The sequence below is a fragment of the Aeromonas veronii genome, assembly GCA_041319085.1.
Classification (GTDB): Bacteria; Pseudomonadota; Gammaproteobacteria; order Enterobacterales; family Aeromonadaceae; genus Aeromonas; species Aeromonas veronii_F.
Window position 1 is genome coordinate 507,368 of the sequence record CP101033.1, and the last position, 55,580, is coordinate 562,947.

Sequence of the window (55,580 nt, forward strand, 5' to 3'; positions counted from 1 at the left end):
AATCGCGGATCCAGTTTGGCTGTCATGGCCATCCCGAATTTGACGATTGGCGTTGGGTCAGCTTCTGGTATCCGGTCCGTCAGGTTGTCTCGTTCAAGCGGGAGGTTTACCGCCGGGTCATGAAGGAGTTTGCCCCGCTGGCGATGCCGGCGCCGGTACCGGCAGTTCAGGTCAACAAGAAGGATGGGCGGCGCAACCGCGCCCGTTAAGGAGCACAGATTAGTTGTTAACGGAACTCAGACGTATCGTCGAGAGCATGGCCGAGGCCAATACCCTCGAGCAGGCCTTGCAGGCATTGGTCAGTCAGACCCGGTTGGCCATGATGGTGGACTGCTGTTCCGTTTATGTCTCAGAACCCGAGATGCGCCGCTACCGGCTGGCTGCGACCGATGGTCTGGCCGAGTCGGCGGTGGGCAAGGCTACCTTACCGTTCGAGCAAGGCATCGTCGGTCTGGTGGGTCAGCGGGAAGAGCTGATCAACTTGGCTGATGCCCCCGCGCACCCCAGTTTCAAATTCCTGCCCGATGTGGCCGAAGAGGCGTTTCGCTCTTTCCTCGGCGCCCCCATCATGCACCAGCGTCAGGTGGTCGGTATTCTGGTGGTGCAGCAGAAAGAGAGCCGCCGCTTCGATGAGGGGGAGGAGTCCTTCATGGTCACCCTGGCGGCCCAGCTGGCGGCCCGGATCGCCCAGGCGCAGGCCAAGGGGTGGTTGCAGAAGACCGACTGGAGCAAGCCGCTGCGCGGTATTGCCGGGGCCAGCGGTATCGCCATGGCCAAAGCCTGGGTGTGGCGGCCGCGCAAGGCGCTCTCGTCCATTACCCCGCGCAAGGATGAAGACCATGCCAGCCAGTTGGAACGGCTGGAGCTGGCGGTGGAGGAGGTTCGTCACGATCTGGAGAGCTGGCGCTGCGTTTTCGCGAGAGCTACAGCCAGGATTCGGTGGCGATCTTCGACATTTACCTCCATCTGCTGAACGATCCCGGCTACATCAAGCCCATTCGCAACAAGGTGAGCAAGGAGCACTGGACGGCGGTCTCGGCGGTCAGCTCATCAGCGATCGCTTGATCGAGCAGTTCAAGGGGATGAAGGATCCCTATCTGCAGGAGCGCTCCACCGATGTGAAGGACATCGCCCAGCGGCTGATCAGCCGCTTGGTGCAGAACGAACCGGAACATATCGCCATCGGCGAGCCGGTGGTGCTGGTGGCCGATGAGGTGACCGCCACCATTTTGGCAGAAGTGCCCCGCGAATATCTGACCGGAGTGGTCTCGCTCAAGGGGGGACCAACTCCCACGCCGCCATTCTAGCGCGCGCCATGGGGGTGGCCGCCATCATGGGGGTCGATCTGCCCCTTGGCGACATCGGTGGTCGCATGCTGGTGGTCGATGGCTACAGCGGCGATCTCTTCATCGAACCCAATCAGGTGATCCTGACCGAGTATCGTCAGCTGCTTAGCGAAGAGCGGGTGCTCGATACCCTGGTACGCAGCGTCGACAACCTGCCATCCGAGACGGCCGACGGCACCAAGGTCTCCCTGCTGCTCAACGCCGGGCTAAGTGCCGATACCGAGATTTCCCTCAATCAATTGGCGGACGGGGTGGGCCTCTATCGCACCGAGATCCCCTTTATGCTGCAGGAGAGCTTCCTCCGAGTGGGAGCAGACTGCTCGCTATCGCGGTATTCTGGAGACCTACCGCAACCGGCCGGTCTGTATGCGGACGCTGGATGTGGGCGGCGACAAACCGTTACCTTATTTCCCCATCGTCGAGGAAAACCCCTTTCTTGGCTGGCGGGGGATCCGGATCACCCTGGATCACCCCGAACTGTTTCTGGTGCAGCTCAAGGCGATGCTGCGGGCCAGTGAAGGGCTGGACAATCTGGCCATCATGCTGCCGATGATCAGCAGCGTCAGCGAAATCAAAGCCTCCCGTCGTCTGCTGGATCAGGCGTGGCGGGAAGTATCGGAAGAGGCGGCCAGCCGCGATGCGGTGATCCGCTACCCCAGCCTCGGGGTGATGATCGAGGTGCCCTCCGCCCTCTTTATCTTGCCGGAGATGGCGCCGCTCATCGACTTCTGGTCGGTGGGCAGCAATGACCTGACCCAGTACCTGCTGGCAGTGGATCGCAACAACTCCCGGGTTGCCAACATCTACGATGCCTTCCATCCTGCGGTGATCCGCGCCCTGCAACAGCTGGTTGACGCCTCCCACCGTTACCAGAAGCCGGTGTCGGTCTGTGGCGAGCTGGCCGGTGATCCGGTCGGTGTGCTGCTGCTGCTGGCCATGGGCTATCGCCGCTTCAGTATGAACACCCACAACATCGCCCGGATCAAGTACGTGCTGCGCCAATCGACCCTGAGTGAGCTGACCGAGCTGCTTGCCGACGGTCTCAAGCATGACAATCCCCATGTGCTGCGCGGCCTGTTTGCCCGCTATCTGGAGGAGCACGGTTTGGGCGGCTTGCTGCGCGCCGGCCACAAACCGAAAATCGGTTGATTGATAAACATGCCTTGTCCCTGCTGGCGAATGATCGGAAAATGCGGCTTTTCTTATGACTGGGGCCGCTTATGCAGCACGATGGATATTGGGTTTTCTCGCAGATTGATCCCGTAGCATTCAGTTTGGGACCACTATCGGTACGCTGGTATGGTCTCATGTACCTGTTTGGTTTCGCTTTTGCCATGTGGCTTGCCGGTCGTCGCGCCGATGCACCGAACAGTGGCTGGACCCGCAACGAGGTGTCGGATCTGCTGTTCTACGGTTTCCTCGGGGTGATCCTCGGTGGCCGTGTCGGTTACGTGCTGTTCTACAACTTCGATATGTTCCTCGCGGATCCCACCTACCTGTTCAAGATCTGGACCGGCGGTATGTCGTTCCACGGCGGTCTGATCGGGGTGATCACCGCGATGATCTGGTTTGCCCACAAGACCAAGCGCCACTTCTTCACCGTGGCCGACTTTGTGGCACCGCTCATTCCGTTCGGTCTCGGCGTCGGCCGCATCGGCAACTTCCTCAACGGCGAGTTGTGGGGGCGGATCACCGATGTGCCTTGGGCCATCATCTTCCCTGAGGCGGGCCCCGAGCCGCGTCACCCTTCCCAGCTCTACCAGTTCGCACTGGAAGGGGTGGTGCTGTTCATCATCCTCAACCTGTTCTGGCGCAAGAATCCGCCTCGTGGTGCCATCTCCGGCATGTTCCTGCTGTTCTACGGCCTGTTCCGCTTCCTGGTGGAGTTTGTGCGCCAGCCGGACAGCCAGCTCGGCCTCTATTTCCAGGAGATCAGCATGGGCCAGATCCTCTCCACCCCGATGATTATCGCCGGTGCGCTGATGATCTGGGCTGCTTACCAGCGCCCGCAGCTGTTCGGTAACAGCGTCAAGGAGGCAAAGTAATGCGAGCCTATCTCGACCTGATGCAGAAGATCCTCGATGAGGGCACCGTCAAGTCAGACCGTACCGGCACCGGCACCGTCTCCCTGTTCGGCCATCAGATGCGCTTCAATCTGGCAGAAGGTTTCCCGTTGGTGACCACCAAGAAGTGCCACCTGCGATCGATCATTCATGAGCTGCTCTGGTTCCTCAATGGCGATACCAATACCGCCTATCTGAAGGAAAATGGCGTCAGTATCTGGGATGAGTGGGCAGACGAGAACGGCGATCTGGGGCCGGTTTATGGCGCTCAGTGGCGCTCCTGGCCTGCGGCCGACGGGTCTGTCATCGACCAGATCCAGAAAGCGGTGGATGACATCAAGCACAACCCGGATTCGCGCCGCATCATTGTGTCTGCCTGGAACGTGGGTGAGCTGGACAAGATGGCGCTGGCTCCTTGCCACGCCTTCTTCCAGTTCTATGTGGCGGACGGCAAGCTCTCCTGCCAGCTTTACCAGCGCAGCTGTGATGTGTTCCTCGGCCTGCCGTTCAACATCGCCAGCTACGCCCTGCTGACCCATATGATGGCTCAGCAGTGCGATCTGGAAGTGGGTGACTTCGTCTGGACCGGTGGTGACGTGCACCTCTACTCCAACCACATGGAGCAGACCGCGCTGCAGCTCTCCCGCGAGCCCCGTCCGCTGCCGACCCTGGTGATCAAGCGCAAACCCGACTCCATCTTCGACTACCAGTTCGAGGATTTCGAGATCGAGGGTTATGACCCCCATCCCGGGATCAAGGCGCCCGTCGCCATCTGATCGAAAGGCGCCTCAGGGCGCCTTTTTTATGCATCTTAATAATTGAATAATCACTTTATTGACTAATTAGATGATAGTTTGAGGCGAGGTGGAAACCTGCTGACAGCAGATATGTTCTATTTTGCATTCGGTTTTTCCGTTGTGTTGAGCAGTAAGAAACGATTTTTCATTGGTTGTTGCAGGGGATAGACTCAAAATAAAGCAATTCGGTGGAAAATTTAACCATGAGTGATGTAATCAAAAAGTTTCTGAAGCTGGAGGCTGCCTCCGGAATTATTCTGATCATGGCTGCCATGCTGGCCATGATTTTAGCCAATACCGCGCTGGCTGGCGGGTATCAGGCGTTTCTCGATACGCCGGTGCAGGTGCGCATCGCAGCCCTCGACATCAACAAGCCGCTGCTGCTCTGGATCAACGATGGCTTCATGGCGATCTTCTTCCTGCTGGTTGGCCTGGAAGTAAAGCGTGAAATGCTGGAAGGGGCGCTCTCCACCCGGGTGCAGGCGACCTTCCCGGCCATCGCGGCGGTGGGTGGCATGATGGCGCCGGCCTTGATCTACGCCTTTTTCAACTATTCGGACGACGTGGCGCGCGCTGGTTGGGCGATCCCGGCTGCAACCGATATCGCCTTTGCCCTCGGGGTGATGGCGCTGCTTGGCAAGCGGGTGCCGGTGAGCCTCAAGGTATTCTTGCTGGCGCTCGCCATCATGGATGACCTGGGCGTCATCATCATCATCGCGTTGTTCTACACCCAGCAGCTGTCGCTGGCTGCGTTGACGGTTGGTATTCTGGCGACCCTGACGCTGTTCTGGATGAACCGCCGAGGTGAGGACAGGATCAGCCTCTACATGCTGGTCGGTCTGGTGCTCTGGGTTGCGGTGCTCAAGTCTGGCGTACATGCGACCCTGGCGGGAGTGGTGGTGGGCTTTATGGTTCCGCTGAATGGCAAGCGTTACGCCTCGCCGCTCAAGTATCTGGAGCATGCCCTGCACCCCTGGAGTGCCTATCTGATCCTGCCGCTGTTTGCCTTTGCCAACGCAGGGGTATCCCTTCAGGGGATTGGTCTCTCCTCCCTGCTGAGCCCGGTACCGATGGGGATCATGCTGGGGCTGTTTATCGGCAAGCCGCTCGGGGTGTTCACCATCAGCTGGCTGTCGGTCAAGCTGGGCATCGCCCAGTTGCCGCCCGGGGTCAACTTCAAGCAGATCTTTGCGGTCAGCATCCTCTGTGGCATCGGGTTTACCATGTCGATGTTTATCGCGTCGCTCGCCTTCGAGCACGGTGGGCTGGATTACGGCAGCTACTCTCGCCTCGGGATCCTGGCGGGTTCTACCATGGCGGCGGTGGTCGGTTATCTGGCCTTGCGCATGGCCCTTCCCAAGGGTGAAGGGGAACAGAGTACGGAGGGACTATGAAGCTACATACAGGGTTGTTGATGCTGTTGCTGAGCCCCGCGGCATGGGCCGGCGGGTTGGAGGATTGCAAGCAGGACGCCACCTCGGCGAACTGCTCTGCCTATCTGAATGGAGTGGTAGACAGCGCCCTGCTGCTGGGGGACAAGCAGGCCAAGGCGCGCTTTGGCGAGACCTTCTCCGAGCGGGCGCTGAGCAGCCGGGCTGGCGAGCGGGTTAAACACTCCAACAAGCGTTATTGCGCTGACCGGATGCCGGACAAGGCACGCCTCAAGGCCAGCCTGATGGAGCAGTTTGGCGCGAACAAGGTTGACTCGGTCAGCGACATGTATGACATTCTGGCGGTTGAACTCAGCTGCTACCGGAGTCCGCGCACCGCGGGAACCCCATCGGATGTCACACCTTAACTACAACCATCTCATGTACTGCTGGCAAATATAGTCGTTTAAATTCAGTCACTTTGGTGTGTTGTGCTGATTGGTGGCGGCAAAGTGGCGGCAGGGGGATCTGATGATCGGGAAAGGCGGCAGCGCGTTGGCTCTGCCGCCTTTTTGTTTTTGCCTTGGTTACTCCTCGACTTCCGGCAGGTCGGCGATGGCGACTTCCAGGCTGACGCTGTTGGTGTAGCCGCTGTTGGTCAGGCTGTGGCTGACTTTGGTCAGCACCCAGTCGGCCTCGTCGATCTGCTGTTTGAACCCCTGACGGCGGTGGGCTGTTCCGGGTAGAGCTCGGGGCGGCCGGTGGCGAGGGTGATCTCGAACTCGGCAACCCCGCGTTGCAGCCGATCCCACTCGGCGCGGGCGGCGCGCAGGGCGTTGGTTTTGTTGGCGTAGATGTGGCGCAGCACTTTGACGTTTTCACTGTCGCCAACCAGCAGTTCGCGGCCCTCCTTGTCGATGGTGGTATCACTTGGCAGCGCCGGTTCCTGCTTTGGCTTGGTCTTGCGCTTGGTGGTCGAGCCTTCGGTGGTGGCCGTCTTCGGGTCGTGCCAGTTGGCTGACACGCCGGTGTAGGCGTCGCGGTCAGCGACGGCGAAGCGGTGCTGATCGCCATCCTGGCGGGTGATGATGACAGAGGGGAGCGGTTTGCCGCTGGCGGTGAGCCCCTTGCCCTGGCCGATAAAGAGCAGCCGCCCCGATTTGATGGAGGTCAGGGCGCCGCATTGACCGGCCAAGCGGGTAATGAAGGCGGGGTCGCTCTCGTTCTGCTGGTCGATGTGGTCGATCTGCATGCCCTTGAAGCGTTCGGCGCAGGCGGGGATCAGGCTGTGGCGCTGGGCGATGGCATCGACAATGCTGCCGACTGTCTGCTGGTGATAGCTGGTCTGGCGTAGCTTGTTGAGGTTGCCGCGCAGATCGGCCGATTTGCCCCTGATGGTGAGCCTGTCCGGGGCGCCGGTGTGCTCCACCTCATCGATGGTGTAATCCCCCTTATCAACCAGCGGTTGGCCCTGCCAGCCGATCATGACGCGCATTCTGGCGCCCCGGCGCGGCATCGCCAGCCTGCCGTCGCTGTCGTCGAGTTCGATGTCGATGGTGTCGGCTTCAAACCCGCGATTGTCGGTGATGTTGAGGCTCATCAGGCGGGGGCGGATAGTGGCTGACACATCCGTGCCGTCGATCAGCAGCTGGTAAGCCGGGGCGGGGTGATCGGCACTGCTCAGCCCCGCGCCGGTACCGAGCTGGCCGATCTGGCTGGTCAGGTTGGTGGCGATGCGCCCGAGGTTCATCGGATCAGCCCTCCGATCTTGTTACCGACCGAGCCGATCAGCTTTTGCAGGCCGAGGCGGTTGGCGATGTTGCCGATCACCCGGCCCTTGATCTTGGCTTCCAGGCTGCTGCTCTCTTCATCGATGCGCTTGAGCTTCATCGAAAACTCGATTTTGCGGGCGGCACCATCGGCGAAAAACTCGGATCGGCCAACGCTGGTCGACTCGATGACGAAATAGCCGCGCACCCGGCCGGTGCCCTCGATGAGGGGGAAGGCTTGCCCGGTGTCGGCCATGGTATGCAGCAGCTCGAGCGAGACCTCGCCGCCGGTGAGCTCCGGGTAGAGGGTGCCGCTCAGGCTGATGGTCTCCTCGTCTTTGCCGGTGAACTGGTAGGCCGGTGTGGTGCCCACGCGCGGATTGCCTGGGTGGCGCCAGCTGCGCTCGTCCTGCGCCGCTTGCGGGGCGAAGGTTGAGCGCATAAACACGAAGAATCCCAGTGTCATCATCATGATGCGGCTCCTTAGTTGGTGTCACGCAGGGTCGAGCGTTGGCGGGCGGCGGCCGAGCGCTCGCGCTGTTGCAGGCGCTTATCGATTTCAGCGGCCAGATCTTGCGGCGATTGCCCCGGCTGCTGGGTGATGTTGATAGGAGCATTGACCACGGTGCTTCCTCCCCTGCCGCCCTTGCCAGTGGCTTGGGTTGGTAGAATGCGGCGCCATAACCGCTGGCGCCCGGTGCGGCCAGTCCACCGCCGCCAGCATAGGCGGGCGTTGCCGTGGTGATCTTGACGTCGCTGCCGCCTTTCATCCAATCCGGGAGATAGTCGGTGACCGCCTTTATTTTCTCCATCAGCGATGCCCATTTCGCGCTAATGCCATCAATGAGCCCCTGAATAATGGCCTTCCCTTTGGCCATTGCCCCGGCTGGCAAGGTGTCGAAGAACGCCCAGATATCATTCCAATGCGTAATCAGCATGCCTATTGGCGTCCATGAGAACAGCTCCTTAAGCAGATCCCAGAACGCACCGAGCGGGGCTTTACACTGTTCCCAGACGGCGGCCAATGCTGGGCCGATCTTGTCCCAGTTTGAGTAGACCGCATAGGCGGCTGCGGCGATGGCTGCAATAGCCATGATGATCCATCCCACCGGGGTGGTCAGCATGGCGATGCCGAGGCGCACAAACCCACCGGCCAGCATTTTTAGCACGGTGCCGAGCGGCCCGGCGGCGATCGTCATGTAGGAGATCCCCATCCGCAGCATGGCGAACGGGCCGATTAGGCCAGCAATCACCACCATCAGCGATCCCCCGACAAAGGCCGCGGCGGCGATAGCGGCTGATACTCGTACCAGCGTTGATGACAGCTCCGGGTTAGCGCGCATCCAGTCACCCACGCCCTGCACCATGCTGGTCAGGCTCTGAATTAACTGGCGCAGCGGGCCGCGCTCGGTTTGCAGCATCTGGATGCCGACGTCATCCCACGCGCTGGATAGGTTGTCGATATCCCCCAGCGCGTTGTTGGCCATGGTTCCCGCCACATTGGCGGCCTCGCCCTGGGCACCGCGCAGGGTCTGGATCAACTCCTGCAGCTTGCCGGTTCCGGCCTGTTCTGACAGCACCGCCAGCGCCGAGAAGGCCTCTTCCCCTGCGATGGCCTTGAGCAATCCGGCGCGCTTGGCGTCCCCCATCTTTGAGGTCTTTTTATAAATCTCTTCGAGGATTGCCGGCAGCTGGCGCAGGTTCCCCTTGGCGTCTGCGGTCTTGATGTTGAGCTCTTCAAGCGCATCAGCGGCCTGTTTTGGTGGTGCGGCCATGCGGCTTAAGATGGCGCGCATGGCGGTGCCGCCCATGCTGCCCTGAATACCTGCATCACCGAGCTTGCCAGCCATAGCTGAGGCGGTTTCCAGATCGACGCCGAGGCCCGCAGCAACAGGCGCCACATATTTCATGGTGTCGCCGAGCATGGCCAGATCGACGTTGGCGCGGGTGAAGGTGCCCACCATCACATCGCCCAGCTTGCCCATCTGGTCAGCTGGCAGCTTGAAGCCGGTCAGGATATTGGATCCGATATCTGAGGCTTGGGCAATCTCAACACCGCCCGCCTTGGCCAAGTCGAGTACGCCCGGCATGGCATCGCGTATCGCCTTAGGGCTGAAACCGGCCATCGCCAGAAATCCCTGGCCCTGCGCCGCTTCTCCGGCGGTAAAGGCGGTCTTTGCGCCCAGCTCACGGGCCTGCGCGGTGAGGGCGGCCAGATCGGCACTCCCTCCCTGCAGGCGAGTCAGCGCCTGTACCTTTGACATCTCCTGCTCAAAGCCCATGGCTTTACCTGCCACACCCCATCCCTTGTAAAGCGCCGCGCCGCCCATGGCAGCACCGGCGGCACCATAGCCAGCCAGCGCGCCACGGGCATTCATGGTTTTGTCATAGGTGCTGCGAGCAGCGGCATATTTTTGCTGCTGCACGGCGGCTTTGGCGAGCTGGTCACGCTGGGCCTTTAGCGCGTCATTTGCGCCAGCCAGATCGCGCTTGAGTTGGCGCTGGGTGGCGCTGAGTTGTTTGGTGCTGATGCCCGCCTGTTGCAGGGCGTTTTTGGTTTCGCCATAGCGGGCGACCAGTTGCCGTTCGGTGGTGGTGAGGTCGCGCACTTTCTGGCGCGCGGCTTCCAACTCGCGGGTCATGGCTTTGGTCGGATTGGCGGTATTGGCCAGCGCCTGCGCCATGCGCTGGGCGTTGGCCTGCGCTTGGCCGAGCTCGGTGCGGGTGGCGCCGATCTGTTTGCCGAGGGTGCGATAGCCGTCAATCTGGCCGCTCTGCTTTTCCAGCTCGCGGATGCGCGCTTTGGTATCGGCCAGATCTTTGGCAGTGGTGCGGCTTTGGCCTGATACGGCCTTGAGGGGGCGGTTAGTTTGTCCACCGCCCCGAGCAGGATTTGTAACTTGAGGTTGCTCATTGTTCGTCGGCCCCGTTGATCTGGTTGTGTCGCTCAACGAGGCGTTGGTGCCAGCCCATCAGCTCGTCGAGCTCCATGGCCGCCATTTCAGAGAGCGGCCAGTGGGCGATGATGGCGATATCTGCCATCAGGTCGTCTATGCAGTGAGGTAGGCCTCCTGCTGCGAGCCCATCAAAAAACCGACCACCACGACCCCGGCCTTGAGCAGATCAGCCGGGTCCATGTCTCCCACTTCCTTTTCGGTCAGGTCGGTGATGCGGGGCAGCAGTTTGATAAGGGTATCGACGTTCATCTGGACGATGTCCATGGTGTTGAGGCCGCGCAGGCTGGCGGCCTTTTTGGGGCTGCGAATGGTCAGGCTGGTGATGGTGGTTTCGCCGCGCTTGATGGGGGTGTCTAAGGTGATCTCTTTGTGTTCCATGGTGTTGCCCTTGTTCGGTATGCAGTAACGGGCGGCAGTGCCGCCCGAATGGGGTGGGGTGGATTAGAGGCCGATGTTTTTGCGGTGCTCGGCCATGCGGTCGACGCCATCAGGGCCGATCTCGATCAGGTTGACGGTGTCAATCTCGTGGATGACCTGGCCGTTGATGGTCTCTTTGTAGTAGGTGCAGGTCATGCTGACCTTGGTCTGGGTGTTGTCACCGTCTTTGTAGGTGCCCCGGTCGATCTCTTTGGCGCGGCCACGGCAGACGATTTCGACGGCGGTGGTTTCGCCGGTGTCATCACGCTGGATGGAGCCTGAGAAGCGGAGCAGGGTGCCGTCTACTTTCGGCTCGCCGAGCAGGCCGATCACCTCTTCGCCGTAGCCGCCCATGGTGAACTCGACATCGAGGGCGCCATCATCGAGGCCCATGTCGATGTTGGCGGCACCCGGCATGCCGCCGCCGCGATAGGCTTCAAACTTGCGGCTCAGCTTGGGCGGGGTGAACTCTTCGGCGATGCCGATCCAGTTTTCGCCGTTGCCGAACAGGTTGAACTTCTTGAGTTTGCGAGGGAGTGCCATTTTTTAGGCTCCTTATGCGGCTGCGACTTTGGCAGCGAAGTCGATTAGGTACTCGTCGGTGATCTCTTGCATCAGACCGAGGTCTTCGAGTGGCGGCACCGGGGTGTAGTTGTAACGGATGCGCAACTTACCGGCTTTGAGCGTGTCTTTGTCGTTCAGGGTGTCGTCATACCAGCAGTTCGCGCCGATGAGGTAGCCGAGGTTGACCAGTTCGCGCAGCTTGGCGTTGATGCCCTCGATGATGTCTTTGACCAGGGTGGGGGTCATGGGTTTGTCAACGGCCCACATGTGCGCCTCGGCGATGGTGTCGGCGAGGATCTGGGCGGTGCGGGTGTAGTTTTCAAACTGGAACAGCTTGTCATCGGAGCAGGTGCGGTTGCCCCAGAAGCGCATCCCTTCGCGGCGGATCAGGCAGGTGATGTCGTTTTCGTTGAGCAGGCCCGCGTCGGTGTCGGGGTTTTGCAGCTCCCAATAGACGGCTTTGGTGAGGCCTTCCACGCCCGGCACACCGACGTTGGAGAGGGTTTTATGCCAGCCGATCTCTTTGTCGATTTTGGCGCGCAGGGCCATGGCCACGGCGACGGCATCGCACGGCATCTGGGCATCGGCTGTGGTGTCCCATTTGGTGAAGTCACCGTAAATCAGCATCAGTTCGCGGTCGCTAAATCCCTCGCGATAGAGTTTGACGTCGCTGATGGTGTCGCCCACGGCGTGGGCATAGCAGAAGGCGCGCAGGGATTGCGCCACGGCGGTCAGCGCGGCGGTAACTGCCAGGCTGTCATGGCCCGGCACCCCGAGGATGCGCGGGCGCACACCGACCACGGATTCGGCGCGCTTGAGTGCTTCCAGCCCGGTTGGCACTCCATCGAGGCCAATGGTGCCGATAATGTTGGAGGTGGTGGCGGCGGTATCTACGCCTTCGTCCACGCGCACCACTACGACCGGGGTTTTCGCGATCATGTCGATGATTTGCAGGGTGCGTTTTAAGTTGCCGGTGGTGCCAGCCTTGCCGATGGCGTCGGTGAGGTTGGTAAACAGCACGGGTTTGTTGAGGGGGAACACCTCGTCGTCAGCGTCTGTACTGACCAGCACGGCACCGATGATGGCCGTGGCGATGGTGCGGATGGTGCGGGTACCGTCATTGATTTCGATGACGCGCACCCCGTGGTGGTATTGGTCGAGTGCCATGCGGCGATCTCCTGTGTCTGGGCGGAGTAAATTCGGGCATGGTCATGATGCAGGCAGGCGGGGCTGGGCTGTTAACGGTCGGTGTTGTCGGGCCGGTGCTCACAACAAGCGGCGGTGGCTGGGCAAAGAACACCCCGCACGGGGCGGGGTGGTGTCTGGCTCATAGGGTTATACGGTGGAGGGATCCCCCGGGCGCGGAGGCCACGCTGGGTTCTCAGGCCATCCAGGCTGGCTGCGAACATCCGGCAGCTCGTAGCGATAGCGCTGCCATTGCGCCAACAGCTCGACATCGGCCTCCTTGGCATATCCGCCATCCACGGCAGGGCGTAGGCGTTCAATCTCGCCTGCGGCGGCGTGATCGAGCTGGGTCAGCATCAGCTCTGCCATCTGTTGCGCTGACGGTTCCGGGCGGCCCTGCAAAACAGGATATCCATCGACTATGGCGATCTCTTGCTGGCCACTCTGGCCGTTGACCAGCCGTTCATAGTCCCCCGGCCTGAGCTCGACCGCGGTGTGTGGAATATTGTCGCCATGAATCGCCGTCAGGTAGAACCCTTTGGACTCAGGATCGTATTTGTACATGATGGTCTCCTAATATCCGATGGCGATATATCGCATGATGTAGTTGCTTCCTGATGCTGCCTTGACCCCGATTTGATAGGTCGATAACGACGGGAAACCCATGGCGGCAGTGGGATAAATGGCGCCTGCAGGGTTGTCAAAGGAACATACCCCTTGAAATGCCGCAGTTGGGAATGCGATGGGCAATGAACCGGTGGCAGTTGAGTTTGTAGTCACAGAAATACTGCCCCACTGAATGATCAGCCCCCCATCCATGTAGGAAACGCAAGATACCCAGCGTAAGAGAAGGATGCAGCAAAGCCTGCGCGCAACTTCTTTGGGGTTATTGCAACATCATCTGCTGCACCCGCATTCGTCTGCGCCTGAGTTGCTACTTTCATCAATCCAAGCACGGCTTCACTGGCTTGCTTTACCCATCCCCATAGGGTTTTCACTGTAACAACGGCATCGGCCTTTTGATTGGCTGTGACCGTTTCATTCACCTCTGCCTGGGTGGCATAGCGGGCAAATCCCTTGGCCGTTTCGCTGGCATCCGGGTGCTCTCGGCTTTGCTTGTGCGCCGCCATCACGTCATCGACATATTTGCGGGTGGCCAGCACTACTGATGGGTCAATCTTGAGTTCGACGGCGGCGGTGTTGCTGACGATAAACACCATGCGGATCACCTGGGTGCGGCCAGCGCCTGAGGTGAGCAGCGGTTTGTAGGTGTCCGGGCAGTTGGCGACGGCCATCAGGGTTCCGGCATCGTCAAACAGGCCGATTTCTCGAATCCACCAATCGCCCACGTCCTCGGGGATCACTTGTTCGGCCACCATCTGCGAGGCGCTGAGCGGGTCAACGAACAGGGTGTTGATGGCGGCGCGGCGGCGTTCCTTGACCAACGCGGTCATGGCCGGATTGGGGGTGACGGCGGCGCCATTGCCATCGCCCACGGCCATGTGGGTGAATTTTACGGTGGTGCCCAGTGCTAGCGCATTGGCCAGCTTGGCGGCACCGGCTGTGGTTAGCGTCGCAAAGTAGGTGCTCATGCTGTTGCTGTCCCCGGTCTGATGGTGAGTGTGTCGATGGTGTGGGTGATGCCGCCATGCCAGTCGCTCACCTGCGCGGTGACCGGCCCCGGCTCGTAGGGATAGATGGTGATCTCATCGCCCAGGTAGCAGGCGGCTCCGAGATAGAGCGGGCCGCGCGATTCCAGGCTGATAGCCAGCCCGGTCATGTGGCGGGTGAGCGGCTTGGCGTCATCAATCAGGCGCTCGAGCTCGGTATACATGGTGCTGGTGATTCCGGTGTCGAGTACGCCGATATCCAGCGCGAAGGTGCCGCGCACGCCCACTGGTGAGCTTTGCCACCACTCGCGCACCCGGATGAGGTAACCGAGCGGCTCGACGGCGCGGCGCAGGGCGCCGATGGTGCCCTTGTGTTGATGGACGAACGGCGAGGCTTTGATCACTTTGCGCTTGACCGATTCTGACCAGCGCTCATCCCAGCGGTCGACGCTGCGTTCGGCGGCCAGCGAGGGCAGGCGCCACGGCGGGCAGGCGTCGGCATTGTGCAGGGTGCGCAGCAGGGCCACCGGCTGATCGAGCGCCTGTTCGCAGACGTCGGCAACGCGCCGCTCGGTGGCGGTGGCGCTGGGTGGCAGCAGCTCGGCCGCGTGGCTCATGGTGCCTGCTCCACGGTGATGCCGGTGCACCATGCGGCCTGCTCATCAGTCGGGGCGATATCGGTCCAGCCGGTCAGCTCGACTTTGATCACCCCTTCCACATGCAGGGCAGCCTCGATCATGGAGCGGGCGATCAATACGCCGATGCGCTTGCGTGGATTGAGTTTGCTTTGCAGGTTGGCCTTGGCGGCGGTCAGGATCAGTTCGGCCTCGGCGCCGGTCTGGCCGATGGTCAGCGCGGCGTGCACGGCGTAGTCGATGACGGTGGCTGATTTGACGGTCAGGCGGTCAGCGACCGGGCGGCGATCTTCGTCGTTGCAGGCGGCCATGGCGGCGGCGATCAGCTCGCTGCTGGCGGCGCCGGTGCCTTCGCTGCTCAGAATAGACACCACGGCCTCGGCAGGCTGCGGGCTGATGGCTTTGGCATCGATGATGCGGCCATCGGCCGAGCGTGCCCAGTATTCATACGCGCCTTTCGGCCCGGCGGTGCTGAGGGCATCCCATGCCAGCAGGTAGCGTTCACGCAATGCCTCGTCGGTCTCGGCCACTTCCGGCACTGGCGGGTTGGCGGTCAGATCTTCGGGCTGGATGATCAGGCGCTTGACGTTGAGGTCGGCCACCAGATTGTCGAGATCGGCATCTTCTGCCCAGGCAATCATTCCGGCCACGGCGGCGCGATTGATGCGGGCGGCCAGCATGATCTGCAGATAGACGTTTTCTTGCAGCAACATGGCGACCGGGTCGGATTCCAGCGCCAGCGCGGCGGCCACCGCCGGTTGTTCGGCGGCGGGGTAGAGGGCAATCAGCGCGGCCTTGCGCGCCGCCAGGGTGGCCTCGAAGTCGATGTCCTCGACCACGGCCGGTTTGGGCAGGTTGGCAAGGTTGATGGTGCTCATACAGCATTCCCCAACGGCAGGGTGGCGGTTTGGTCGGTGCCGCTATCGATGCGGCGCCATGACAGTGTGAGTTGACGGCGGCCGTCATAGGTGGGGTCGCCCAGCTCAACCCGGGTCAATCTGACGCGCGGCTCCCACAGGGTGATGGCGTGCACGGTGGCGGCCATCAGGCGCAGGCGAGTGGCATCGTGCTGCGGCTGGTCGATGAGGTCGGCCAGTTCGCTGCCAAATTCGCGGCGCATCACGCGCGACCCGACCGGGGTGGTCAGGATGGTGTGAATGCTCTGCACGATGTGATCGGTGTCGCCCAGCTGGCGGCCGGTCTGTGCGTTCATGCCCTGCCAGTTCATTGCGGGCCTCCGGTCTGGCCGCTGCCGGTGCTGACCCCGCCGTGTTTATGGGTCGTGACCTCGATGCCGCCGATGGTGGCAGAGGGGGCGGTGACCTTGCCCCCTGCGGTGATGGTGCTGCCCGCTTCGATGGTGGTGCCCACCTTCAGCGCACGGGTGCACTCAACCAGCGGGGTGGTCAGCGTGACGCTGGTGCTGGCCGTGATGTTTGCGGTTTTGATGCCGCTGACCGTGAGGGCGCTGGTTTTTGGGTTGTATTCCAGCACGGCGCCATCGGGGTATTCGATGCGGTCGAGATCCGGGTTGTCATCGCTGGCGGCGGGTTCTGGGTGCGCGTCTTGATGGACGGCGGGCAGTACGTAGGCGGTGGCGAGATCGCCGGACATGCAGAGCAGTAACACCTGCTCGCCCAGGGTTGGACGGGCACGGCGACGGGTCGCCCCCGAGCGCGGCACCAGATAGGGGCGCCAGTCGGTTTCGATTTCGCCGGTTTTGACTCTGCAGGCCCCTGATCGCACGGCGCTGACGGTGCCGATGCGGATCATATTGGCGATGAGGCGGTGCAGATCTGCGAGTGCTGGGTTCATGGGGCCAGTGTGTTTGCCACTGCTGGCCCTGTCGATGCGCGGCTGTTGTGGAGGAGTCAGCGACAACATGCGCCGATAGTCTATGGGTGGGGTTTGGGGGCGACTCCCTGATGATGCCCGCCGATCTGCGCTTTATTCTGCGGCGCTGTCTGATGGGGTTTGCTGTGCCAGCCACTCACGCAGCAGGCCATGCCGGTGCAGGAACGCCAGCATGCTGACCGCGTTGATGGATCCCGAGGTCGGCTTGCTGGTTCCCTGCTCCCATTTGGCGTAGGTCATGACGCTGGTCAGCCCCAGCGCGCGGCACATCTCTGTTTGGCTAAGGCCAAGCGCTAACCTGGCCTGTTTAATGTCAGCTGGCGTCATCACGCCTCCATTACATGGAAGAGATACCCGCAGCTGTTCACCTGTGGTTGGTTTTTCGCCATGTTGTAATATGCCTGATACATCCCGCTGCCATTGACTGCGCCGCTATTTCGCTTTCCAAATACACTGTCACCAAACATCTTTTTTGCTGCCTTGGTTGCCGCTTCATCGTGATCTTCCGCATCAACATAAAATGGCTCAAACGCAATCCCTGACTTGTTGTTTTTAAGTGGGTCAATCATAAATGTGGCCATCGTAGTATCTCCATTTGCTTAGGTTGGCCCGATTCCGACAGGCCTTATTATCATTTACATTGCCTCGTAACGAGCCTTAACCGAGCTTCTTTTTTGGGACATGTCACTCACCAGAGTTGTGAAATTTGAATGCCCGGCGGCGCGTGCTACTCTTGATATTTTCAGTGAAAAACCAAACCCACCATTCATCTTGATAACCTCCTCAGCGGTGAGCTGACTAACCACTTCCCTGATAATCATCGGCTCACGGATGTAGTTTTGATAAACATCATCGCACTCCAACTCGCCAGCATCGAACCCATCGAATACATCAGCAAGGATGGCGTTGAACCACTTGATGTGGTCTGCAACGATAGTAGCAGCCTTAGCTTGGTTCTCTTCATTTTGATAGGACTTGAATTTCATTTCTGTCATCTCCGTTTGGCTTGGCACCCTTGCCTTACCTCTTGAGATAACTATAACCTGCGCGGTTATAACCTGCAAGGTTATATTTGTGATTTATTGCACAAAATAACAACGCCCGATTTCGGGCGTTTTATTTGGTCAGGTGGTCGAGCATGGCTTGCTCGATGCGGTCGAGGTCGCCCTTGGCGAGGCCGAGCAGTTCGCGGGCGGGGTATTGGATGGTCTGGCCCTTGATGCGCTCGCGCAGGCCGAAGTGGTGGGTGGTGGCCAGCCTGTTGGCGCTGCCGACAAAGGCTAGGCTAACCTCGTTGGGGCTGGCGGTGGCCTTGAGCCAGCGGGCGCTGATGAGTTTGCCGAACATCTTGCGGCGCAACGCGCCCCGGCGGCCCTTGATGGCTTGGCGCGGTTTGCGCGGGGCCATGGGGGTGCCGTCTGGCTGGAGGTTGGCGCGGATGCGCTCGGCCTGCGTCGCGCGCAGGGTGCGGGCCAGCTCGGCGGCCAGCTTGCGGCGACCGGCCGCGCTGAGGCTGGCGGCCAGTGCCTGGGCTTCGAGGCCGAGTTGCGTCAGCTGATCTTCGGCCATGTGTCCCCCGGCGCGGGCGGCCATGGCTGAGGCTGGTCATTGATAAACAGCTCCCAGGTCATGCCGTCGTAGGGATCTTCTGGCGGCTCTTGCAGGTGCTCCCAGCGCATGCCGGTTTCGTCTTTCGTGACGCGCACCCGCTCGGTGAGCGGCACGGTGATCAGCATATCGACCAGATCCCGCGCCAGATATTCGACCTCGATGGTCACGGCGTTGTCGCGGCGATCCGGATTGGTGAACAGCTCAGGCTGGTATTGGCGCAGCCAGAGCAGCAGCGGCACCATCACGGCATCAGGATGGCCGGCGAAGTCGATGACGCCGATCTGCAATTCGTATTGCCATTCAAACGACATGCTGGCGGCGCCGGTGGCGACGGCGTTGCCCTTGTTGATGACCAGGGTCAGGCGCTCGCGGTTTTTGTTGAGCTCTGGCAGGCATTGATAGAGCACGTCGCGGATCTGCTGCGGTTTATTCATGGTTGGTTCCTGACGGCATCATAGGCGCGCTGGCAGGCGATGCCTGCGGCGATGGCTCGATCAGCCAGTGCTGCCAGTTCACCCGCTCGACGGTCAGCGCGGCCGAGCACGTCGGCGAGCAGAACGGCGGCTGGCTGGGTTGTCTGGCCGCTGGCGGCAGTGGTGGCAGTTGGGCATTGGCGACCGGCGCGGCGGGCCAGTTCGCGGGCGGTGCGCTGCAGGCGGTCAGACTCATCAGCAGCAGCAGCGGCATCAGCCAGCGCGGCATCGAGGCGTAGTTGTCCATCATGTTGGATGCTCTCCAGTTGTTCCTGATAGCGGTGTTCGATCTGGCGCTGGCGCTCGCTGGCGTCAGCCAGTGCCTGGGCGTGGCTGGCGAGTTGGCGATCCCATTTGCTTTGCCATGCGGCTTCGGTGGCGGCTGCGCCTTTTCGATAGCCATCGGCGTGCAGGCTCTTGATCATCAGCGACAGCGCCAAAGCGGCCAGCATGATGGCGAGCCACTTGCCCCAGCGGCCGGTCAGCAGGCTAATCCACATGGCTCACCTCGTCGGGATAGATGACTGCAAAGTGGCGATGGGCGGCGGCGAGGCGCTGGTCATAGCGGTTGTCGGCATAGGCCGGGCCGTTGTAGCGGCGGGCCACTTCTTTCCAATTGCCTGCCTGCAGGGCGGCCAGCAGTTTGGCATCGCGGCCGATAAACCCGACGACCGCGGCGAGTTGATCCGCCTCGCTCTGGCACATGGCGGCCCGCCATGCTTCGGCATCGGCCATGCCATTGGCCTGCCAGTGATAGCCCATCACTTGAAACATGCCCCAGCTTGCCGATTCGATGGCGGCGGCGCGGTGCAGCCCCATGGCCATGGTCAGGCGTTGCCATTCGCCAGCCCCACCGACGTAGCCACCGCGCTGCGGGTTGCACAGCTGCGGATAAGCGGCGGCCAGCGCATCGGCCTTGGCTTGGCCGAGGTGCGCGGCGATCTGGCGATGGAACACGTGGCGTTCGAACAGCACGACGGGGCGACCGGCTGAGTCAAAGCCCTCACCGGCGCTTTCAACATCGGCAAAGGCGGCCAACTTGGCAACCGATACCCCCAGCTGGGCGGCGGCCGCGCGCAGGTGGGTGATGGTGAGCTGTTTATCCGAGGCGGCGCCGAGCAGGCTGGCGAGGGTGCGCTGGCCTGCGGTGCCGGTCATGGTGATGAGGTGATCGCGCTGATAGTCGAGCAGGGCGGCGCGGGTTTTATCGCCAAACCAGCCGTCCGGGTTGGCGGGGTAGCCGGCGGCGGTGAGGCGCTGTTGCAGCAGGGTTACGTCACTGCCGACAGCGCCGAGGGTCAGGGTGCGGGTCATGGTAAATCCCTCCGGTATACATCCCAGGCGGTAGTGGTGCGCGCGCGGCCTTTGCGCTTGGGCAGCAGGCGAGCGGTACTGCCGCCTGCATCGCACAGGGCGACCAGCACCACGGCGGCGAGCAGCACGGACGAGGCATCTGGCGGCGGCAGGCTGCCCAGCAGGGCGCGCAGCGGCACCGACCCGGCGGCGACGGCCATCAGGTAGGCGAGCAGGGTGGGCAGCAGGCGGTAGCGGTCACCGCCGCGGCGGTAGGTCATCAGGCGCAGGCTGATGAGGGCCATCAGCAGGGCGTAGGCAATGAGCATGATCACCCCCTCCGGCGCAGCAGGTTGAGCAGATCATCCGGCGATTTGCGCAGGACAAACTGCAGCAGCCGGACGGTGATGGCCGAGGCAACCAGCGCCCCCACGGCGCGCGGCACGGCGAGCGATTCCGGGGTGATGGTGCCGAGCAGGGCGGCGCAGAACCCGGCGCCATGCAGCCCGACCATGAACGCCGCGACGAACAGGGCGAGACGGCGCAGGATGCCAAGCTCCTCGGTGGTGCAGATCCAGATCAGGGCGCCCGCGAAGGCGCCCATGACGACATCGGCATCGAGGCCGGGGAGCAGCGACAAGACGGCCAGCCCGGTGACGGTGCTGGCGGCGGTGCCGCTCGAGATGGGTTCAGGCAATTGATCCTCCGGTGCGTTGGCGTTGTATCAGGTCAGATTCGGTTTGGCATTCGATGCAGCGTTCGCAGCCGCGCACGGCCTCGCGGCGGGCCTGCGGGATGACGTTGTCACAGTCGATGCAGCGCAAGGGGCCGGTGCCGCTGATGCGGGCGGCGTGCACCTTGGCGGCGATGCGCAGGTCGTTGATGGCGTCTATGCGTTCGAGTTCGTCGTCAAGGCGGCTCATATCAGTCCCACAGGTTGATCTGCGTGACGGCTGCCTGGGTGGGCGCGTCTGGCAGGGTGACAAGGGTGCCGATGGGCAGCACTGGCCCCAGCTCGGCAAGGCGCGGATTCAGCGCCAGCACCTGTTCGGTGATGCCGGCGGTGTAGCCGTAATAGCGATGGAGCAACAGGTCGAGGGTGTCGCCCTGGATGGCGCGCAGCTGCATCAGATCAGCTCCACTGTCGTGTGGCTGACGCCGAGGATGTCGCGGATCGCGAAACGGGCATCGCGGTAGAGATCATCGGCCGTCAAATCTTTGGCGCTGGCATCTTTGACCGCCTCGGCGGTGGCCGCGCTGTCGAGATAGCGCTCGTACAGGCTGGCGCGGGCGTAGCTGTAGACGGCGCGCCGATACCAGAGCGCCAGAATGGACTCTTCGTCAATCAGGGTGGCTGGCACGGCATCGAGGCTGAGATAGCCGGCGGCCTGTTTGCTGGCGGCCCAGACGGCCAGATCGGCCTGTACCTGGCTGATGGCGTTGATCACGGCATGGCGCAGGCGCTCGGTGGTGACGGTGCCATCGGTGCGCATGGTGGCGCGCATGTCAGGCAGCGAGATGGGCGGCCAGAATAGCCCGGCTGTGATGACGCCCTCGTCCTGTTCTGGCGTGGGGGTGGGGATAAAACCGCTGGTCATGCTCCCTCCTGTGGTGGGCGGTGATCGGGCCGTCAGCGCTGGCGTTTTGCCTGCATCAGGCCCGAGCCGCCCGGCTGCGGGGTACGCTCGGTTAGCTGGCCTCGCCGGTGGCGGGGGCTGGCTGTTCGGTGGTTTGCTCTTGCTCTTGCTCTTGCTCTGGTTTGGGGCTGGCCTCGGCGATAGCCGGTGCCGTAACAGAGGCTGCGCTCACGTCGCTGGCGACTGGCAGTTCTGCGGCTTTCTGCTTTTTAATTTCCCGCTCCAGCACCTCCAGATCTTTTTTCAGGCCCACTTTGTCGTGGAGCTCGATGGCGCGGCGGTAGTGCTCGGCCGCTTCATCCTTGAGCCCCTCGGCATAGCAGGCGCGGCCCACCGCCTTGTGCAGCTTGGCGCGCACCTGGTCGAACATGTCCGAGTCTTTCAGCAGATTGAGGTAAGCAGAGAGCAGGCCGAGACTGGGGCCATCGCCCACGTCTTGCAGTTTGATGGCGTTCTCGGCCACCTCTTCGGCGATCAGGGTGGCGGCGCTGCGCTCGTACTGGTCCGGGGTGTTCAGACCGTGGCGGATCACGTAGTCGGCCATATTAAACGCGTCCGCCAGATCGCCGGTGTCGAGCGTCCAGAGCATGACAGTGACCAGCACGTCATCTTGACCCCCGGCATCGCCCTGCAGCACGCCCTGTATCCAGGGGGTGAAGTCGTCCAGCATGGCGCGCTTGGCATCGATTTTCCGCTCGATGCTCTGGATCCCCTTGAGCGTGCGGCTGTGCTCCAGCAGCTGGATGAGCTGCATTTCGTAGGCGTTGGCGTGCTGACGGTCGAGTTGAGGTGAGGCCGCCCCGGCGAGGGCGGCCTTGATCATTTGCGTATGGCGGCGGGCTGGTGTCATCTCGCCCCCTTACGCCTTGGCTTCAAACGTGATGTTTTCGGCGATGGCGATGCAGTCGTAATCCTCGACCACATAGGCGTCGTTGCTGGACTCCCAGTTCACGATGCGGTTTTTCTTCGGCACCTCTTCGACCATGCGGCGGCGGCCTTCCAGCTGGTAGTAGATCGACAGGTTGGAGAGTTTGGTCACGATGAGGGTGCCGTCCGGCACGAACGGGACGCGGATGGCCTTGAGGCCGCCGATCTGCTTCTGGCTGACCAGCACCTGACCGGCGAGCGCGTTCTGATTGTCTGCGGCATCGCTGATGATGGGGAAGTATTTGTCGGAGAGCAGCTTGCGGCCAACCAGCACCACCAGATCGGTGTCGTCGGCGTACCAGGGCGCGATCTTCTCGCTGACCAGGTCGTAAACCAGCGCGTCGAGGTTTTTATAGTCCCCTTTGGTGGCGTTGACGTGGATCTTGCCGCTGGCGGCGGTGACTTCGCTGATCACTTGGGCCGGGGCGTCGGTCTTGGTGAGCTTAACCCAACCGATGTTGACATCCTGCAGCAGCGGGTTGGTGGTGCGGTTGGTGGTGGCGGCGGCGCTGACGCCGTTGAAGCCGATCATGATGCGGTCGAGGCCCTGACGGGTCAGGATGGCATCACGTACCCGGATCTGGAAGTCGGGGAATTTGGCCCAGGCGTCCAGCGTGCCGTAGGTGATGTAGGTGTCAAAATTTGTCTGGTGACACTCGTATTTGTGATTTTGCAGCGCGGTCGGGTTGGACGGGTCGCGCTCTTTGTCTGCGCTGGTGTCGGTGCGCCCGGCGATGGTGCCGCTGATGCCGATGCCGACTTTTTCGCCCTTGAGCTCATCGACCGGGATCAGGTTGATCATGCCGAGGAACGCGACAGAGTCTTGCATCTTGGTTTCCAGCGTTTGCTGGACGGATGGCTCGACGGTGAACATCTGCACGGCCGAGGCCACGGCGGAGAGTTGGGCCACCTGGGCGGTGTAGGCATTGAATTTTTCGCGGGTTTGAGTACGCATTTTGAGTCCTTAGCAGTCGGTCAGGGCGGTGACGGCACCGCCGGCGGCGGGCGGGAGCTGTTCGTGGGTCAGGTTTTCAGTGGATTCGAGCTCGGCGCGCAGGTCGCTGAGTTTTTGCGCCTGCTGGGCCAGCGCGGCTTTTTGCTCATCGAGCAGGCCTTCGAGCTTGGCAACGCTGGCGGCGAACTGCTCGCCCTGGCTGGCGACTTCACCGGCGATGTGTTCAACGGCTTGGTGTACTTCGGTGAAGCTGGCGCCGGTGGCGGCTTTGTCTTTTTTGAACATGGCTTTGACGCGCTCGAGCAGGCCTGGCTGGTCTGCTTCGGTCAGTTCGATCTCGGTTTCGATGGCCGAGCTGAACAGGTTTTCCGGGCGCTGCTTGCGGCTGGCCAGCGGGTTGGCGTCACCTTGACCGGCGGCGAACTTGAGCATTTCGGTGCCAAGACTGGCTGGGCTATCGGTGACGGCGAGGCCGACCAGGTACGCCTGACCGCTGCCGGCGAAGTCCAGATCCAGCTCGATGGAGGTGTAGACCTTTTGCCCGGCCTTATTGAGGGCGAGCAGGTCAGCGTTGGGGGCGATATCGGCCAGCAACACCACCTTCTCTTGCCCATCCATGGTGATGGTTTCGGTGGAGAGGGCCAGCACGTCGCCGTAGGCGCGGAACGGGCCATCGGGGACGATGCCGCGATAGTGTTCGAGATTGACGCGGGCGCCATATTTCTCGGGGTTGTAGTTGGCGGCGGCCTGCAGCAGCCAGTCCGCGCTGATGTTGCGCCCGTCCGTGGTTTGCCCGGACATGGCGACTCGTTTCATTTTTGCCTTCGCTGCCATCATGAGCCCTCTGGGTGTTGGCGGTTTTTTCGGCCTCCATGGTCTGGTTTGTTGGTTAGATCCTTCAACTTGTCTGTGTTGTCGGTGTGTTGCTCACAACAAGCGGGGCGCGCGGGGGATTGCGCGGGTGCCGCAAAATGCGGGCATGACGACACCATTACTGTTTCCCCACCTCGATCCCCGCCGACAGGCCATGCACCTGTATTTTCAGGGGTACAAAATCCGCGCAATTGCGGAGCTTATCGACACCCCAGAAGGCACGGTTGGCGCGTGGAAGGCGCGCGACGGCTGGGACGATATCAAGCCGATCGACCGGGTCGATATGGCGCTCGAGTCGCGGCTGTGCCAGCTGCTTGGCAAGGAGCTCAAGTCAGGCGCGGATTACAAGGAGATCGATCTGTTGTTTCGGCAGCAGGAGCGCATGGCGCGGATCGGTCGCTATACCGCTGGCGGCAATGAGACCGACCTCAACCCGAGGGTGGCGAACCGCAACTCCGGCCCCAAAAAATCTGCGGTGCGCAATGCGTTTGATGATGAGCAGCAGGCCAAGCTGATCACGCTGCTCAATGAGTCGATGTTTGACTATCAGCGGGTGTGGTATGAGGCCGGGCTGCAGCATCGCACCCGGGATATCCTCAAGTCGCGCCAGATCGGGGCGACCTTCTTTTGCGCGCGAGGCGCTGGTCGATGCGCTGGTGACCGGGCGCAACCAGATCTTTCTGTCGGCCAGCAAGGCGCAGGCCCATGTGTTCAAGCAGTACATCACCGCGTTTGCGCTGGAGGTGGGGGTCGAGCTTAAAGGCGACCCGATGACGCTGAGCAACGGGGCGATCCTCTATTTCCTCGGTACGAACTCGCGCACCGCGCAGTCGTACCACGGCAATCTGTACCTCGATGAGTATTTTTGGATCCCGAAGTTTCAGGAGCTGCGCAAGGTCGCCAGCGGCATGGCGATGCATAAGAAGTGGCGGCTTACCTATTTTTCTACGCCGTCCAGCCTGTCGCACGATGCCTATCCGTTCTGGAGCGGGGCGCTGTTTAACCGCGGCCGCGCCAAAGTCGATCATATCAAGTTGGATGTGAGCCCCGAGGCGCTGCGAGCGGGGCGGCTGTGTGAGGATGGGCAGTGGCGGCAGGTGGTGACAGTCGAGGATGCCATCGAGGGCGGCTGCAATCTTTTTGACCTTAATCAGCTGCGGCTGGATTACTCGGCCGATGAGTATGCGCAGCTGCTGATGTGCCAGTTTGCCGATGATACGTCGAGCGTGTTTCCGCTGGCGACGCTGCAGCGCTGTATGGTCGACAGCTGGGAGCAGTGGACGGATTACAAGCCGTTTGCCGATCGCCCGCTGGGTCAGCGCCCGGTGTGGATCGGGTATGACCCGGCCAAGGGCGGGGATGGCGACAGCGCCGGATGCGTGGTGCTGGCGCCCCCGGCGGTGGCGGGCGGCAAGTTTCGGGTGCTGGAGCGCCATCGCTGGAAGGGGATGGACTTTGCGGCGCAGGCCGAGGCGGTGCGCCAGATGACGCTGCGTTACAACGTGACCTACATCGGGGTCGATTCGACCGGTATCGGTGAGGGGGTGCTGCAGCTGGTGCGGCAGTTTTACCCGGCGGTGACGGACATCCCCTATAACCCGAGCATCAAGATCCGCATGGTGATGAAGGCACAGGATGTGATGGGCAAGGGGCGGCTGGAGTTTGACGCGGGCTGGACCGATCTGGCGCAGGCGTTTATGTCCATCCGCCGCGGGGTGACAGCCGGGGGAAAATGCCGACTTTCGAGGCGGGGCGGTCGGTCGAGACCAGCCACGCCGATATCGCCTGGGCGCTGATGCAGGCTCTGCTGCATGAGCCGCTGGAAGGCACGACGACAACTAATCAATCCATGATGGAGATCTGCTGATGAGCCGCAAGCGCCGCTATCGTTCTAACCCTCCGGCCGCTGTGCCGGCTGCTGCGCCTGCGCCAATGCAGGCGTTTACCTTCGGGGATCCGCTGCCGGTGCTCAGCCAGCGCGAGGTGTTTGATTATCTGGAGGCGATGCACAACGGCAAATGGTATGAGCCGCCGCTGTCGCTCAGTGGGCTGGCGCGGGTGTATCGCGGGGCGGTGCATCATGCGGCGGCCATCCAGCTCAAGCGCAACATCCTGCGCTCTGGGTTTATCCCGCATCCCAAGCTGAGCCTGGCGGATTTCACCGGGCTGGCGCTGGATTATCTGGTGTTTGGCAATGGCTATCTGCGGCGGGTGAATAACCGGCTGGGTCAGGCGATGCGCTATGAGCGGATGCATGCCAAGTACACCCGGCGCGGGTATGACGACCTGAGCCGCTATTGGTGGATCGCCGAGCCAGCGCGGGAGGTTGAGCTGGCGCGCGGCGAGGTGCTGCATGTGTATGAGGACGATATCAATCAGGGGGTGTATGGCATCCCGGATTATGTGGCGGTGCTCAATTCGGCGCTGCTCAATGAGTCGGCGACGTTGTTCCGGCGCAAATACTATGAGAACGGCAGCCATGCCGGGTTCATCCTCTACATGACCGACTCGCTGCATAATGAGAGCGATATCAGCAATCTTCGGCAGGCGATGCGCGACAGCAAAGGGCCGGGCAACTTCCGAAATTTGTTTATGTACGCGCCGAACGGGAAGAAGGATGGCTTGCAGCTGATCCCGGTCAGCGAAGTGGCCGCCAAGGATGACTTTTTCAACATCAAATCGGCGACCCGGGATGACCAGCTTGCGGCGCATCGGGTGCCGCCCACGCTGCTGGGGGTGGTGCCGCAAAACGCGGGCGGGTTTGGTGATGCCATCAAGGCCGCCCAGGTGCTGGACGCCAACGAACTGGACAGCCTGCGGCGGTCGCTCGAATCGCTCAATCAGCTGGCCGGGGAGGAGATCATCCGGTTTGACCCGTACAAGCTGGCCCTGGAGGCGATGGCCAGCTGATCGCAATGAGATTGCCACGCCGCCGCCGATGACTTAACATCCGCTCAACACACCCGCCATGCCTCTCAACGATGCACACTCTGGCGGGTTTTTTCGCCCCTCGCATAAGCGCCTGTGTGCGCGTCTCTGATGCCTCGCTTCACGCCCGAACCCCTCCACTAAATCCCGCCGAAACGCTGGGAGGCGTCCTGCTGCGCCCACAGGATCGCACGGACGTCAGCACCAACGGCGCGCCGTCGAACCCCGCCCCGCCTGCGCGCTTTTTGTAGCGCTTTTGTTGCAGGTGCAGGGCTCCCGCCGCCTTGGGTCGCTGCGCGCCAGCACTGGCCGCGCCCGTTGTTACAGATCCTTTGCGCGATCCTACAAAATCAAACAGATCCTTGCGGTTTCACCCTGTTCGACCTTCCCCAGCCGCAACCATTCCGCATCCATTGATCGCAGCCTGCATCCGCTGATAGATGGCGCTGACGTAGCGGGCTTGGTGCTTGGCATCGTCCAGCGCGCGATGGGCCACGCCCTCGAATGGCATGTCTCTTTTCGGGTCAAATCCCAGCAGGGTGCGCCCGAGATCAACGATGGTGCGCACGTCACGGTCGTTCCAATACCCCCAGCCGCAGGGGGCTTTCGCGGCATTGCAGGCGTGACGCAGGATCACGTTGTCAAAGCTGGCCCCGTTGCCCCAAACCTGCAACCCCGGCTTGCTTCCTTGATCTCCGCCATGCATCCATTCGAACAGATCCAGCAGCGACTCTCTCAACGAGCTGTGCTTCGTAGATGGCATGATGGCCGCGCGGGCTTCATCACTCTGCCCCAGCCACCACAGCACGGTGTCTGGCTCCATCACGCCATATTTGGCGCTGTCGGTCAGAGCGATATGCGCCTCGAACTCGGCGCCCAGTTCACCGGTCAGCGGGTCAAAGAACACGGCCCCGATGGTGACGATGGCCGCGTCTGGCCCGCTGCCCATGGTTTCCAGATCCAGCATTACGTTATTCATGGCTACTCTCCTGCTTCAATTTGACGGTGATCGGCCACAACCTGGTGCAGGGCGGGCTGATAGGTTTGGTTGAGTCGGTCGGCGGCGCCCGGGTTGGCGCGGTCGATTGGGCTGCCGGGGGCGATAAACAGCGTCCGTCCGGTAGCGGCACAGCGAATGGTGCCGTTCTGGTCGATGGCCACGGGGGTGAGCCCCGGCACGACATGGCGGCGGCCAACGGTGCGGCCATCGGCCGAGCGCAGCGGCACGGTTTGGCGGCTGGGGCTGGTCTGATACGGGTTCGGAGCTGGGGGCGCGATGTCCGGCAGGCCCAGCGATGCGGGGCGCGGATGGCGGCGGCGCAGGATGGCGCAGGCTACCGCCTGCTGTTTGCCCTGCAGCATCCCCACCCATTGGCTGATCTCGCTGGCGGGCCAGCGCTGCTGCAGGATGCAGGTCACCCGATTATCCAGGCGGCGGTACGCTTCGCGGCTGACCGCCTGCGGGTTGTTTATGCCCATGCCCATTCCTCCTCCTCTTGGTAGTCGTTCTGTTCTTGCAGCCACTCCGGGGTGTCCAGCTGCTCCAGTTCGGCCCACATGTGTGACTGATAGGGCTCCGGCAGCATCTCGATCCAGCTGTGCGTACCGGCGTGGCCCTGTGCCCGGTAAACCTTGCCGCACAGCTCGACCAGCATTGGCCAGTCTTCGTCCCCCTGCGGCAGGGCGTATTCGTCCGGCTGGCCCTGTTCGGCTGGCCGCTGGCCCGCTGGCTGCCAGTCCGGCTCGCTCGGCACAGCGCGTGCCGCCTGCAACTGGCCGTTTTCCAGCCAGAGGGTGAAACCGTCCACGCTGACGTTCGAGCCAGAGCGTAATCGGTCGATAGAGAGGGGGATAAACCCCATTGCTCTACCATTAACTGATCCGCGTAGGCCTCTGGATCCGGCCGCGTACAGTTATTGTCAGAGCTCCAAGGAGCATATAGAGGTGATCGAGAGTATGCTGCCTGCCTCTTGTGTGTAAATCGCGCAACTCACAACACTGTTTTGCATCTTTTGGGGGCCGCTTTTGGGGAAATCCAGCGCGCCCCGCTGGCGGAGGATTGATGGAAAAGAAACGGGTACTGCTCTCCTGGAGTAGCGGCAAGGATTGTGCTTGGGCATTGCATCAGTTGCGGCAAGATCCAACCATCGAGGTGGTGGGGCTGTTTACCACCCTTAATCAGGAGTTCGAGCGGGTAGCGATGCACGGGGTACGCAAGCAGCTTTTGACTGAACAGGCTGACTGTGTTGGTTTGCCCCTCATCACCATCGATCTGCCCTGGCCCTGCAGCAACGAGGATTACGCCCGCATCATGACCGGCTTTATCGCCGATGTGGTCGCGCAGGGGATCCGCCATATGGCCTTTGGCGATCTCTTTCTTGAGGATGTGCGCGCCTACCGTGAACAGCAGCTGGCAGGCACCGGCATCGAACCGCTGTTCCCACTGTGGGGCAGCAATACCCGTGAACTGGCGCCACAGATGGTGGCAGCAGGGCTGAAAGCGCGGATCAGCACCCTCGACCCGAACAAGCTGGATGCCAGCCTGGGTGGTCACGATTTTGACCAGGCGCTGCTGGCGGCGCTGCCGGAGGTCGTCGATCCGTGCGGTGAGAACGGCGAGTTTCACACCCTGGCCTATGATGGCCCCATGTTCTCCCGTCCGCTCGGCATTCGGGTCGGCGAGACAGTAGTGCGTGACGGCTTTGTCTTTACCGATCTGCTGCCGCTCGGTGATTAATTTTTTACGGGCAAAGCGCTCTTTTTTGCAAGTCCACTCACAGTTTACACTGGGCGATACAGTCACTCTGACCGCCCTCTTTTTTGATTGAAAATGACGGAACTTCCTGATGAAACACCTCTTTCGCCCAGCGCTGCTCGCTTCCTTGCTGGCTGCCGCTCTCTCTCTGCCCGCCGTAGCTGGTGGTGCCGCCACAGTTCAGCCGGTTCCTGCCGGTTCCTGCCGGTGTCACTACCGTTACGCTGGCCCAGCAGGCCCCCATTCACTGGGTGTCGGTGGAGCAGATCGCCAAGAGCCTGGATGGCCTGCCCCCGATTGCGGTCGGTTTTGATATCGACGATACCCTGCTCTTTTCCAGCCCCGGTTTTTATCGCGGCAAGCAGGAGTTCTCGCCCAACGACGAGAGTTATCTGAAGAACCCCGCCTTCTGGGAGAAGATGAACAACGGCTGGGATGCGTTCAGCATGCCGAAAGAGGTGGGCAAGGCGCTCATCGCCATGCACCTCAAGCGCGGTGACCATATCTATTTCGTCACCGGTCGCTCGGCTACCAAGACTGAAACCGTGAGCCAGACCCTGCAGCAGACCATGAACATCCCGGCTGCCCAGCTCAATCCGGTGATCTTTGCCGGTGATCAGCCAGGCCAGAACACCAAGGTGCAGTGGCTCAAGGATAAGCAGATGAAGATCTTCTACGGCGATTCTGATGGTGATATCAAAGCAGCGCAGGAGATCGGCGCTCGTGGCATCCGCCTGCTGCGGGCTGCTAACTCCAGCTACCGGCCACTGCCGCTGGCAGGGGCGCTGGGGGAAGAGGTGATCATCAACTCCCAGTTCTGATCCTGCTTCGGTTCAGACAAGAAGGGCGAGTGTGTAGACACTCGCCCTTCTGTTTTTCTCAGTGCGATGCCGGTACCGTTCAGTCAGCCCACGGCATCTCGGGCAGGCTATCGAGGAACTCGCCGTAACGGGTCAGATTGAAGGGGCCCTGATCGGCCTCCATCGCCATCAGCTCGGCCCCGAGGGCGCAGGCGATATATTGCAGCGCCTCTTCCCGCGGGGTGCCCTTCATCACCAGCCGCATCAGGGTTGCCTTCACATGGGGCGGGTGACCATCGTTGAGCTGGTTCTCCACCATCTCCAGCAGCGTCTCTTCGTCAAAAAATTCCTGAGTGTCGTTCATGGGATATCCGCAACAGTGAATGTGGCGGCCAGTATAGCCTGAATGGGGCTAACACCTTGAACGGCCTGCGAATAAACAATCCGATGAGGAGGCCATTTATTACCCATAATGAGGAGGCGTTTGCCAAGGCAAGCAGGTTGGAACACCGATCCGGCATTGACCTCAAACACTGCTGGGGCTGCGTCTGCAACGTGGCTGAGCTGGCGCGTCGTCTGGCGGTGAAGAAAAGGATGAAGGGGGAGGAGGTCTTTACCTGCGCCAGCTCTACGCTCTCGGCCGCTTGGTGAGGCACGTAGGCCTGCCGGAAAACACCGTCCATCACATCCACGATCTGGAGTTGCACAAGGGGCGGGCCAGTCCGATGTGGGGGAAGAGGCGCCGCCCGAGTGGCCCCACAAAGTGGCAGATGCGCTGGGGCTGAGCTGGGCCGATTGTGCCGCCCAGTTCACTGCGCTGCGGGAACAGGGCAACGGTTATGCCGGGTTGCTGGCGGCCTGAGGCCTTATCTTCCATCTCATCAGGGGCCAACGCGGCCCCTTTTTCATGGCTGATGGTGCCGCAGGCTTGCCAGCCAGGGAGCGACGGGGCACTCTTTGCCCTTCACTTTCCGTCTGAGAGCCCTTGCCATGATTGCCTCCTCCCGCCTGATCCTGCGCGAAATGATCGCCACCGATGCCCCCTTCATCCTTGAGCTGCTCAATGACGGCGACTTTTATCGTTACATCGGTGATCGGGGCATTCGCACCCTCGAACAGGCGCAGGAGTATATCCAGCAGGGGCCGGCAGTCAGCTATGCCCGCTATGGTCACGGGCTCTATCTGGTGGAGCGCAAGGAGGACGGTGTCAGCCTCGGTATCTGCGGTTTGATCAAACGCGATACCCTGGAGCAGGTCGATATCGGTTACGCCTTCCTGCCGCAGTATCGCGGTCAGGGTTACGCCATTGAAGCGGCGCAGGCCGCCCTTGCCGATGGCAAAAGCCGGTTGGGGATCGGGCAGGTAGTTGCCATCGTCACTCCGGGCAACGAGCGTTCCATCGGCCTGTTGGCCAAGCTGGGGCTGGTGCGCAGTAGACTGGTCAAGCTGAGCGAAGATGCCGATGAGTGCCTGCTGCTGGAGCAGTGATCAAGGTCAGAGAGCGGGGAAGCGAATGGTGAGGTAGCTGCCAGGCTGAGGACAAGCAAGAGGCTGGGTCTGGCTAAAGGCGTGAGAGAAGCAAAGAGGCCGCCGTGAGTTGCGGCCTGTCTGCATCGGGCGCTGCCGGAGGGCAGGCAGGATCAGTTGAGGTCTTCGATGGAGAACTCGCCAGCGATACCATCACAGGAGATGGCGAAACCGCCGCTGAAGCGGGTGCTGAACTGGATCAGAAACGCATCATTGTCGTGCTCTTGCACAGGCAGGTTGATGGGCTTGCTACGACGCAGGGGCTTGTGTGTTTGTACTGCTTTCATCATGGTATTTCTCTATATAAATTAGGTGTTTGCTCCTTGTATTGGCAAATGTCAGGTCAATGGGCGCGGTCGATTGGGTGAACGACAAGCGCGCAGGAATACCCAGCCCGGTTAAGGGGCGTCTGCACTTTCAAGGAATATGCTGATGCATAAATCAAATTGGGTGGGCAGATCGGGTCTGCACCGTGAGAGCCGGGCAACGCAGGCAGACAGCCTGACGGTTCTCAAGGCGAGTAAATCAGAGGGAGGTTATGTGTGTACTGGCAGGATTCATCTAACGTTGAAGCATTGCGAACATAAACAGGGCTGATTAACTAGCCGACGCGCATTCTCTCCGCGAAATGAATAAAAAGCAAACAATAATTTGCCGATATTGAAGTAAGTACGCTTTTCCTCTGTGTAATCAAGGTGCTATCAGCAGCAAATATCCGCAGCTATCAGTCATAAAAAGAGGGCTCCCGACGGGAGCCCTCTCTCATTCTGCAAGCAGCACAGTGGGCCGACTCAGTAGTCGCCACAGGCCTTCTTGGCGGCCGTGATCATCGGGGTGATGGTCATGCCTTGCACCACGATGGAGAACATCACCACCGAGTAGGTCATCACCAGGATGACCTGACGCAGGTCGACCCCATGCTCCGGAATCATCATGACGCCGGAGGGGAGCGCCAGTGCCATCGCCATCGCCAGACCGCCGCGCAGACCGCCCCAGGTGAGGATCCGCACCGAGAAGGTGTTGTAATTGCGGAATCGGCGGAAGGCCACATAGGGCAGCGAGACACTGATGAAGCGGGCAGCCAGACAGAGTGGCACCGCGATAACCAGCAGTGCCCAGTCATGCCAGGCGAGATCCAGCAGTACCATCGCCAGACCGATCAGCAGGAACAGCAGGGCGTTGAGGAACTGGTCCATCAACTCCCAGAAGTGATCCAGGTGATGACGACTCTGCTCGGAGAAGCCGGATTGACGGGTCCAGTTGCCGATCATGATGCCGGTGACCACCATGGCCAGTGCGCCGGAGACGCCGATCATGTTGGCAAAGGCGAAGCCAGCGGTCGGGATGCAGAGCGTCAGCAACAGCTCCAGCGAACCGTCGTCGGTGGCACTGATCATCGCGTGGGCAATGAGGCCCAGCACGGCGCCGAACAGGATGCCGCCGAGGGCTTCATGCAGGAACAGACCGGCCACGCTGCCGAAGGTGGGCTCGACACCGCCAAATGCGACGGCAAACACGGTGGCGAAGATGACGAGGCCGACACCATCGTTGAACAGCGATTCCCCTTCGATCTGGATGGCGATCTGGGGTGGCGCTTTCATCTTCTTGACGATGGCCAGTACGGCAATCGGGTCAGTGGGGAGATCAGCGCGCCGAACAGCATGCAGTAGACCAGCGGCAGTTCCCAACCCAGCAGCTTGGCGATAAACCAGAAGCCGTAGCCGATGAGGAAGGTGGAGAGCAGGGTGGCAATGATGGCCAGAATGGTGATCTCCCACTTCTGGCTGCGCAGCGCCTTGAGGTTGATGCCAAGGCCACCGGCGAACAGCAGAAAGCCCAGGATCCCCTTCAGCAGGAAGTTCTGGAAGTCGATGCTCTCCATGGTTTTGACGGCAAGAGGTTCCAGGTTGAACCAGCCCAGTTTGCCAAACAGCACCATCAGCACGGACATTAGCATGGAGCCAGCAGTAATGGCGATGGTGGTCTGGATCTTCACAACATACTGGTTGGCAAAGGCGATAAAGATCGCCAGTGCGGCCAGAAAACAGAGTGTGTAGTAGACGCTCATAGTTATTTTTTCTCGTTGGTAGACAGCAAGCACGTATCCCTATGCAGGATGGGCATAGGTTACTCTCGGGCCCCATGTTACTCATTACCTATAAGTGAGTATATGGTGATGAGTTTGGACTGATAGACGGCTAGATTTCCATTTTATTTATTTGCTGCTAGCATGCTGTTTGCGCAGTTGCATGGACGTAATAAGAGGAGCACGCGGTGTCGAACGAAATGTCGGGCAGAGAGCCGAGCACGCAGTCGGACGTAACAATGAAGCTGGAAGCCTGCCTCAGGGAGCGGATCCTGATCATCGATGGCGCCATGGGCACCATGATCCAGGGTTACAAGCTGGGTGAGGCGGACTATCGGGGGATACGCTTCGCCGACTGGCACACCGACATCAAGGGCAACAACGATCTGCTGGTGCTGACCCGTCCGGCGGTGATCCGCGAGATCCACCAGCAGTATTGCGCGGCCGGGGCCGACATCCTCGAAACCAACACCTTCAACGCCACTCGCATCGCCATGGCCGATTACGAGATGGAAGCGCTTTCCGCCGAGATCAACCGCGAAGCCGCCCGCTTGGCCCGCGCCGTCGCCGATGAGTGGACCGCCAAAGAGCCCCACAAGCCGCGTTTCGTTGCCGGGGTGCTGGGCCCCACCAACCGCACCTGTTCCATCTCGCCGGACGTCAACGACCCCGGCAAGCGCAACGTCACCTATGACCAGCTGGTGGCCGCCTATACCGAATCGACCCATGCCCTGATCGAGGGCGGCGCCGACATCATCCTGATCGAGACCATCTTCGATACCCTCAACGCCAAGGCGGCCGCCTTCGCGGTGGAAGGGGTGTTCGAAGAGCTGGGTTACAGCCTGCCGGTGATGATCTCCGGTACCATCACCGATGCCTCCGGCCGTACTCTCTCCGGCCAGACCACCGAAGCCTTCTACCACTCGCTGCGTCACGTCAAACCGGTGTCGTTCGGCCTCAACTGTGCGCTCGGGCCTGACGAGCTGCGCCAGTATGTGGAGGAGCTGTCGCGCATCAGCGAATCCTGCGTCAGCGCTCACCCCAACGCCGGGCTGCCCAACGCGTTCGGCGAGTACGATCTCGATGCGGACGAGATGGCGGAGCATATCCGCGAGTGGGCCCAGAGCGGCTTTCTCAACATGGTCGGCGGCTGCTGCGGCACCACCCCGACCCATATCCGCGCCATGAGCGACGCCGTGGCGGGCATCAAGCCGCGCGCGTTGCCCGAGCTGCCGGTCGCTTGCCGGCTGTCGGGCCTCGAGCCGCTGATCATCACCCCCGAATCCATGTTCGTGAACGTGGGGGAGCGCACCAACGTCACCGGTTCGGCCAAGTTCAAGCGGTTGATCAAGGAGGGGCTCTACGACGAGGCGCTCGATGTCGCCAAGCAGCAGGTAGAGAGCGGCGCCCAGATCATCGACATCAATATGGACGAGGGGATGCTGGACGCCGAAGCGGCCATGGTGCGCTTCCTCAACCTCATCGCCGGTGAGCCGGACATCGCCCGGGTGCCGGTGATGATCGACTCCTCCAAGTGGGAGGTGCTGGAGGCGGGCCTCAAGTGCGTGCAGGGCAAGCCGGTAGTCAACTCCATCTCCATGAAAGAGGGGAGGAGAAGTTCATCCAGCAGGCCAAATTGCTGCGCCGCTACGGCGCCGCTGTCATCGTGATGGCATTCGATGAGGCGGGGCAGGCCGATACCCGCGCCCGCAAGTTCGAGATCTGCCAGCGCGCCTACCGCATTCTGGTCGATCAGGTCGGTTTCCCGCCGGAAGATATCATCTTCGATCCCAACATCTTCGCGGTGGCGACCGGCATAGATGAACACAACAACTATGCGGTGGACTTCATCGAGGCGGTGAAGGACATCAAGGAGAACCTGCCCCACGCCATGATCTCCGGCGGCGTCTCCAACGTCTCGTTTTCGTTTCGCGGCAACGAGCCGGTGCGCGAAGCCATTCACGCGGTTTTCCTCTACCACGCCATCCAGAACGGCATGGATATGGGGATCGTCAACGCCGGTCAGCTGGCCATCTACGAAGACATTCCGGCCGAGCTGAAAGAGAAGGTCGAGGCGGTGGTGCTCAACCTTAATGACAACGCCACCGAGGCGCTGCTGGCCATCGCCGAGAAGTATCGCGGCGCCGGTGCCCAGGCCGAGGATCCGCGGGATCAGGCGTGGCGCAGCTGGCCGGTGGGCAAGCGGCTGGAGCACGCGCTGGTCAAGGGGATCACCGACTTTATCGAAGAGGATACCGAAGAGGCGCGCGCTGGCGCCGAGCGGCCGCTACACGTCATCGAAGGGCCGCTGATGGACGGCATGAACGTGGTCGGCGACCTGTTCGGCGCCGGCAAGATGTTCCTGCCACAGGTGGTGAAGTCGGCCCGGGTGATGAAGCGGGCGGTGGCCTATCTGCAACCCTATATCGAGGCGGAAAAATCGGGCGGCTCCAGCAACGGCAAAATCGTGATGGCCACCGTGAAGGGGGACGTGCACGACATCGGCAAGAACATCGTCGGGGTGGTGCTGCAGTGTAACAACTACGAGATTGTCGACCTCGGGGTGATGGTCTCTTGCGAGACCATCCTCAAGACAGCGCGGGAGGTCAATGCCGACATCATCGGCCTGTCAGGCCTCATCACCCCGTCGCTGGACGAGATGGTGCACGTGGCCAAAGAGATGGAGCGCCAGGGCTTCAAGCTGCCGCTCTTGATCGGCGGCGCGACCACCTCCAAGGCCCATACCGCAGTCAAGATAGAGCAGAATTACTCCGAGCCGGTGGTCTATGTCTCGAATGCTTCCCGAGCAGTCGGGGTAGCCCAGAGTCTGCTGAGCCCGGAGCTCAAGCCCGCCTTCGTGGCCCGCATCGACAAGGAGTACGAGATTGCCCGCGAGCAGCACGCCCGCAAGCAGCCGCGCTCCAAGCCGGTCAGTCTGGCCCACGCCCGTGCCAACCGCCATCAGCTGGACTGGGTCGGCTATGAGCCGCCCGCCCCCGTGAACCGGGTGTGCAGACGTTCGAAAACGTGCCCATTTCGGTGCTGCGCCCCTACATCGACTGGACGCCGTTCTTCCTTAGCTGGGAGCTGGCGGGCAAGTTCCCCCGCATCCTCGAGGACGAGATTATCGGCGAGGAGGCGACCAAGCTGTTTGCCGAGGCCAACGCCATGCTGGATAAACTCGAGCAGGATCAAAGCGTGCGCTGCGCCGGCATCATAGGCCTGTTCCCGGCCAACGCGGTGGGTGACAGCATCGAGGTCTACCGCGACGAGTCGCGCAGCGAGGTGCGCAAGGTATTGCACCACCTGCGTCAGCAGAGCGAGAAGCAGGGTTTCCCCAACTACTGTCTGGCGGACTATGTGGCGCCGAAAGAGAGCGGCAAACCCGACTGGATCGGTGCCTTCGCGGTGACCGGCGGTATCGGTGAGGAGGCCATCGCCAAGGCCTACAAGGCGGATCACGACGACTACAACGCCATCTTGATCCAAGCGGTGTGCGACCGACTCGCCGAGGCCTTTGCCGAGTATCTACACGAGCAGGTGCGCAAGGTGCACTGGGGTTATGCCCCCGATGAGGCCCTCAGCAATGAGGCGCTGATCCGCGAGAACTATCAGGGCATCCGCCCGGCCCCCGGTTATCCGGCTTGCCCGGAGCACACCGAGAAGGGCAGTATCTGGGAACTGCTGGAGGTGGAGAGTGCCATCGGCATGAAGCTCACCGAATCCTACGCCATGTGGCCGGGGGCGGCGGTGTCGGGCTGGTACTTCTCCCACCCCGAGAGCAAATACTTCGCAGTGGCGCAGATCCAGCAAGATCAGGTGGAAGATTACGCCGCCCGCAAGGGGATGACGTTGGCAGAGGCCGAGCGCTGGCTCGCGCCCAATCTCAATTGAGGAGCCTATGAAGATTGGCTTTGTTGGTCTGGGGACCATTGTCGAGACCGCCTATCTACCGGCGTTGCACGCCTTGAGTGACGAGGTGAGGGTGTGGGGTTTTGACCCCGCCCGCAGCTTGCCGGGGGTGACATCGCTGCCGACCCTTGAGGCGCTGCTGGCGCAGCCCCTCGATCGGCTGGTGATTGCGACCCCATCTCTGCTGCATCTGCCGGTGCTGGAGCAGGCGCTGGAGAGCGCCATTCCCTTGATTTTGGTGGAGAAGCCGGTGGTGGCGACGCTGGCCCAGCAGGCGAGGCTACAACAGCTGCTGGCCGATCCACAGATCGCTACCCGGGTGCTGGCACTGGATCACTGGATGGCCCGCAATGCCGTTCAGCGGTTACTTCGTGGGCAACTGGATGACAGCTGGCAGCTGTGCACTCCAACGAACGCTCAGCCAAATACGCCACTGTTTGGCACGATTGCACCTGTCACGCTGGCGGAGGTCGTGTCGATCGAGGGTTTCTTGCAAGAACCTTGCGGCATGGATGAAGAGGGACGTCCCTATGCCCTCAATTTCGCCACCGGCGAGCCGGATCAAAGGGTGCTGCGCCACCCCGACGGGGTGATCCTCGATATCGGCACCCATCTGCTGGCGATGATCCGCGAGCTGCTGGTCGCCCTCGGTGGTGATGACCGGCTGACGCTGGTGGCTGAGGGGGTGGTCGATCGATTGGGTCAGCCCATTACCCGTGGCGATCTGGAGAGTGCCGAAGGTCGTGCCTGTCTGCGCGGCGAGGCTGCTGGCGTTCCGCTGACCCTCTGGCTCGACAAGTACGCCGGGCCAGGTATCGAGCGCAAGGGGCTGGTGCTGTATCTCAAGGATGGAGAGCGAATTGAGCTGTTTCGCAGTGGCAATCTGGAGTGGCTGGACTATTACGGGGAGACATGTGGCAGTGACAAGCGCGACCAACCCCAGCATGGGCCCGAACACCTGTCGGCAGAGGTGCAGCGGTGGCTGCATGAAGGGCCGCTCTATCGCGACTGCATCGCGCAAACCCTGCTGGCCCCCTGCCTGCCGAAGGTTGGGGTGGGGCCACGGCACGCCGGTTGCAAGAGGTGACCCTGTTGCTCACCCTGCAACAGCAGTTACGCGGGCCCCATTGACTCTTTTTGGCGGGTTATTGCAAAAAGCCGAATGGTGAGGGGAAAGGATTGGCGTTGTCAGCGCTCCGTGGCACCTTATACTCTCCAGCCCGATGATCAGGTCTGTCATTTCCATGAAGATTGCCATTTTATCCCGTGAGCCGAAAAACTACTCCACCCGCCGTCTGGTCGAGGTGGCACAGGCGCGCGGTCATCAGGTAGAGGTGCTCGACACCCTGCGCTGCTATATGAATATCGCTTCCCACAACCCCTCCATTCACTACGAGGGTGGGGAGCTGGGAAGCTATGACGCCGTGATCCCGCGGATCGGGGCCAGCATTACCGCCTACGGCACCGCCGTGCTGCGCCAGTTCGAGATGATGAACACCATGGCCCTCAACAGCTCGGTGGCCATCAGCCGTTCCCGCGACAAGCTGCGGGCGATGCAGCTGCTCTCCCGCCATGGCATCGGCCTACCCATCACCGGCTATGCCCACAGTACCCACGACGTGCCCGACCTCATCACCATGGTGGGTGGGGCGCCGCTGGTGGTGAAACTGCTGGAGGGAACCCAGGGGATTGGTGTGGTGCTCTGCGAGACTCAGAAGGCCGCCGAAAGCGTGATCGAAGCCTTTATCCAGACCAACAATAACATTCTGGTGCAGGAGTATATCCGCGAGGCCAACGGCGCCGACATCCGCTGCCTGGTGGTCAATGGCAAGGTGGTTGCCGCCATGCGCCGCCAGGCCCAGCCGGGGAGTTTCGCTCCAACCTGCACCGTGGCGGCACTGCCGAGGCGATCAAGATCACCCCGGAAGAGCGCGCGACCGCAGTGCAGGCCGCCAAGATCATGGGGCTGGATGTGGCGGGGGTGGATATCCTGCGTAGCGCCCGCGGCCCGCTGGTGCTGGAGGTCAACTCCTCCCCCGGCCTGCAAGGGGTGGAAGCCGCCTCCGGCAAGGATGTGGCTGGCAAGATCATCGAGTTCCTCGAACTCAAGGCGAGCCGCAAGAACAAACCGGCGGAGTGAGCCTCAGGCTTGCATCCGTCAGATAGAAACAGGGCGCCATCTGGCGCCTTGTTGCTATCTGGCTGGTGGGTTGGCGGTGCCACTGCGCCCTCACCCTAACCCTCTCCCAAAGGGAGAGGGAACTGTTCGGCAGTGATCATCGCCAGCCGGGCGCTGAAAATTCCGTCCTTCAGCCGGGTATCGATCTTCCAACCGAGTTTCTCGCAGATGCGCTGGATGATGGTGAGGCCACAGCCGTAGCCGAGGATCTGATCCGGCGCCGCCGCCGTCGGGTTGCTGATAGTGAGCACCGGGCCGCACAGCTCGATCTCGATATGTCCCTCGGCATAGCTCAGGGCATTTTTCAGCAGGTTGCCGAGGGCAATGGCGAGCAGGGAGAGGGGGCGTTTACTGCGCTGCTCTCGTCCAGATTAAGCCGGATATCGAGTGCCTCCCGCTGCAACAGTGGGGCGAGGCGGGCCAGCTCCTGACGGATCAGCGGGGTGACCTGTTGCAGTGGCCGCTCCACCGCCTCCTTGCGGCCCAGCAGCAGGAAGGTCTCGGTGAGCAGCGCCATCTCGTCGGCGGCGGCGCGGATGCGGGTGGTGGCGCGGGCGGCCGGTGCGGGCAGATCCGTCACCTTGCCGAGCAGGGCCGCCGAGCCCTGGATCACCATGTTGGGGGTGCGCAGCTCGTGGCTGGCGAAGCGGCTGAACTCCTGCTCGCGAGCGAACACTGCGCTCACCTCCTGCTTGCCGGCCAGCAGGGCCAGCTCGATATCCCGCAGCTCCTGCCAGGGGGCGTCGGGTTCGAAATCCGCCTGATCCGGAGTGAGGTGGGCGACCCTCTGTTGCAGCCGTTGCAGCGGCCCGGTGATATGGCGCACCAACCAGATGCCGAAGCCGAGGCAGGCGAGCAGCAGCGTCAGCCCGATCAGCCGGGTGGCCAGATGCAGCTTGTCCTCGTAGGGGTCGAGGTAGTCGTCGGCGTCGTCGTTGAACACCAGATAGAGCAGTCCCTCGCCGGAGGGGTGACGGGCCACCAGAAAGTGTTTGTCCTCCTTGCCCAGCTGGTGCTCGAAAAAGCCGGGGGTCTGGTAGGGCTTCAGCCACTTGGGCAGGCGGCCCGCCTCGGTCCAGTAGCTGGAGAACTGTCTGGGGCTCGGGGCTGCGGCGGCCGGGCCGAGTCGCAGCCAGTCATCGCTGTAGCGGGTCACTTCGGCTTCCAGCCAGTGGCGCAGGCTCAGCTCCTCCATCTTGTCCTCTGCCACCAGCATCAGGCCGGAGAGCAGGATCAGCAGCACCACCCCGGCGCCGCCGAGCGCCATGATCAGGCGGCGGCGCAGGCTCGGCAGGCTCATGCGCTCACCAGTCGGTAGCCCTGACCGTGCAGGGTCTCCAGCATGGGAGTGGGGAAGGGTTTGTCCAGCGCGTTGCGCAGGGCGTAGATATGGCTGCGCAGGGCATCGGAGTCGGGCTCCTCATCGCCCCAGACGGTGTCGAGCACCTCCTGACGGCTGACGATGGCGGGGGCGCGGCGGGCCAGCAGGGCGAGGATCCGGACGGGATCTTGCCGAGCTTGAGGGGCTCACCGGCACGGGTGGCGCGGCCGCTGGCGACATCGACCGTCAGATCGCCAAAGCTGATGGCCCCCACATCGCCGCGCGGGCCGCGCAGACTGAGGGCTTGCAGCCGCACCTCCAGCTCCTCCATGGCGAACGGCTTGACCAGATAGTCGTCGCCACCGGCCTTGAAGCCCGCCAGCTTGTCCTCCAGGCTGTCGCGAGCGGTGAGAAACAGCACGGGAGTGGCAATCCCCTGCTCGCGCAGGCGAGCCACCGTGCTGAGGCCATCGAGGCGCGGCATCATCACATCCATGATGATGACGTCGAAACGCTGATCCTCCAGCAGTTGCAGCGCCGCCTGCCCGTGATAGGCACAATCGAGGCGGTGACCGGCCAGCTCCAGATAATCCATGATGGTTTCCGCCACCTGAGGATTGTCTTCCACTACCAAAATCTTCATGCTTTGCTCTCCTGGTTGGCGAGCGTTTCACGCTCTTTTCACACCGGATTCGGCATCCTGTTTGCCAGTGTAACCCCGAGGATCCCTGATGAAGAAGTCTCTCTGCGCCCTCCTGCTGTTGATCTTGTTGCCACTTGGCATCGCACAGGCGACCGAATTCAAACTGACCGGCCGCACCACCTGGCAGCTTGGCCAGTTGATGGTCAACGGCATGCCGTTCGTGATCGACGACCAGACTCGCTTCAAGGATTGGCTCAACGAGGATGATCTCGGCGGCACCTGGGTCGAGATGAAGGGGGTGGTGGAGAACGGCGTGCGCTATGTGCGCAAGGTCGAAGCCCTCGACGAAGATGACAAGGACGAGATGGATCTGGAGGGGCCGGTCGAAGGGGGCGGATCTGGGGCTACACCACCTCGGACAGCAGTCTGGCGCCGTTCGAAGGGCGTTGGCTCGAGTTGGAGTGCAAGTTTGACGGCATGCGCCTGAGCCGCTGTCGCGAGGATGACTGAACCACGCCGGTGTGGCTCAGGCGGAAAAATGGTACAGCCGGGTCCATAGTTAAACCTCGCACGGTTTGACCATGGGCCTTTTGCTATGACACGTACTTCTCTCCTGCTGCTGGCGTTGCCGCTCTGCACCTTGGCCGCCGATGGCGAGCTCTGGCTGGTGGAACTTGAACACAACGATGGCCTGCGCCTGCAGTTTCAGGGCGCCGAACTCGAGCTGGCAACGCCGCGCTGAGCGGGGTGGCAGGCAACGATGAGCTCAGACCCGGCATGCGTCTGGCCATCCTCAGCCGCGACGGAGTCGCCGAGCGGATCGGCATAGCCGACGCCATCGCCGGATTCTTGCCGACCAGCCAGTGGCGTCGGGCCGAAGCCTCCCTGCTGGCTGTCAAGGGCCGCACTCTGCGGCTGCAGGGGCTCGGTGTGCTGGCCTTCGATGCAGATACCCGCTGGCTGAACGGCAGCCCGGCCGACCTGCAACCGGGCCGCAAACTGGTGCTGAGCCGGGATGAAGAGGGTCGCCTGACCGAGATCCTGATTGCCAATCCGGAAGATGAATAAAAAGCAGCGCTATGGGGCGCAGCTCTGCCGTTTATTGAACGTGGATGCTTTTGAGCGGATCACAAAGCATTGCTGGTTGCGCTGCTTGTCATGCCGGTATTCGTTGATATCCGCTTCCCTCCTTCCATATCGGCGGGTGAGAGGGGAGGTGTGACACGTATCTCTTGCTTGTTGAGACTGGTCGAATGCCCACTGAGCGAATGGAGTGAGATGCATGTTAGAGCCGTGATAAGGGATGACCAAAGAGTCAGGTCACGGAGAGGGCAAAAGGTTAAAAAAATCCCCAAGCGATGCTTGGGGATTTGTGTATAAGAGCGGCTCTGCAGGAGCCCTTCAGATTAACCGGGAGCGTTAGATGGCCCAGCCACCGGCATAGAAGATCACTAGCGCCAGGGCGATGATGACGGTGCCGATGTTCAGCTTCTTCCACTCGGCAGCAAAGATGCGACCAACGACCAGCGCCACGAAGCCCAGCATGATGCCGGTCACGATATTGCAGGTCAGTACGATGAAGACGGCGCACAGCATGCCGGCGAGGGCATCGACCGAGTCGCTGAAGTCCAGCTTGGTGACGTTGCCCAGCATCAGCAGACCGACGTACATCAGGGCCGGTGCGGTGGCGTAGGCCGGTACCAGATAGCTCAGCGGGGAGAGGAAGATCATCAGCAGGAACAACACGCCGACCAGCGTCGCGGTCAGGCCGGTCTTGCCACCGGCTGCGGTGCCTGCGGCAGATTCGATGTATACGGCAGCCGGAGCACCGCCCACCACGCCAGCGACCATGCTGCTGACGGAGTCGGCAGTCAGAGCCTTGCCGCCGCTGATGATGTGGCCACGTTCGTTGATGAGGCCCGCCTGACCGGCCACGGCACGGATGGTACCGGTGGCGTCAAACACGGCGGTCATCACCAGCGCCAGCACGGTCGGAATGACCACCGGATTGAGGGCGCCCAGCAGATCCATGCTGCCTAACAGCGAACCTTTTTCACCACTCAGGCTCGGCATGGCGAAGAAGCCTTGCCAGGTCACTTTCGGGTCGAAGATCAGGCCAAGGATGGAGATGGCGATAATCACCATCAGGATACCCCCGGCACCTTGCGACGCTCCAGACCGAAGATGGCGGCCAGACCCAGCACCGTCATGATGACCGGGAAAGAGGTCACTTCACCCAGTTGAACCGGCAGACCGGCTCCTTCGTTCTTGATCACCATGCCAACGCCGTTGGTGGCGATCAGCAGCAGGAACAGGCCGATACCTATGCCGGTGCCGTGGGCAATGCCGGAGGAGGTTATCCAGGATCCACTGGCGCACGCCGGTGATGCTGATCAGGGTGAACAGCACACCCATCAGGAAGATGGCGCCCAGCGCGACCGGAATGCTCAGTCCCTGACCCAGTACCAGACTGAACGCGGTAAAGGCGGTGAGGGAGATGGCACAACCGATGGCCATCGGCAGCTTGGCCCACAGACCCATCAGCAGGGAGCCGAAGGCGGCGATCAAGCAGGTCGCCACGAAGACAGGGCCCTGCTCAAAACCGGCGGCACCCAGCATGTTCGGCACCACTATGATGCTGTAGACCATGGCCAGGAAGGTGGTCAAACCGGCCAGCAGCTCCTGGCGCACACTACTGCCGCGCGCAGAAATGGAAAAATAAGAGTCCAAAAAGCCGCCGTTCCCTGATTGGGCGGCCATATCTTGCTTTGCCATAACTTATCCTGAAAGTGTGAAGGAAATCGTTTGCTTTTGTGGCGCGCAAAATAGCAAGAATTCGTGGCAAATACAGCGGATAACCTGACTTTTTTGTCAACATTTTACATTTTGGTTCCATTTGGGTTGTTTTTAGGGCTCAAGCGGTGAGTGCGTGTCAGGCTGGGAGCACACGGTTGGGGGAGAGGAGATCAGTGAGAAAAAAGCGGGGAACAACAAAAAACCCGCCTAGGCGGGTTTTTTAATTCTTGCAGAGCTGTCAGCAGTTGGCGTGAGCCATCAGCAGCATGCTCAGGCTTGAATTACAGACCAACTACGTTGGCAGCAGCCGGGCCTTTCTGGCCTTGCTCGATGGTGAACTCAACGCGCTGACCTTCGTCCAGGGTTTTGAAGCTGGTGGACTGGATAGCGGAGAAGTGTACGAACACGTCTTTGCTGCCGTCAGCCGGGGAGATGAAACCAAAACCTTTCTCAGCGTTGAAGAACTTAACGGTACCAGTCATTTTGTTAGACATAATAATTTCCTTAAATAGTGTTGAAATGCCATTTGCATGGCAAGTTGTGATTTTTCGTCAGCAATACGTATGGGGAGCACTAAAGAAGGAGAATTATTTGATAAGAATTATCCGAGGATAACGCTTATGCTAATCACTGCTTTACTAAAATGACTGCCTAACATAATCAGGTCTGAACTGCCGAACTATCGAGAACGATTAAAACACGCTCTCATTTTTAAAGCAAACTTTATCTCGATATTAATGTTTTGTAACAGCCGGACATCTCATTTTTTTATAGTAAACATGATGTATTTCAACTGTATAGCAAAAACCACTCAGGCAAGTTCGTGAACGACTTTTGACCAAGATAAACAGGTTTGCCCCTGCGCTCCAGCTGTGATTTTCTGCTCTATTTCAGACATAGCTTTATTTCTGTTGATGCTTTTTTCGCTCAGTTTTTTCAATGATAATCCCGACCCTCTCCAGCAGGCCAAGATTTACTTGGCAACTCCAATACCAGTAAGACGCGAACCTATTCGTTCTTCCGGCAAGGTGTTATTTACTATCAGCGTCAGCTCAAGATGAAGGAAGCCTACGCGATCTTGCTGATGGCGACGTTTACCTAGTACCTGAAGCTACACCGGTTATACATAAGCACAAAATGGACCGTATTGAGTCTCAATAAGTGAGCAGAACAGTAAGCTTTAACTGCCGAACTGTTATCCATATTCTAAGTTTTGAATTTTCAATCATAAAAATGCTTAACTGACTGGCATTAGGCTCTCGGCAGCCCTTTTTTAATGTTGTGAGTCAGGAGCTGCCAGGTAAGAAGCCGGCATGATCCGCGCAATTTTTACCATGTTGTTCTCTACTTCGAGAATTTCGATAGGATAACCTGCCAGCCGAAGCCCGATGTTGGGCTGGGGGATCTCCTCCAGGTATTCGAGTATCAGACCGTTGAGGGTGCGTGGGCCATCGATGGGCAGGTGCCAGTTCATCTCCTTGTTCAGCTCGCGCACGCTGGCTGAGCCTTCCACCAGAAACGTGCCGTCCGGCTGGGGATGGATTTCATCGCTCGGCGCTGGCGTCATGGAGGTGGTGAAGTCGCCCACGATCTCTTCCAGAATGTCGTCCAGGGTGATCAAGCCCTGAATGTCGCCGTATTCATCGACGATCAGGCCGATCCGCTCCTTATTGCGCTGAAATTTGGCCAGTTGCACGTTGAGCGGGGTCCCTTCCGGAATGAAGTAGATCTCGTCCACTTCCCGCAACAGACTCGATTTGTTGAACAGATCCTTGGCTACCAGCCGCAGGGCATCACGAGCGTGTAAAAAGCCAACAACATCGTCGATATTGTCGCGATAGAGCAGGATCTTGGTGTGGGCGCAGTGGGCCAGCTGGCGCTGGATGCTCTTCCAGTCATCGTTGATGTCGATGGCGTAGATATCGCTGCGCGGCACCATGATGTCTTCGACCAGCATCTTGTCGAGATCCAGAATGCTCAGCAGCATCTCCTGATGACGCTGGGGGATCAGGTTGCCCGCCTCGTTGACGATGGTGCGCAGCTCCTCGGTGTTGAGGGAGTCATCCTTATTGGGGTTGATCTTCAGCATCTTGAGCAGGCCGCTGGTGATGCCGTTGATCAGCCAGACCAACGGTGAGAGTGGCACCATCAGCCCCTTGAGGATCCAGGAGGCGGGATAGGCGATCTTCTCCGGGAACATGGCGGCCAGGGTCTTTGGGGTCACTTCACCGAATACCAGTACTACCAGTGTCAGGCCGAAGGTGGCGATGGCGACCCCGAGATCACCAAACAGCCGGATACAGACGATGGTGGCGATGGCGGAGGCGAGGATATTGACCAGATTGTTGCCGATCAGGATCAGTCCCAGCAGGCGATCGGGGCGGGCGAGCAGTTGCTCGACGCGACGTGCGGCTTTGTGTTTGGTCTGGGCCAGATGCCGCAGTTTGTAGCGGTTGATGGACATCAGGCCGGTTTCAGAACTGGAGAAGAAGGCGGAAAGAAGGATCAAGATAACGAGAACAATCAGTAATGTGCTCGTTGAGATGCTGTCCAAAAAGGGCTCCTGTTGGATGGTATGGCTAAAAGTATCGGTGTCAGCTCAACAGCACTTCTTTGACGAAGCGGCTGCCAAAGTAGGCAAGGGTCAGGATGACGCTGCCAATCAGACTTAGCGTGATGACTTTGCGACCGCGCCAGCCATAGGTGTGATGGCCCCACAGCAGCAGCACGTAGACACACCATGCCAGGATGGAGAGCACCGCCTTGTGGGATTTGCCTTGGGCGAACATGTCTTCGAGGAAGAAGAGGCCGGAGGCGATGGAGAGGGTCAGCAGCAGCACCCCCGCAGAGATCAGCTGGAACAGCCGTTTCTCCACCGTCATTAGTGGCGGCATGGCTGGCAGGTTACTGATTTTTCTCGATTTAAGTTGTTTGTCCAGACAGGCAAGCTGCAACGCAAACAGGCAGGCGATCATCAATACCGAGTAGGCCATCAGGGCGAGGCCGATATGCAGCAACAGTTGGGGATGGGCCTCCAGATGAGTGATATAGTGTCCCGGGATCAAGGCGCTGGCCGCCAGCAGCAGGGCCGAGAAGCTGTAGACCACCGGTAGCAGGATCCAGCCGTTGAAGCGGCGAGTTACGCAAGTCATGAAGCAACTGATAATAAGGCTGACCAGCGAGGCAACGTTGAGCATGCTCAGGTTCTGGCCGGAACTCTGCAATACCTCTGAACAGAGGACGCTGGCATGGGTGATCAGGGCCAATCCGATACAGGCAAACAGGGAGCGCTGTCCCACCGGCTTGGCGCTCAGTAACAGATGCAGTGAGGCGATGATGGCCAGCAGATAAAACGCCAGGGCCAGAACAGAGATTACGATCATAACCAGGTCGTTGTTGCATAAGCTTTTGAGGGTAAGAGGGGCAGTATACCTTGCACGAGAAGTGCTCGCCAGTTGTGCAACGGCCGATCTGCCCATATATAGGGAGAAGGTCCCTGCTGCTACGGTGCGGTGAATAATCGTCCTCGCGCCCGCTCTGGGTTATAATGCCCCCAATTTATTACGCCAAGAACCGGAATCCGTCATGTTTGAGAATTTGACTGAACGACTCTCGCGCACCTTGCGCAATGTCAGTGGCCGTGGTCGCCTGACCGAAGACAATATCAAGGAAACCCTGCGCGAAGTCCGCATGGCGCTGCTCGAGGCGGATGTCGCCCTGCCAGTCGTGCGTGATTTCGTGGCGCGTGTCAAAGAGCGCGCAGTCGGGCAGGAAGTGGCAAAATCTCTGAGCCCGGGTCAGGCATTCATCAAGATTGTGCACGGTGAACTGGTCACCGTGATGGGTGAGGCCAACGAACAGCTCAACCTGGCTGCCCAGCCGCCCGCCATCATCCTGATGGCCGGTCTGCAGGGGCCGGTAAGACCACCACGGTTGGCAAACTGGCCAAGCTGCTCAAAGAGCGCAGCAAGAAGAAGGTGCTGGTGGTCAGTGCCGACGTCTATCGCCCTGCGGCGATCAAGCAACTGGAGACCCTGGCCAGCGACATCGGCGTCGACTTCTTCCCGAGCGATGCCAGCCAGAAGCCGGTCGATATCGCCACCGCTGCCATCGATCAGGCGCGCAAGAAATTCTATGACGTGGTGATCGTCGATACCGCCGGTCGTCTGCACGTCGATAGTGAGATGATGGCCGAGATCCAGGATCTGCATGCCACCATCAAGCCGGTCGAGACCCTGTTCGTGGTCGATGCCATGACCGGTCAGGATGCCGCCAACACCGCCAAGGCGTTCAACGAAGCGCTGCCGCTCACCGGCGTGATCCTCACCAAGGCGGACGGTGATGCGCGCGGTGGTGCCGCGCTGTCTGTGCGCCACATTACCGGCAAGCCGGTGAAGTTTATCGGTATGGGCGAAAAGACCGATGCGCTGGAGCCGTTCCACCCGGATCGCCTCGCTTCCCGCATCCTCGGTATGGGCGATGTGCTCTCTCTTATCGAAGAGGTCGAGCGTAACGTCGATAAAGAGAAAGCGGCCAAGCTGGCCAGCAAGGTCAAGAGCGGCAAAGGCTTCGATCTGGAAGATTTCCGCGAGCAGTTGGCTCAGATGCGCAACATGGGCGGCATGATGGGGATGCTCGACAAGCTGCCCGGCATGTCCGGTTTGCCGGATAATGTGAAAGATCAGATGGATGACAAGCTCACCGTACGGATGGAGGCCATCATCAGCTCCATGACGCCCAAGGAGCGTGCCCATCCCGATCTCATCAAGGGTTCCCGCAAACGCCGTATCGCCGCAGGCTCCGGCATGCAGGTGCAGGACGTGAACAAGCTGCTCAAGCAGTTCACCGAGATGCAGCGCATGATGAAGAAAATGTCCGGCAAGGGCGGTATGCGCAAGATGATGAGTCAGATGAAGAACATGATGCCCCCGGTTTCGGTGGCGGCCGCGGCCCGTTCTGACTCGGCCCGCGTGTTGATGGGGGTCTGCAGCTGCAGGCCCCTTTTCATTGCGGCTCTGCGCAAAAAATGGCTGGCTTGGTTGCAATTATTACGAATCCAAGTAGAATTACGCGGCTTATTTTAAGCTAGGGTCCGCGTGTTTGCGGGCCTTGTTCATTAGATGTTAATGAGGACGATATGGTAACCATTCGTTTACAACGTGGTGGCGCGAAAAAGCGTCCGTTCTACCAGGTAGTAGTTTCTGACAGCCGTTGCGCCCGTGACGGTCGCTTCATCGAGCGCGTTGGTTTCTTCAACCCGGTTGCTGCTGGTTCTGCTGAAAAGCTGAACCTGGACCTGGCTCGTATCGAGCATTGGGTTGCTACTGGTGCCGCTGTTTCTGACCGCGTTGCCAAGCTGATCAAAGACGCTAAAAAAGCTGCTTAATCAGCTAAACGGTAAGGAGTTAAGGTGGAAAAACCTGTAGTTCTGGGCACCCTGGGTACCGTTTATGGCATCAAGGGCTGGCTTAAAGTGAACTCCTTCACCGATGTTGCCGAAGCGATTTTCGATTACAACCCCTGGCTGATCAATCAGAACGGGGTGTGGCGTGAACTCAAGGTCTCGGCCTGGAAGCGTCACAACAAGGGTCTGATCTGCAAACTCGATGGTATCGATGTGCGCGAAGATGCCCTGGCATTGACCAATGTCGAGATTGGTGTACCCGCCGATCTGTTGCCTGCGTTGCCGGAAGGTGAGTTCTATTGGCGTGACCTGATTGGTTGCTCCGTGGTGACCACCAAGGGATACGACTTGGGCAAGGTGACCGAATTGATGGAAACCGGCTCCAACGATGTGTTGGTGGTTGAGGCCAATGTAAAAGATGCCTTTGGTGCAAAGGAGCGGTTGATTCCGTTCCTGGAAGAGCAGGTGATCAAGCATATTGATCTGACTGCTCGAACAATCGAAGTTGATTGGGATCCTGGTTTCTAGTTTCCCGCGCTAACACGGGTGCCGGAGGTTTCTTATGTGGATTGGGGTCATTAGCCTCTTCCCTGAAATGTTCCGAGCCATTACCGAGCACGGGGTAACGGGTCGGGCCGTCAAGAGTGGCCTGCTGCAGATTGAGTGCTGGAACCCCCGGAGTTTACCCACGATAAACACCGTACGGTCGATGATCGTCCTTATGGTGGTGGGCCTGGCATGTTAATGATGGTTCAGCCGCTGCGTGACGCGATTCATGCAGCCAAGCAAGCGGCGGGAGACGGGGCGAAAGTCATCTATCTCTCTCCTCAGGGACGCAAGCTGACTCAAGCGGGCGTGACCGAGTTGGCGACGAATCAGAAACTGATTCTGGTAGCCGGTCGATACGAAGGTATCGATGAACGCGTGATACAAACCGAAGTCGACGAAGAGTGGTCTATCGGGGATTACGTGTTAAGTGGTGGCGAGCTGCCTGCCATGACCCTGATCGATGCGGTTTCGCGTCTGGTCCCCGGGGTTTTGGGCGATCAGGCCAGTGCCGAGCAAGACTCCTTCACAGATGGCTTGCTGGATCATCCCCACTACACTCGACCGGAGGTGTTGGATGGATTGGCGGTGCCCGAGGCGCTGACAAGCGGCAATCACGAAGTGATCAGACGCTGGCGACTCAAGCAATCGCTCGGACGAACCTGGCAAAGAAGGCCGGAACTTATTAACAACCTAGCTCTGACTGACGAGCAAGAATCACTTCTTGCCGAGTATGTCCGCGAAGTGCGTGACAGCGTTAAGTAGAGTTTTCAGTTTATCCTAGGTAAGGAAAGACAATGAGCAAGATTATTCAGCAGCTTGAACAAGAGCAACTGCGTACCGACATCCCGGCTTTTGCCCAGGGCGACACTGTACGTGTTCAAGTTCGTGTTAAAGAAGGTGGTAAAGAGCGTCTGCAGGCTTTCGAAGGCATCGTTATTGCCAAGCGTAACCGCGGTCTGCACTCTGCTTTCACCGTTCGCAAGATCTCCAACGGCGAAGGTGTTGAGCGTGTATTCCAGACTCACTCTCCGCTGATCCACAGTGTAGAACTGAAGCGTCGTGGTGATGTTCGCCGCGCCAAACTGTACTACCTGCGCAACCTGTCCGGTAAAGCTGCTCGTATCAAAGAGAAGCTCAACTAATTCGATTCGAATTGGTGTCGATATGTCGACAAATAGCTCGACAGGTAGTGAAAAGGCTCGCCAATGGCGAGCCTTTTTTGTATCGTTTATTGGCTATCTCGTTGCCGTTACTGGATGGTAATCCCCCGAAAAACTGAGGTGCTCATAAGTAGAATTTTCTCGTATCTTGAACGCAGGAGGTTCTACATGAAAACATCACGCTTTAGCGATGCACAGATTATCGCCATCCTCAAACAGGCCGAGTCTGGCTCACCCGTCCCTGAGCTCTGCCGTGAGCATGGCATCAGCTCCGCCACCTTCTACAAGTGGCGCTCCAAATTCGGTGGCATGGATGCTTCCCTCATGGCTCGCCTCAAAGAGCTGGAAGAGGAAAATCGTCGCCTTAAGAAGATGTATGCCGAGGAGCGCCTCAAGGCTGAGATCATCTCCGAGGCGATGGCAAAAAAGTGGTGACGCCATCTGCCCGCAGGGAGATGGCGACCAAGGCCGTGGCTCATTACGCTATCTCTATCCGCCTGGCTTGCCAGGTGTTCAAGGTGAGCGAGGGTTGTTATCGCTATCAGCCCGTGCTGGCCGATGAAAACCAGGAGATTGCCGACTGGCTGCTGCGCCTCACCACCAACCAGCGCAACTGGGGGTTCGGGCTGTGCTTTCTGTACCTGCGTAACGTCAAAGGCTTTGGCTGGAACCACAAGCGGGTCTACCGGATCTATCGGGCGCTAGAGCTCAATCTGCGGATAAAACCCAAGAAGCGGCTAGTGCGCGCTAAGCCGGAGCCGTTGGCAGTTCCTGATCAACCGAATCAATGTTGGTCGATGGACTTTATGCATGACCAGCTCAGCGATGGTCGCTCGGTGCGGTTGTTTAATGTGATCGATGACTTCAACCGCGAAGCACTGTGCATCGAGGTGGACTTTTCCTTGCCTGCCTCGCGAGTCAAACGGGCACTGGAGCAGGTCATCGAGTGGCGGGGCAAACCAGCCGCAATCCGCTGTGACAATGGCCCGGAATACATCAGCGAAGAGCTCAAGTGCTGGGCGCAGCAGAAGGGGATTGTGCTGAGGTATATCCAGCCAGGCAACCCACAGCAGAATGCCTACATCGAGCGATTTAACCGCACGGTGCGTTACGACTGGCTGGGCCATTACCTGTTTGAGTCACTGAATGAGTTACAGGAATTTGCCACGAACTGGCTGTGGGTTTATAACCATGAGCGGCCCAATATGGCGCTGGGTGGCTACACACCGAAACAGCGCCTGGCCCAGGCCGCATGACCTCTACTTTTGAGTGCCCTAAAAATGGGGGGATTACCGGATGACGCGTACTACCGAGTTGTCGCGCCCGAAGGGGCCTGGCACATAGTCGTCCGCAGCCCAGTCATTCTCGTAGCGGGTTTCCCCTGCTGGTGTGATGAGCTGATAGCAATATTCGAAGTAACCCGGGCCGTCGGTCGGCAGATTAAGGGTGGCTTTGAACTCGCCGCTCTTCATTCGTTTCAGCTCGACCGGTTGCCACTGGGTGAACTCGCCGATCAGCATCACCTGTTCCGCCTCTGCGCGGCCTCTTTCTCTACAGCAAAGGTCACCTTGACCTCCGGCTTGGACTTCAAAAACTGTTTGATCAGTGGCATGACGCCTCCTTGCCCGTGAGTTTAAAATGTCTCCTGTCTATTTTTATACCACCATATGACAAAATTATTGATAAGACAGATCACGTCGGCAAGGCAAAATAGCGTTGCAGCAAACTGTGGGTGAAGTCGATCTTGAGATAGAAGCCTCGGGGCAGGGTCATGATGGGTTGACCATCGCGGCCGATGGCGCGAGTCAGCGCCTTGTTGTTGGCCGCCTTGGGACGCAGTTGCATCACCTGGCCGTGGCGAGCGCTGATCTGCTCCACTTCCCCCAGCACTATCATGTCCATCAGCTCCTCCCAATCCTGACGCAGTAGCCTATCTTCCTCTTCACTCGGGCTCCACATCAGCGGCATGCCGACCCGTCGCTCGCCAACCGGGATCTCCCGACTGCCTTCCACCGGGATCCAGAGTACCCGGGAGAGCTTGTTGCGCACGTTTGACGCCTCCCAGCGCTGGCCACTGACACCGATCAGCGGGGCAACGCAGACGAAGGTGGTCTCCAGTGGTTTGCCTTGAGGATCCACGGGGATCGTCTTGAGTTCGATCCCCAGCTCCGGGAAGTCCTGTTCCGGCTTGCTCCCTGCGCTGGCCCCCAGTTGCAGCTCGATCAACTGACCGACCCACCCCTTGTCACGGCGCAGATCGTTGGGCACTGTGACGCCAGCTTCGGCGGCCAGCTGCGCCAGCGTGAAGCCGGCCATGGCATAGGCTCGGCTCAATAACTCCTGCTCGGATTGGGGATTGCTTGGCATAGTTGGCTCCATCTTGCTCGCCGTATTCTAACAGGAGAGGATCCCGAGAAGGATCGCTGTTTTTATAACCGATCCTGAGTGGATAAGATCAAATGCAGAGAATTTGGGGGCTATCAGCTCATCATTATGATTTTAAAGGATTTTGTCTGGTTTATCGAGCAGTGCTGCTGGCCTGGTTTGACCTCGAAATAGTTGTCCAAGGGTTTGTGCATGATGTTACACACAGTTATCCACAGAAATCTTGGATAAGTGGATGAAAGTGGGTGGCATCGCTGATTTGTTACAAAAAATTGTGAATGCCACCCCATTTTTACCGGGCAAATAGGGTAGATGTTGTGCCTCTCTTGTGGATAATTTCGCCACGGTGGATCTTTGAACAGTTGAACTTGTTCACAATCAGGATCATGGATCTTGCTCTTGGGGTGACATGGATCTAGATCCAGTTATTTTGTCTCAACTTAATGTATAGTAAGGTATTTTTATCTTTGGTGTTGCTGGGTGACGTGGAGGGGGCTTGCCGCGCACAGGTGAAAAGTACTGTATATACCCGTTTGCTAACAGCTTTATGCACAGTCTGGGTGGGCAACTTGGCCCAGTTGATCCTTGGATTTGTTTATAAGTCGGCTTGAAATTGAAAGTTATTCATGAGTGGGGGATCGCAGTCCCTGTTTGCTGCCACGAGGTGAATGTGGAACAATCCCCTTATAGATTCAGCCTTTATAAGGTGATCACGTGATAGATGGTGACGGGTTTCGTCCCAATGTCGGTATCGTGATCTGTAACCGTGAAGGACAAGTGTTGTGGGCTAAACGCTATG

The 55,580-nt window shown here is 60.2% G+C and carries 50 protein-coding genes and 18 pseudogenes (2 of these 68 running past the window's edge); 25 read left to right on the plus strand and 43 right to left on the minus strand.

Translation table 11 applies throughout. The features are described 5' to 3' along the window. The 6 genes and pseudogenes from rppH (NMD14_02485) to NMD14_02510 all read left to right on the plus strand — a co-directional run. A pseudogene (gene rppH, locus NMD14_02485) lies at positions 1-209 on the plus strand (RNA pyrophosphohydrolase) (it extends 323 nt beyond the left edge of the window). Positions 210-223: 14 nt separating this feature from the next. Further along, positions 224-2,495 (plus strand): annotated as a pseudogene (gene ptsP, locus NMD14_02490) (phosphoenolpyruvate--protein phosphotransferase). A gap of 71 nt (positions 2,496-2,566) precedes the next feature. Beyond that, a complete protein-coding gene (lgt, locus tag NMD14_02495; GenBank protein XEI33348.1) occupies positions 2,567-3,391 on the plus strand; it encodes a prolipoprotein diacylglyceryl transferase in 825 nt (274 codons plus the stop codon). Continuing rightward, positions 3,391-4,185 carry a thymidylate synthase gene (thyA, locus tag NMD14_02500; protein XEI33349.1) on the plus strand — a complete coding sequence of 265 codons (795 nt, stop codon included), beginning with the start codon at positions 3,391-3,393 and terminating at the stop codon, positions 4,183-4,185. The genes lgt and thyA overlap by 1 nt, the downstream gene beginning before the upstream one ends. Positions 4,186-4,409: 224 nt before the next feature. After that, entirely contained in the window at positions 4,410-5,600 is a 1,191-nt protein-coding gene (nhaA, locus tag NMD14_02505) for a Na+/H+ antiporter NhaA (GenBank protein ID XEI33350.1), read from the plus strand. Then, positions 5,597-6,004 (plus strand): hypothetical protein, encoded by a 408-nt coding sequence (locus NMD14_02510; GenBank protein ID XEI33351.1) that lies wholly within the window; start codon positions 5,597-5,599, stop codon positions 6,002-6,004. Before nhaA ends, NMD14_02510 begins: the two co-directional genes overlap by 4 nt. A 251-nt stretch (positions 6,005-6,255) precedes the next feature. On the opposite strand, the gene NMD14_02515 is transcribed toward NMD14_02510, so the two are convergent. The 29 genes and pseudogenes from NMD14_02515 to NMD14_02655 form a co-directional block, all read right to left on the minus strand. After that, the gene (locus tag NMD14_02515; protein ID XEI33352.1) at positions 6,256-7,326 is read right to left on the minus strand and encodes a phage late control D family protein; all 1,071 of its coding nucleotides are present in this window, start codon (positions 7,324-7,326) and stop codon (positions 6,256-6,258) included. Next, positions 7,323-7,466 carry a hypothetical protein gene (locus NMD14_02520; protein ID XEI34811.1) on the minus strand — a complete coding sequence of 48 codons (144 nt, stop codon included), beginning with the start codon at positions 7,464-7,466 and terminating at the stop codon, positions 7,323-7,325. Before NMD14_02520 ends, NMD14_02515 begins: the two co-directional genes overlap by 4 nt. A 36-nt stretch (positions 7,467-7,502) precedes the next feature. Continuing rightward, positions 7,503-7,787: pseudogene (locus NMD14_02525) on the minus strand (phage tail protein). 898 nt (positions 7,788-8,685) lie between these two features. Next, a pseudogene (locus NMD14_02530) lies at positions 8,686-9,609 on the minus strand (phage tail tape measure protein). 646 nt (positions 9,610-10,255) lie between these two features. Then, positions 10,256-10,387: a GpE family phage tail protein gene (locus NMD14_02535; protein XEI33353.1), complete on the minus strand. Its 132-nt coding sequence runs from the start codon at positions 10,385-10,387 to the stop codon at positions 10,256-10,258. Between the two features lie 8 nt (positions 10,388-10,395). Beyond that, on the minus strand, positions 10,396-10,680 hold the full coding sequence (locus NMD14_02540) for a phage tail assembly protein (GenBank protein ID XEI33354.1): 285 nt from the start codon (positions 10,678-10,680) through the stop codon (positions 10,396-10,398). Positions 10,681-10,743: 63 nt separating this feature from the next. Further along, positions 10,744-11,262 carry a phage major tail tube protein gene (locus NMD14_02545; GenBank protein ID XEI33355.1) on the minus strand — a complete coding sequence of 173 codons (519 nt, stop codon included), beginning with the start codon at positions 11,260-11,262 and terminating at the stop codon, positions 10,744-10,746. A gap of 12 nt (positions 11,263-11,274) precedes the next feature. Next, the gene (locus NMD14_02550) at positions 11,275-12,450 is read right to left on the minus strand and encodes a phage tail sheath protein (GenBank protein ID XEI33356.1); all 1,176 of its coding nucleotides are present in this window, start codon (positions 12,448-12,450) and stop codon (positions 11,275-11,277) included. 168 nt (positions 12,451-12,618) lie between these two features. Beyond that, entirely contained in the window at positions 12,619-13,032 is a 414-nt protein-coding gene (locus NMD14_02555) for a tail fiber assembly protein (GenBank protein XEI33357.1), read from the minus strand. Positions 13,033-13,271: 239 nt separating this feature from the next. Further along, positions 13,272-14,060 carry a phage tail protein gene (locus tag NMD14_02560; GenBank protein XEI33358.1) on the minus strand — a complete coding sequence of 263 codons (789 nt, stop codon included), beginning with the start codon at positions 14,058-14,060 and terminating at the stop codon, positions 13,272-13,274. Further along, on the minus strand, positions 14,057-14,695 hold the full coding sequence (locus NMD14_02565; protein ID XEI33359.1) for a phage tail protein I: 639 nt from the start codon (positions 14,693-14,695) through the stop codon (positions 14,057-14,059). The genes NMD14_02560 and NMD14_02565 overlap by 4 nt, the downstream gene beginning before the upstream one ends. Beyond that, positions 14,692-15,591 carry a baseplate J/gp47 family protein gene (locus NMD14_02570; protein ID XEI33360.1) on the minus strand — a complete coding sequence of 300 codons (900 nt, stop codon included), beginning with the start codon at positions 15,589-15,591 and terminating at the stop codon, positions 14,692-14,694. The genes NMD14_02565 and NMD14_02570 overlap by 4 nt, the downstream gene beginning before the upstream one ends. Next, the gene (locus NMD14_02575; protein XEI33361.1) at positions 15,588-15,926 is read right to left on the minus strand and encodes a GPW/gp25 family protein; all 339 of its coding nucleotides are present in this window, start codon (positions 15,924-15,926) and stop codon (positions 15,588-15,590) included. The genes NMD14_02570 and NMD14_02575 overlap by 4 nt, the downstream gene beginning before the upstream one ends. Positions 15,927-15,937: 11 nt before the next feature. After that, positions 15,938-16,528, minus strand: coding sequence for a phage baseplate assembly protein V (locus NMD14_02580; GenBank protein ID XEI33362.1), 591 nt, complete (start codon positions 16,526-16,528; stop codon positions 15,938-15,940). Positions 16,529-16,660: 132 nt separating this feature from the next. Continuing rightward, a complete protein-coding gene (locus NMD14_02585; GenBank protein XEI33363.1) occupies positions 16,661-16,894 on the minus strand; it encodes a helix-turn-helix domain-containing protein in 234 nt (77 codons plus the stop codon). Continuing rightward, positions 16,894-17,148, minus strand: coding sequence for a hypothetical protein (locus NMD14_02590; protein XEI33364.1), 255 nt, complete (start codon positions 17,146-17,148; stop codon positions 16,894-16,896). The genes NMD14_02585 and NMD14_02590 overlap by 1 nt, the downstream gene beginning before the upstream one ends. A 54-nt stretch (positions 17,149-17,202) precedes the next feature. After that, on the minus strand, positions 17,203-17,553 hold the full coding sequence (locus tag NMD14_02595; GenBank protein XEI33365.1) for a hypothetical protein: 351 nt from the start codon (positions 17,551-17,553) through the stop codon (positions 17,203-17,205). 130 nt (positions 17,554-17,683) lie between these two features. Continuing rightward, positions 17,684-18,136, minus strand: a complete 453-nt coding sequence (locus NMD14_02600) for a phage virion morphogenesis protein (GenBank protein XEI33366.1) — start codon at positions 18,134-18,136, stop codon at positions 17,684-17,686. Beyond that, positions 18,118-18,612 (minus strand): phage tail protein, encoded by a 495-nt coding sequence (locus tag NMD14_02605; GenBank protein XEI33367.1) that lies wholly within the window; start codon positions 18,610-18,612, stop codon positions 18,118-18,120. Before NMD14_02605 ends, NMD14_02600 begins: the two co-directional genes overlap by 19 nt. Then, complete coding sequence (locus NMD14_02610) at positions 18,609-19,151, minus strand: DUF2514 domain-containing protein (GenBank protein XEI33368.1); 543 nt, start codon at positions 19,149-19,151, stop codon at positions 18,609-18,611. The genes NMD14_02605 and NMD14_02610 overlap by 4 nt, the downstream gene beginning before the upstream one ends. Next, positions 19,141-19,965 (minus strand): N-acetylmuramidase family protein, encoded by an 825-nt coding sequence (locus NMD14_02615; GenBank protein ID XEI33369.1) that lies wholly within the window; start codon positions 19,963-19,965, stop codon positions 19,141-19,143. The genes NMD14_02610 and NMD14_02615 overlap by 11 nt, the downstream gene beginning before the upstream one ends. Continuing rightward, positions 19,962-20,273 (minus strand): phage holin family protein, encoded by a 312-nt coding sequence (locus tag NMD14_02620; GenBank protein ID XEI33370.1) that lies wholly within the window; start codon positions 20,271-20,273, stop codon positions 19,962-19,964. Before NMD14_02620 ends, NMD14_02615 begins: the two co-directional genes overlap by 4 nt. A gap of 2 nt (positions 20,274-20,275) precedes the next feature. Next, complete coding sequence (locus NMD14_02625) at positions 20,276-20,641, minus strand: phage holin family protein (GenBank protein ID XEI33371.1); 366 nt, start codon at positions 20,639-20,641, stop codon at positions 20,276-20,278. Continuing rightward, positions 20,634-20,867, minus strand: coding sequence for a TraR/DksA C4-type zinc finger protein (locus NMD14_02630; protein ID XEI33372.1), 234 nt, complete (start codon positions 20,865-20,867; stop codon positions 20,634-20,636). Before NMD14_02630 ends, NMD14_02625 begins: the two co-directional genes overlap by 8 nt. Position 20,868: 1 nt before the next feature. Beyond that, entirely contained in the window at positions 20,869-21,072 is a 204-nt protein-coding gene (locus tag NMD14_02635) for a tail protein X (GenBank protein XEI33373.1), read from the minus strand. Next, positions 21,072-21,542: a head completion/stabilization protein gene (locus NMD14_02640; GenBank protein XEI33374.1), complete on the minus strand. Its 471-nt coding sequence runs from the start codon at positions 21,540-21,542 to the stop codon at positions 21,072-21,074. The genes NMD14_02635 and NMD14_02640 overlap by 1 nt, the downstream gene beginning before the upstream one ends. Before the next feature lie 91 nt (positions 21,543-21,633). Continuing rightward, positions 21,634-22,431, minus strand: a complete 798-nt coding sequence (gpM, locus tag NMD14_02645) for a phage terminase small subunit (protein XEI33375.1) — start codon at positions 22,429-22,431, stop codon at positions 21,634-21,636. Positions 22,432-22,440: 9 nt separating this feature from the next. Next, the gene (locus tag NMD14_02650) at positions 22,441-23,463 is read right to left on the minus strand and encodes a phage major capsid protein, P2 family (GenBank protein ID XEI33376.1); all 1,023 of its coding nucleotides are present in this window, start codon (positions 23,461-23,463) and stop codon (positions 22,441-22,443) included. A gap of 9 nt (positions 23,464-23,472) precedes the next feature. Beyond that, positions 23,473-24,264, minus strand: coding sequence for a GPO family capsid scaffolding protein (locus NMD14_02655; GenBank protein XEI33377.1), 792 nt, complete (start codon positions 24,262-24,264; stop codon positions 23,473-23,475). 178 nt (positions 24,265-24,442) lie between these two features. On the opposite strand from NMD14_02655, the pseudogene NMD14_02660 reads away from it, so the two are divergent. Together NMD14_02660 and NMD14_02665 are read left to right on the plus strand one after the other, a co-directional pair. Next, positions 24,443-26,203: pseudogene (locus NMD14_02660) on the plus strand (terminase ATPase subunit family protein). Continuing rightward, entirely contained in the window at positions 26,203-27,246 is a 1,044-nt protein-coding gene (locus tag NMD14_02665) for a phage portal protein (protein XEI33378.1), read from the plus strand. The pseudogene NMD14_02660 and the gene NMD14_02665 overlap by 1 nt, the downstream one beginning before the upstream one ends. Before the next feature lie 388 nt (positions 27,247-27,634). Here NMD14_02665 and NMD14_02670 read toward each other — a convergent pair whose 3' ends face one another. The 3 genes and pseudogenes from NMD14_02670 to NMD14_02680 form a co-directional block, all read right to left on the minus strand. Further along, positions 27,635-28,243: a 3'-5' exoribonuclease gene (locus NMD14_02670; protein ID XEI33379.1), complete on the minus strand. Its 609-nt coding sequence runs from the start codon at positions 28,241-28,243 to the stop codon at positions 27,635-27,637. 2 nt (positions 28,244-28,245) lie between these two features. Next, positions 28,246-28,743, minus strand: coding sequence for a hypothetical protein (locus tag NMD14_02675; protein XEI33380.1), 498 nt, complete (start codon positions 28,741-28,743; stop codon positions 28,246-28,248). Then, positions 28,734-29,212 (minus strand): annotated as a pseudogene (locus NMD14_02680) (replication endonuclease). The gene NMD14_02675 and the pseudogene NMD14_02680 overlap by 10 nt, the downstream one beginning before the upstream one ends. Positions 29,213-29,326: 114 nt before the next feature. On the opposite strand from NMD14_02680, the gene NMD14_02685 reads away from it, so the two are divergent. Together NMD14_02685 and aphA are read left to right on the plus strand one after the other, a co-directional pair. Continuing rightward, complete coding sequence (locus NMD14_02685; GenBank protein ID XEI33381.1) at positions 29,327-30,001, plus strand: adenine nucleotide alpha hydrolase; 675 nt, start codon at positions 29,327-29,329, stop codon at positions 29,999-30,001. Between the two features lie 275 nt (positions 30,002-30,276). Then, positions 30,277-30,840, plus strand: a complete 564-nt coding sequence (gene aphA / locus NMD14_02690) for an acid phosphatase AphA (protein XEI34700.1) — start codon at positions 30,277-30,279, stop codon at positions 30,838-30,840. 79 nt (positions 30,841-30,919) lie between these two features. On the opposite strand, the gene NMD14_02695 is transcribed toward aphA, so the two are convergent. Next, positions 30,920-31,183 (minus strand): hypothetical protein, encoded by a 264-nt coding sequence (locus NMD14_02695; protein ID XEI33382.1) that lies wholly within the window; start codon positions 31,181-31,183, stop codon positions 30,920-30,922. 152 nt (positions 31,184-31,335) lie between these two features. Between NMD14_02695 and NMD14_02700 the strand changes: the two are divergent. Then, positions 31,336-31,681: pseudogene (locus NMD14_02700) on the plus strand (HDOD domain-containing protein). A gap of 128 nt (positions 31,682-31,809) precedes the next feature. Then, the gene (locus NMD14_02705; GenBank protein ID XEI33383.1) at positions 31,810-32,307 is read left to right on the plus strand and encodes a GNAT family N-acetyltransferase; all 498 of its coding nucleotides are present in this window, start codon (positions 31,810-31,812) and stop codon (positions 32,305-32,307) included. Positions 32,308-32,459: 152 nt separating this feature from the next. On the opposite strand, the gene NMD14_02710 is transcribed toward NMD14_02705, so the two are convergent. Together NMD14_02710 and NMD14_02715 are read right to left on the minus strand one after the other, a co-directional pair. Next, complete coding sequence (locus tag NMD14_02710; GenBank protein XEI33384.1) at positions 32,460-32,636, minus strand: hypothetical protein; 177 nt, start codon at positions 32,634-32,636, stop codon at positions 32,460-32,462. 501 nt (positions 32,637-33,137) lie between these two features. After that, positions 33,138-34,414 (minus strand): annotated as a pseudogene (locus tag NMD14_02715) (sodium:proton antiporter). Positions 34,415-34,632: 218 nt separating this feature from the next. Between NMD14_02715 and metH the strand changes: the two are divergent. From metH to rimK, 3 genes and pseudogenes are all read left to right on the plus strand, one after another. Further along, positions 34,633-38,326 (plus strand): annotated as a pseudogene (metH, locus tag NMD14_02720) (methionine synthase). A 7-nt stretch (positions 38,327-38,333) separates the two neighbouring features. Beyond that, positions 38,334-39,431 carry a Gfo/Idh/MocA family oxidoreductase gene (locus tag NMD14_02725; protein XEI33385.1) on the plus strand — a complete coding sequence of 366 codons (1,098 nt, stop codon included), beginning with the start codon at positions 38,334-38,336 and terminating at the stop codon, positions 39,429-39,431. A gap of 157 nt (positions 39,432-39,588) precedes the next feature. Next, positions 39,589-40,484: pseudogene (gene rimK, locus NMD14_02730) on the plus strand (30S ribosomal protein S6--L-glutamate ligase). Between the two features lie 95 nt (positions 40,485-40,579). On the opposite strand, the pseudogene NMD14_02735 reads toward rimK, so the two are convergent. Further along, positions 40,580-41,823, minus strand: a pseudogene (locus NMD14_02735) (HAMP domain-containing histidine kinase). Then, a pseudogene (locus NMD14_02740) lies at positions 41,820-42,487 on the minus strand (response regulator transcription factor). Before NMD14_02740 ends, NMD14_02735 begins: the two co-directional pseudogenes overlap by 4 nt. Before the next feature lie 88 nt (positions 42,488-42,575). Here NMD14_02740 and NMD14_02745 point away from each other — a divergent pair. The 3 genes and pseudogenes from NMD14_02745 (at position 42,576) to NMD14_02755 (ending at position 43,555) form a co-directional block, all read left to right on the plus strand. Further along, a pseudogene (locus NMD14_02745) lies at positions 42,576-42,997 on the plus strand (hypothetical protein). An 85-nt stretch (positions 42,998-43,082) separates the two neighbouring features. Beyond that, positions 43,083-43,229, plus strand: coding sequence for a hypothetical protein (locus NMD14_02750; protein XEI33386.1), 147 nt, complete (start codon positions 43,083-43,085; stop codon positions 43,227-43,229). 5 nt (positions 43,230-43,234) lie between these two features. Then, positions 43,235-43,555: a hypothetical protein gene (locus NMD14_02755; GenBank protein ID XEI33387.1), complete on the plus strand. Its 321-nt coding sequence runs from the start codon at positions 43,235-43,237 to the stop codon at positions 43,553-43,555. Between the two features lie 351 nt (positions 43,556-43,906). Here the strand turns inward: NMD14_02755 and NMD14_02760 are convergent. The 4 genes and pseudogenes from NMD14_02760 to ccsA form a co-directional block, all read right to left on the minus strand. Further along, positions 43,907-45,262: pseudogene (locus NMD14_02760) on the minus strand (NCS2 family permease). A 302-nt stretch (positions 45,263-45,564) separates the two neighbouring features. Next, on the minus strand, positions 45,565-45,777 hold the full coding sequence (cspA, locus tag NMD14_02765) for an RNA chaperone/antiterminator CspA (protein ID XEI33388.1): 213 nt from the start codon (positions 45,775-45,777) through the stop codon (positions 45,565-45,567). A gap of 779 nt (positions 45,778-46,556) precedes the next feature. Beyond that, entirely contained in the window at positions 46,557-47,837 is a 1,281-nt protein-coding gene (locus NMD14_02770; protein ID XEI33389.1) for a CNNM domain-containing protein, read from the minus strand. A 40-nt stretch (positions 47,838-47,877) separates the two neighbouring features. After that, on the minus strand, positions 47,878-48,666 hold the full coding sequence (gene ccsA / locus NMD14_02775; protein XEI33390.1) for a cytochrome c biogenesis protein CcsA: 789 nt from the start codon (positions 48,664-48,666) through the stop codon (positions 47,878-47,880). A gap of 202 nt (positions 48,667-48,868) precedes the next feature. On the opposite strand from ccsA, the pseudogene ffh reads away from it, so the two are divergent. The 6 genes and pseudogenes from ffh (at position 48,869) to NMD14_02805 (ending at position 53,652) form a co-directional block, all read left to right on the plus strand. Beyond that, a pseudogene (gene ffh, locus NMD14_02780) lies at positions 48,869-50,243 on the plus strand (signal recognition particle protein). A gap of 177 nt (positions 50,244-50,420) precedes the next feature. Further along, entirely contained in the window at positions 50,421-50,669 is a 249-nt protein-coding gene (gene rpsP / locus NMD14_02785) for a 30S ribosomal protein S16 (GenBank protein ID XEI33391.1), read from the plus strand. A 24-nt stretch (positions 50,670-50,693) separates the two neighbouring features. Beyond that, entirely contained in the window at positions 50,694-51,215 is a 522-nt protein-coding gene (rimM, locus tag NMD14_02790; GenBank protein XEI33392.1) for a ribosome maturation factor RimM, read from the plus strand. A 34-nt stretch (positions 51,216-51,249) separates the two neighbouring features. Next, a pseudogene (gene trmD / locus NMD14_02795) lies at positions 51,250-51,998 on the plus strand (tRNA (guanosine(37)-N1)-methyltransferase TrmD). A 32-nt stretch (positions 51,999-52,030) separates the two neighbouring features. Beyond that, positions 52,031-52,378 carry a 50S ribosomal protein L19 gene (gene rplS / locus NMD14_02800; protein ID XEI33393.1) on the plus strand — a complete coding sequence of 116 codons (348 nt, stop codon included), beginning with the start codon at positions 52,031-52,033 and terminating at the stop codon, positions 52,376-52,378. A 186-nt stretch (positions 52,379-52,564) separates the two neighbouring features. Further along, positions 52,565-53,652 (plus strand): IS3 family transposase gene (locus NMD14_02805; protein ID XEI33394.1). Its coding sequence is split into 2 segments (ribosomal slippage): positions 52,565-52,817 and positions 52,817-53,652, totalling 1,089 coding nucleotides; the frame shifts between segments, so codons are not numbered across the junction. Between the two features lie 33 nt (positions 53,653-53,685). Here the strand turns inward: NMD14_02805 and NMD14_02810 are convergent. Beyond that, positions 53,686-54,008 (minus strand): annotated as a pseudogene (locus NMD14_02810) (isoamylase early set domain-containing protein). Positions 54,009-54,088: 80 nt separating this feature from the next. Then, complete coding sequence (mutH, locus tag NMD14_02815; GenBank protein XEI33395.1) at positions 54,089-54,763, minus strand: DNA mismatch repair endonuclease MutH; 675 nt, start codon at positions 54,761-54,763, stop codon at positions 54,089-54,091. Between the two features lie 732 nt (positions 54,764-55,495). Here mutH and rppH (NMD14_02820) point away from each other — a divergent pair. Then, positions 55,496-55,580: pseudogene (gene rppH, locus NMD14_02820) on the plus strand (RNA pyrophosphohydrolase) (it continues 447 nt past the right edge of the window).

What these genes read in the sequence shown, in the direction of transcription:
- NMD14_02590 (XEI33364.1), bottom strand. Translation starts at nt 17,148, where the DNA reads ATGGCCACATTTATGATTGACCCACTTAAAAACAACAAGTCAGGGATT.
- NMD14_02540 (XEI33354.1), bottom strand. Translation starts at nt 10,680, where the DNA reads ATGGAACACAAAGAGATCACCTTAGACACCCCCATCAAGCGCGGCGAA.
- lgt (XEI33348.1), top strand. Translation starts at nt 2,567, where the DNA reads ATGCAGCACGATGGATATTGGGTTTTCTCGCAGATTGATCCCGTAGCA.
- NMD14_02520 (XEI34811.1), bottom strand. Translation starts at nt 7,466, where the DNA reads ATGAAGCTCAAGCGCATCGATGAAGAGAGCAGCAGCCTGGAAGCCAAG.
- NMD14_02635 (XEI33373.1), bottom strand. Translation starts at nt 21,072, where the DNA reads ATGCAGCTGCGCGCCATCCAGGGCGACACCCTCGACCTGTTGCTCCAT.
- NMD14_02685 (XEI33381.1), top strand. Translation starts at nt 29,327, where the DNA reads ATGGAAAAGAAACGGGTACTGCTCTCCTGGAGTAGCGGCAAGGATTGT.
- NMD14_02580 (XEI33362.1), bottom strand. Translation starts at nt 16,528, where the DNA reads ATGAACCCAGCACTCGCAGATCTGCACCGCCTCATCGCCAATATGATC.
- mutH (XEI33395.1), bottom strand. Translation starts at nt 54,763, where the DNA reads ATGCCAAGCAATCCCCAATCCGAGCAGGAGTTATTGAGCCGAGCCTAT.
- NMD14_02630 (XEI33372.1), bottom strand. Translation starts at nt 20,867, where the DNA reads ATGAGCCGCCTTGACGACGAACTCGAACGCATAGACGCCATCAACGAC.
- NMD14_02560 (XEI33358.1), bottom strand. Translation starts at nt 14,060, where the DNA reads ATGAGCACCTACTTTGCGACGCTAACCACAGCCGGTGCCGCCAAGCTG.
- NMD14_02600 (XEI33366.1), bottom strand. Translation starts at nt 18,136, where the DNA reads ATGGCCGAAGATCAGCTGACGCAACTCGGCCTCGAAGCCCAGGCACTG.
- NMD14_02670 (XEI33379.1), bottom strand. Translation starts at nt 28,243, where the DNA reads ATGAATAACGTAATGCTGGATCTGGAAACCATGGGCAGCGGGCCAGAC.
- NMD14_02665 (XEI33378.1), top strand. Translation starts at nt 26,203, where the DNA reads ATGAGCCGCAAGCGCCGCTATCGTTCTAACCCTCCGGCCGCTGTGCCG.
- NMD14_02605 (XEI33367.1), bottom strand. Translation starts at nt 18,612, where the DNA reads ATGAATAAACCGCAGCAGATCCGCGACGTGCTCTATCAATGCCTGCCA.
- NMD14_02515 (XEI33352.1), bottom strand. Translation starts at nt 7,326, where the DNA reads ATGAACCTCGGGCGCATCGCCACCAACCTGACCAGCCAGATCGGCCAG.
- NMD14_02555 (XEI33357.1), bottom strand. Translation starts at nt 13,032, where the DNA reads ATGTACAAATACGATCCTGAGTCCAAAGGGTTCTACCTGACGGCGATT.
- NMD14_02675 (XEI33380.1), bottom strand. Translation starts at nt 28,743, where the DNA reads ATGGGCATAAACAACCCGCAGGCGGTCAGCCGCGAAGCGTACCGCCGC.
- NMD14_02565 (XEI33359.1), bottom strand. Translation starts at nt 14,695, where the DNA reads ATGAGCCACGCGGCCGAGCTGCTGCCACCCAGCGCCACCGCCACCGAG.
- ccsA (XEI33390.1), bottom strand. Translation starts at nt 48,666, where the DNA reads ATGATCGTAATCTCTGTTCTGGCCCTGGCGTTTTATCTGCTGGCCATC.
- NMD14_02545 (XEI33355.1), bottom strand. Translation starts at nt 11,262, where the DNA reads ATGGCACTCCCTCGCAAACTCAAGAAGTTCAACCTGTTCGGCAACGGC.
- NMD14_02750 (XEI33386.1), top strand. Translation starts at nt 43,083, where the DNA reads ATGACACGTACTTCTCTCCTGCTGCTGGCGTTGCCGCTCTGCACCTTG.
- NMD14_02575 (XEI33361.1), bottom strand. Translation starts at nt 15,926, where the DNA reads ATGAACGCACAGACCGGCCGCCAGCTGGGCGACACCGATCACATCGTG.
- NMD14_02620 (XEI33370.1), bottom strand. Translation starts at nt 20,273, where the DNA reads ATGCTCATTGCCTACGCCCTGCTGATGGCCCTCATCAGCCTGCGCCTG.
- NMD14_02570 (XEI33360.1), bottom strand. Translation starts at nt 15,591, where the DNA reads ATGAGCACCATCAACCTTGCCAACCTGCCCAAACCGGCCGTGGTCGAG.
- nhaA (XEI33350.1), top strand. Translation starts at nt 4,410, where the DNA reads ATGAGTGATGTAATCAAAAAGTTTCTGAAGCTGGAGGCTGCCTCCGGA.
- NMD14_02550 (XEI33356.1), bottom strand. Translation starts at nt 12,450, where the DNA reads ATGGCACTCGACCAATACCACCACGGGGTGCGCGTCATCGAAATCAAT.
- NMD14_02535 (XEI33353.1), bottom strand. Translation starts at nt 10,387, where the DNA reads ATGGCAGATATCGCCATCATCGCCCACTGGCCGCTCTCTGAAATGGCG.
- NMD14_02510 (XEI33351.1), top strand. Translation starts at nt 5,597, where the DNA reads ATGAAGCTACATACAGGGTTGTTGATGCTGTTGCTGAGCCCCGCGGCA.
- NMD14_02725 (XEI33385.1), top strand. Translation starts at nt 38,334, where the DNA reads ATGAAGATTGGCTTTGTTGGTCTGGGGACCATTGTCGAGACCGCCTAT.
- rplS (XEI33393.1), top strand. Translation starts at nt 52,031, where the DNA reads ATGAGCAAGATTATTCAGCAGCTTGAACAAGAGCAACTGCGTACCGAC.
- NMD14_02595 (XEI33365.1), bottom strand. Translation starts at nt 17,553, where the DNA reads ATGAAATTCAAGTCCTATCAAAATGAAGAGAACCAAGCTAAGGCTGCT.
- NMD14_02655 (XEI33377.1), bottom strand. Translation starts at nt 24,264, where the DNA reads ATGTCCGGGCAAACCACGGACGGGCGCAACATCAGCGCGGACTGGCTG.
- NMD14_02650 (XEI33376.1), bottom strand. Translation starts at nt 23,463, where the DNA reads ATGCGTACTCAAACCCGCGAAAAATTCAATGCCTACACCGCCCAGGTG.
- NMD14_02585 (XEI33363.1), bottom strand. Translation starts at nt 16,894, where the DNA reads ATGACGCCAGCTGACATTAAACAGGCCAGGTTAGCGCTTGGCCTTAGC.
- gpM (XEI33375.1), bottom strand. Translation starts at nt 22,431, where the DNA reads ATGACACCAGCCCGCCGCCATACGCAAATGATCAAGGCCGCCCTCGCC.
- NMD14_02615 (XEI33369.1), bottom strand. Translation starts at nt 19,965, where the DNA reads ATGACCCGCACCCTGACCCTCGGCGCTGTCGGCAGTGACGTAACCCTG.
- NMD14_02640 (XEI33374.1), bottom strand. Translation starts at nt 21,542, where the DNA reads ATGACCAGCGGTTTTATCCCCACCCCCACGCCAGAACAGGACGAGGGC.
- thyA (XEI33349.1), top strand. Translation starts at nt 3,391, where the DNA reads ATGCGAGCCTATCTCGACCTGATGCAGAAGATCCTCGATGAGGGCACC.
- NMD14_02710 (XEI33384.1), bottom strand. Translation starts at nt 32,636, where the DNA reads ATGATGAAAGCAGTACAAACACACAAGCCCCTGCGTCGTAGCAAGCCC.
- rpsP (XEI33391.1), top strand. Translation starts at nt 50,421, where the DNA reads ATGGTAACCATTCGTTTACAACGTGGTGGCGCGAAAAAGCGTCCGTTC.
- NMD14_02695 (XEI33382.1), bottom strand. Translation starts at nt 31,183, where the DNA reads ATGAACGACACTCAGGAATTTTTTGACGAAGAGACGCTGCTGGAGATG.
- NMD14_02610 (XEI33368.1), bottom strand. Translation starts at nt 19,151, where the DNA reads ATGTGGATTAGCCTGCTGACCGGCCGCTGGGGCAAGTGGCTCGCCATC.
- cspA (XEI33388.1), bottom strand. Translation starts at nt 45,777, where the DNA reads ATGTCTAACAAAATGACTGGTACCGTTAAGTTCTTCAACGCTGAGAAA.
- NMD14_02705 (XEI33383.1), top strand. Translation starts at nt 31,810, where the DNA reads ATGATTGCCTCCTCCCGCCTGATCCTGCGCGAAATGATCGCCACCGAT.